The 57671-nt window shown below is 74.2% G+C and carries 45 protein-coding genes and 1 pseudogene (1 of these 46 running past the window's edge); 29 read left to right on the top strand and 17 right to left on the bottom strand.

What is annotated here, in order from left to right; translation table 11 throughout:
• The 5 genes from neuC to FB00_RS20990 form a co-directional block, all read left to right on the top strand.
• Nucleotides 1–973 carry the 3' portion of a UDP-N-acetylglucosamine 2-epimerase gene (gene neuC / locus FB00_RS06655; protein WP_047232107.1) on the top strand. 185 nt of this gene lie to the left of the window's left edge, so 973 of the gene's 1158 nt are visible here — the last part of the coding sequence; its start codon lies beyond the left edge, outside the window; its stop codon occupies nt 971–973.
• Nucleotides 970–2028 (top strand): sugar phosphate nucleotidyltransferase, encoded by a 1059-nt coding sequence (locus FB00_RS06650; protein ID WP_231581749.1) that lies wholly within the window; start codon nt 970–972, stop codon nt 2026–2028. Before neuC ends, FB00_RS06650 begins: the two co-directional genes overlap by 4 nt.
• Nucleotides 2025–3020 (top strand): SDR family NAD(P)-dependent oxidoreductase, encoded by a 996-nt coding sequence (locus FB00_RS06645; RefSeq protein WP_047232106.1) that lies wholly within the window; start codon nt 2025–2027, stop codon nt 3018–3020. Before FB00_RS06650 ends, FB00_RS06645 begins: the two co-directional genes overlap by 4 nt.
• Entirely contained in the window at nt 3017–4171 is a 1155-nt protein-coding gene (locus tag FB00_RS06640) for a DegT/DnrJ/EryC1/StrS family aminotransferase (protein WP_047232105.1), read from the top strand. The genes FB00_RS06645 and FB00_RS06640 overlap by 4 nt, the downstream gene beginning before the upstream one ends.
• A gap of 94 nt (nt 4172–4265) precedes the next feature.
• Nucleotides 4266–6266 (top strand): SpoIID/LytB domain-containing protein, encoded by a 2001-nt coding sequence (locus FB00_RS20990; RefSeq protein ID WP_156186321.1) that lies wholly within the window; start codon nt 4266–4268, stop codon nt 6264–6266.
• A gap of 6 nt (nt 6267–6272) precedes the next feature.
• On the opposite strand, the gene FB00_RS06625 is transcribed toward FB00_RS20990, so the two are convergent.
• Nucleotides 6273–9173 carry an FG-GAP-like repeat-containing protein gene (locus tag FB00_RS06625; protein ID WP_197088764.1) on the bottom strand — a complete coding sequence of 967 codons (2901 nt, stop codon included), beginning with the start codon at nt 9171–9173 and terminating at the stop codon, nt 6273–6275.
• 138 nt (nt 9174–9311) lie between these two features.
• On the opposite strand from FB00_RS06625, the gene FB00_RS06620 reads away from it, so the two are divergent.
• Together FB00_RS06620 and FB00_RS06615 are read left to right on the top strand one after the other, a co-directional pair.
• Nucleotides 9312–10049 carry a glycosyltransferase family 2 protein gene (locus FB00_RS06620; RefSeq protein WP_047232191.1) on the top strand — a complete coding sequence of 246 codons (738 nt, stop codon included), beginning with the start codon at nt 9312–9314 and terminating at the stop codon, nt 10047–10049.
• 16 nt (nt 10050–10065) lie between these two features.
• Nucleotides 10066–10461 carry a DUF2304 domain-containing protein gene (locus FB00_RS06615; RefSeq protein ID WP_082141069.1) on the top strand — a complete coding sequence of 132 codons (396 nt, stop codon included), beginning with the start codon at nt 10066–10068 and terminating at the stop codon, nt 10459–10461.
• Between the two features lie 15 nt (nt 10462–10476).
• On the opposite strand, the gene FB00_RS06610 is transcribed toward FB00_RS06615, so the two are convergent.
• Both FB00_RS06610 and FB00_RS06605 read right to left on the bottom strand, forming a co-directional pair.
• A complete protein-coding gene (locus FB00_RS06610; protein WP_047232103.1) occupies nt 10477–11307 on the bottom strand; it encodes a glycosyltransferase in 831 nt (276 codons plus the stop codon).
• Nucleotides 11304–12233: a glycosyltransferase gene (locus tag FB00_RS06605; protein WP_231581748.1), complete on the bottom strand. Its 930-nt coding sequence runs from the start codon at nt 12231–12233 to the stop codon at nt 11304–11306. Before FB00_RS06605 ends, FB00_RS06610 begins: the two co-directional genes overlap by 4 nt.
• Before the next feature lie 189 nt (nt 12234–12422).
• Here FB00_RS06605 and FB00_RS06600 point away from each other — a divergent pair, with 189 nt between their 5' ends.
• Both FB00_RS06600 and FB00_RS21580 read left to right on the top strand, forming a co-directional pair.
• Complete coding sequence (locus tag FB00_RS06600; RefSeq protein WP_082141068.1) at nt 12423–13709, top strand: LCP family protein; 1287 nt, start codon at nt 12423–12425, stop codon at nt 13707–13709.
• A gap of 4 nt (nt 13710–13713) precedes the next feature.
• Nucleotides 13714–15162: an LCP family protein gene (locus FB00_RS21580; RefSeq protein WP_082141067.1), complete on the top strand. Its 1449-nt coding sequence runs from the start codon at nt 13714–13716 to the stop codon at nt 15160–15162.
• A gap of 91 nt (nt 15163–15253) precedes the next feature.
• On the opposite strand, the gene purE is transcribed toward FB00_RS21580, so the two are convergent.
• A complete protein-coding gene (gene purE / locus FB00_RS06590) occupies nt 15254–15772 on the bottom strand; it encodes a 5-(carboxyamino)imidazole ribonucleotide mutase (protein WP_047232101.1) in 519 nt (172 codons plus the stop codon).
• The gene (locus FB00_RS06585) at nt 15769–17022 is read right to left on the bottom strand and encodes a 5-(carboxyamino)imidazole ribonucleotide synthase (RefSeq protein WP_047232100.1); all 1254 of its coding nucleotides are present in this window, start codon (nt 17020–17022) and stop codon (nt 15769–15771) included. The genes purE and FB00_RS06585 overlap by 4 nt, the downstream gene beginning before the upstream one ends.
• A 138-nt stretch (nt 17023–17160) precedes the next feature.
• On the opposite strand from FB00_RS06585, the gene FB00_RS06580 reads away from it, so the two are divergent.
• Complete coding sequence (locus FB00_RS06580) at nt 17161–17685, top strand: GtrA family protein (RefSeq protein WP_231581746.1); 525 nt, start codon at nt 17161–17163, stop codon at nt 17683–17685.
• A 30-nt stretch (nt 17686–17715) separates the two neighbouring features.
• On the opposite strand, the gene FB00_RS06575 is transcribed toward FB00_RS06580, so the two are convergent.
• Nucleotides 17716–19047, bottom strand: a complete 1332-nt coding sequence (locus FB00_RS06575; RefSeq protein ID WP_047232099.1) for an ATP-binding protein — start codon at nt 19045–19047, stop codon at nt 17716–17718.
• A 43-nt stretch (nt 19048–19090) separates the two neighbouring features.
• Nucleotides 19091–19774 (bottom strand): response regulator transcription factor, encoded by a 684-nt coding sequence (locus tag FB00_RS06570; protein ID WP_031316534.1) that lies wholly within the window; start codon nt 19772–19774, stop codon nt 19091–19093.
• Nucleotides 19775–19879: 105 nt separating this feature from the next.
• Between FB00_RS06570 and FB00_RS06565 the strand changes: the two genes are divergently transcribed.
• The 5 genes and pseudogenes from FB00_RS06565 to FB00_RS23200 all read left to right on the top strand — a co-directional run.
• On the top strand, nt 19880–21442 hold the full coding sequence (locus FB00_RS06565; protein WP_082141066.1) for a sensor histidine kinase: 1563 nt from the start codon (nt 19880–19882) through the stop codon (nt 21440–21442).
• Nucleotides 21439–22182, top strand: coding sequence for a response regulator (locus tag FB00_RS06560; RefSeq protein WP_082141065.1), 744 nt, complete (start codon nt 21439–21441; stop codon nt 22180–22182). Before FB00_RS06565 ends, FB00_RS06560 begins: the two co-directional genes overlap by 4 nt.
• Before the next feature lie 248 nt (nt 22183–22430).
• On the top strand, nt 22431–23255 hold the full coding sequence (locus FB00_RS06550; RefSeq protein WP_047232097.1) for an ABC transporter ATP-binding protein: 825 nt from the start codon (nt 22431–22433) through the stop codon (nt 23253–23255).
• A gap of 23 nt (nt 23256–23278) precedes the next feature.
• Nucleotides 23279–25813 carry an ABC transporter permease gene (locus FB00_RS06545; protein WP_231581745.1) on the top strand — a complete coding sequence of 845 codons (2535 nt, stop codon included), beginning with the start codon at nt 23279–23281 and terminating at the stop codon, nt 25811–25813.
• A gap of 1547 nt (nt 25814–27360) precedes the next feature.
• A pseudogene (locus tag FB00_RS23200) lies at nt 27361–28218 on the top strand (FtsK/SpoIIIE domain-containing protein); the annotation flags it as partial.
• 42 nt (nt 28219–28260) lie between these two features.
• On the opposite strand, the gene FB00_RS22655 reads toward FB00_RS23200, so the two are convergent.
• On the bottom strand, nt 28261–28806 hold the full coding sequence (locus tag FB00_RS22655) for a hypothetical protein (protein ID WP_231581744.1): 546 nt from the start codon (nt 28804–28806) through the stop codon (nt 28261–28263).
• A 298-nt stretch (nt 28807–29104) separates the two neighbouring features.
• Between FB00_RS22655 and FB00_RS22650 the strand changes: the two genes are divergently transcribed.
• The gene (locus FB00_RS22650; RefSeq protein WP_047232093.1) at nt 29105–30328 is read left to right on the top strand and encodes a hypothetical protein; all 1224 of its coding nucleotides are present in this window, start codon (nt 29105–29107) and stop codon (nt 30326–30328) included.
• Nucleotides 30329–30361: 33 nt separating this feature from the next.
• Here the strand turns inward: FB00_RS22650 and FB00_RS06525 are convergent, their stop codons facing one another.
• Nucleotides 30362–30835 carry a hypothetical protein gene (locus tag FB00_RS06525; RefSeq protein ID WP_156186320.1) on the bottom strand — a complete coding sequence of 158 codons (474 nt, stop codon included), beginning with the start codon at nt 30833–30835 and terminating at the stop codon, nt 30362–30364.
• Nucleotides 30836–31071: 236 nt separating this feature from the next.
• Here FB00_RS06525 and FB00_RS06520 point away from each other — a divergent pair, with 236 nt between their 5' ends.
• Nucleotides 31072–31320, top strand: a complete 249-nt coding sequence (locus FB00_RS06520; RefSeq protein WP_021481972.1) for a WhiB family transcriptional regulator — start codon at nt 31072–31074, stop codon at nt 31318–31320.
• A gap of 156 nt (nt 31321–31476) precedes the next feature.
• Here the strand turns inward: FB00_RS06520 and FB00_RS06515 are convergent, their stop codons facing one another.
• On the bottom strand, nt 31477–32958 hold the full coding sequence (locus FB00_RS06515) for a sensor histidine kinase (protein WP_047232092.1): 1482 nt from the start codon (nt 32956–32958) through the stop codon (nt 31477–31479).
• Nucleotides 32959–33103: 145 nt separating this feature from the next.
• Here FB00_RS06515 and FB00_RS06510 point away from each other — a divergent pair, with 145 nt between their 5' ends.
• The 7 genes from FB00_RS06510 (at nt 33104) to FB00_RS06480 (ending at nt 41390) form a co-directional block, all read left to right on the top strand.
• A complete protein-coding gene (locus tag FB00_RS06510; RefSeq protein WP_047232091.1) occupies nt 33104–33604 on the top strand; it encodes a DUF2505 domain-containing protein in 501 nt (166 codons plus the stop codon).
• A gap of 263 nt (nt 33605–33867) precedes the next feature.
• Nucleotides 33868–35202: an ABC transporter substrate-binding protein gene (locus FB00_RS06505; protein ID WP_047232090.1), complete on the top strand. Its 1335-nt coding sequence runs from the start codon at nt 33868–33870 to the stop codon at nt 35200–35202.
• 123 nt (nt 35203–35325) lie between these two features.
• Entirely contained in the window at nt 35326–36450 is a 1125-nt protein-coding gene (locus FB00_RS06500; RefSeq protein ID WP_082141062.1) for a carbohydrate ABC transporter permease, read from the top strand.
• Complete coding sequence (locus FB00_RS06495; protein WP_047232089.1) at nt 36447–37367, top strand: carbohydrate ABC transporter permease; 921 nt, start codon at nt 36447–36449, stop codon at nt 37365–37367. The genes FB00_RS06500 and FB00_RS06495 overlap by 4 nt, the downstream gene beginning before the upstream one ends.
• A gap of 124 nt (nt 37368–37491) precedes the next feature.
• Nucleotides 37492–39027: a glycoside hydrolase family 1 protein gene (locus tag FB00_RS06490; protein ID WP_047232088.1), complete on the top strand. Its 1536-nt coding sequence runs from the start codon at nt 37492–37494 to the stop codon at nt 39025–39027.
• Between the two features lie 55 nt (nt 39028–39082).
• Nucleotides 39083–40099, top strand: coding sequence for a LacI family DNA-binding transcriptional regulator (locus FB00_RS06485; protein WP_047232087.1), 1017 nt, complete (start codon nt 39083–39085; stop codon nt 40097–40099).
• 70 nt (nt 40100–40169) lie between these two features.
• On the top strand, nt 40170–41390 hold the full coding sequence (locus FB00_RS06480; protein ID WP_047232086.1) for a DNA glycosylase AlkZ-like family protein: 1221 nt from the start codon (nt 40170–40172) through the stop codon (nt 41388–41390).
• Nucleotides 41391–41395: 5 nt separating this feature from the next.
• On the opposite strand, the gene FB00_RS06475 is transcribed toward FB00_RS06480, so the two are convergent.
• Complete coding sequence (locus FB00_RS06475; RefSeq protein WP_047232085.1) at nt 41396–45025, bottom strand: proline dehydrogenase family protein; 3630 nt, start codon at nt 45023–45025, stop codon at nt 41396–41398.
• 53 nt (nt 45026–45078) lie between these two features.
• On the opposite strand from FB00_RS06475, the gene FB00_RS06470 reads away from it, so the two are divergent.
• From FB00_RS06470 to FB00_RS06460, 3 genes are all read left to right on the top strand, one after another.
• Nucleotides 45079–45837 carry a helix-turn-helix transcriptional regulator gene (locus tag FB00_RS06470; protein WP_047232084.1) on the top strand — a complete coding sequence of 253 codons (759 nt, stop codon included), beginning with the start codon at nt 45079–45081 and terminating at the stop codon, nt 45835–45837.
• A gap of 136 nt (nt 45838–45973) precedes the next feature.
• Complete coding sequence (locus FB00_RS06465; RefSeq protein WP_047232083.1) at nt 45974–46792, top strand: aldo/keto reductase; 819 nt, start codon at nt 45974–45976, stop codon at nt 46790–46792.
• A gap of 87 nt (nt 46793–46879) precedes the next feature.
• A complete protein-coding gene (locus FB00_RS06460) occupies nt 46880–48220 on the top strand; it encodes a Glu/Leu/Phe/Val family dehydrogenase (protein WP_231581743.1) in 1341 nt (446 codons plus the stop codon).
• An 81-nt stretch (nt 48221–48301) separates the two neighbouring features.
• Here FB00_RS06460 and FB00_RS06455 read toward each other — a convergent pair whose 3' ends face one another.
• The 3 genes from FB00_RS06455 to FB00_RS06445 form a co-directional block, all read right to left on the bottom strand.
• Nucleotides 48302–49132, bottom strand: a complete 831-nt coding sequence (locus FB00_RS06455) for a tryptophan-rich sensory protein (RefSeq protein WP_047232082.1) — start codon at nt 49130–49132, stop codon at nt 48302–48304.
• Nucleotides 49133–49283: 151 nt separating this feature from the next.
• Entirely contained in the window at nt 49284–50018 is a 735-nt protein-coding gene (hemQ, locus tag FB00_RS06450; RefSeq protein ID WP_047232081.1) for a hydrogen peroxide-dependent heme synthase, read from the bottom strand.
• 28 nt (nt 50019–50046) lie between these two features.
• The gene (locus FB00_RS06445) at nt 50047–51267 is read right to left on the bottom strand and encodes a ferrochelatase (RefSeq protein WP_082141081.1); all 1221 of its coding nucleotides are present in this window, start codon (nt 51265–51267) and stop codon (nt 50047–50049) included.
• 204 nt (nt 51268–51471) lie between these two features.
• On the opposite strand from FB00_RS06445, the gene FB00_RS06440 reads away from it, so the two are divergent.
• The gene (locus tag FB00_RS06440; protein WP_047232080.1) at nt 51472–52515 is read left to right on the top strand and encodes a DUF2804 domain-containing protein; all 1044 of its coding nucleotides are present in this window, start codon (nt 51472–51474) and stop codon (nt 52513–52515) included.
• A gap of 164 nt (nt 52516–52679) precedes the next feature.
• Nucleotides 52680–53972 carry an alkaline phosphatase gene (locus FB00_RS06435; RefSeq protein ID WP_052877498.1) on the top strand — a complete coding sequence of 431 codons (1293 nt, stop codon included), beginning with the start codon at nt 52680–52682 and terminating at the stop codon, nt 53970–53972.
• Nucleotides 53973–54061: 89 nt separating this feature from the next.
• Here FB00_RS06435 and FB00_RS06430 read toward each other — a convergent pair whose 3' ends face one another.
• The 3 genes from FB00_RS06430 to FB00_RS06420 all read right to left on the bottom strand — a co-directional run bounded on the left by FB00_RS06430 (nt 54062) and on the right by FB00_RS06420 (nt 57647).
• Nucleotides 54062–55123: a carbohydrate ABC transporter permease gene (locus FB00_RS06430; RefSeq protein ID WP_082141061.1), complete on the bottom strand. Its 1062-nt coding sequence runs from the start codon at nt 55121–55123 to the stop codon at nt 54062–54064.
• Complete coding sequence (locus tag FB00_RS06425; RefSeq protein ID WP_172820007.1) at nt 55120–56085, bottom strand: carbohydrate ABC transporter permease; 966 nt, start codon at nt 56083–56085, stop codon at nt 55120–55122. Before FB00_RS06425 ends, FB00_RS06430 begins: the two co-directional genes overlap by 4 nt.
• A 161-nt stretch (nt 56086–56246) precedes the next feature.
• A complete protein-coding gene (locus tag FB00_RS06420; protein WP_047232078.1) occupies nt 56247–57647 on the bottom strand; it encodes an ABC transporter substrate-binding protein in 1401 nt (466 codons plus the stop codon).
• Between the last annotated feature and the right edge of the window lie 24 nt (nt 57648–57671).

The raw sequence follows: 57671 nt of genomic DNA, 5'->3' as shown, positions 1-57671 counted from the left end.
GCGGCTCGGGGGCGACAGTCCCGCGGACGCCACGGCGTGCGGCAGCGAGATCTCGCGGGGGATGCCTAGCGCGCTCGACGGCGCGTCGTGCCTGGTCGTGCTCGGCGACCGGTGGGAGCTTCCCTGGGTCGTCATGCCCGCCGTGCTCGCCCGGGTCCCCGTCGTCCACCTGCACGGTGGCGAGGTCACCGAGGGCGCCATCGACGAGCGGGTGCGGCACGCCGTCTCCAAGCTCGCGGACGTCCACTGCGTCGCCTCCGGGGAGAGCCGGGCGCGTCTCGAGCAGATGGGTGAGGACCCAGGGTCGATTCACGTCACCGGCGCACCAGGGTTGGACCGGCTCGTCCGTGCCGCCCCGGCGTCGGACGACGAGCTCGCGCGGCTCGCAGGCCGGCCGGTCACCCGGCCCCTCGCGCTGTTCACCTACCACCCGGTCACCACCCAGCCGGTCGCCGAGGTCGTCGGGAACGGCGTCGCCGCGCTGCGCGGGACGGCCGACGTCGTCGGGACCGTCGTCGTCACGCACCCCGGGCCCGACCCGGGCGGCCGCCAGCTGCGCGACGCGCTCGTGGAGAGTGCCCGGGACCTGCCCGGCTGCGTGGTCGTCCCGTCCCTCGGGCCCGCGTACCCGAGCGTGCTCGCCGCCTGCGACGTCGTGGTAGGGAACTCGTCGTCCGGGGTCATCGAGGCTGCGAGCGCCGGAGTCCCGGCGGTGGACGTCGGCGAACGCCAGGCCGGCCGGCTCCGGGCGCCCTCCGTGCAGCACGTCGTGGACGGCCGGGAGGCCGTGCGCGACGCCGTTCGTCAGGTCCTGGTCGACGCTCGGCCGAGCCGCACGGACAACCCGTACGGTGACGGGGACGCGGCCCGCCGGATCCTGGACACGATCCACGGGGTCCCCGCGACGGCCGGAAGCAAGCGTTTTCGGGACGTGTACTCTGCCGTGTGCTCGGACGGAAGGAGAGATCAGTGACGCGACCGGCGCAGGTCGGTGAGTTCGTCACCGACGCCTCGGCGACGCTGGGCGACGCGATGTCGCTCATGGACAAGTCAGGCCACGAGATTGCCGTCCTGGTGAACACCGACGGCTCCCTCGCGGGCGTGCTCACGGACGGCGACGTCCGGCGCGGGATCCTCGCCGGAGCGACGCTCGCTACTCCGGCGCTCGGGCTCGCCTCCCGGACGCCGACCACGGTCCCGGAGGGGACCAGCCGTGCGCACGCTCTGGACATCATGCGCGCCACCCGGCTCGAGCAGCTCCCGGTCCTGGACGCGGCGGGGCACGTTGTCGGCCTGCACACGCTGGCGGACATCGCCGGCCGGGAGGCCCGGCCGAACGTCGCCGTCGTGATGGCGGGAGGCCGTGGCGTGCGGCTCGGCGAGCTCACGCAGCACACGCCCAAGCCGCTCGTCCCGATCGCGGGTCGACCCATCATCGAGTGGATCATCCTCAACCTCGTGAGCGGCGGAGTCTCGCAGGTCTACGTGACCGTGAACTATCTCGCCGACAAGATCGTCGACCGGCTCGGCGACGGCTCCGGGGTCGGCGCACGGATCGAGTACGTGCACGAGGACCCGGAGATGCCGCTGGGGACCGCCGGGTCGCTCGGCCTGCTGCCGCACGGCGAGCTGCCGGACGCCCCGCTCGTCGTGACCAACGCCGACCTCATGGCGCAGTTCGAGGTCGGGGACCTGCTCGACACGCACCGCGCCCGGGGGCACGCGGTGACGGTCGCGACGCGACGCTACGAGCACCAGGTGCCCTTCGGCGTCGTCGAGCGCGGCGACGACCACCTCGTCACGGGCCTCGTGGAGAAGCCGGTCCTCGACGTGGAGGTCAACGCGGGGATCTACGCACTCTCCCCGGAGGTGCTGAACCTCGTGCCACGAGGCCGCCCGAGCACGATGCCCGACCTGGTCGAGGCGTGCCTCCGCGGCGGACACGGCGTGGGTGCGTGGGCCATGGAATCAGACTGGATCGATGTCGGAACACCTCGCGACCTCGCGAGAGCTAGGGGTATGCAGTGAGCTGGGAAACTCTGTCCGGGAAGACCGTCCTGGTGACGGGCGCCGACGGCTTCATCGGGAGCCACCTCGTCGAGCGCCTCGCCGCGGACGGCGCCGACGTTCGCGCGATGTGCCTGTACAACTCGAACGGTTCCGCGGGATGGCTGGACGATTCTCCCGTCCGCTCCGACGTCGATGTGCAGCTCGGCGACATCCGCGACGCCGAGCACGTGCGCGCCCTCGTCCGCGGCGCCGACGTCGTGCTGCACCTCGCCGCGCTCATCGCCATCCCGTACTCGTACGTCGCCCCCCGCTCGTACGTCGACACGAACGTCACCGGCACGCTCAACGTGCTGGAAGCCGTGCGCGCCGAGGGCACGCCGCGGCTCGTGCACACCTCGACGTCGGAGGTCTACGGCACGCCCGACACCGTCCCGATCACGGTGTCGCACCCGCTGCGCGGCCAGTCTCCTTACAGCGCCACGAAGATCGCCGCCGACAAGCTCTGCGAGTCGTACGCGCTCTCGTTCGAGACGCCGGTAACCGTGCTGCGGCCGTTCAACACTTTCGGCCCTCGGCAGTCGACCCGCGCCGTGATCCCCACGATCCTCAACCAGCTCCTCGCGGGCGTGGAGGAGGTTCACCTCGGGGCCCTGTCGCCCCGGCGCGACTTCACGTACGTCGCCGACACCGTGGACGGCTTCGTCCGCGCAGCAGGCACGGCGCTCGACCCGGGCACCGTCGTCCAGCTCGGCACCGGGCGTACCGTCTCCATCGAGGAGACGTTCGACCTCTGCACCACCGTGACAGGCTCCCAGGCGAAGGTGGTGTCCGAGGAGCAGCGCATGCGCCCCGACGGCTCCGAGGTCGAGGTGCTCCTGTCGGACCCCTCGCAGGCCGCCGAGCTCCTGGACTGGACCCCGCAGACGTCGCTCGAGGAGGGCCTGCGCCGCACGGCGGAGTGGCTCAGCGGTCGCGTCGACGTCGAGAAGGCGGCGATCTACCACCGATGAGCGCCGCGACCATCCCGCTCGCCGTCCCGAGCATCACCGAGCACGAGATCGAGCGCGTCACCGAGGCCGTCCGTTCCGGCTTCGTGTCCTCGGTCGGTCCGTTCGTCACCGAGTTCGAGCACCGCTTCGCGGACGCCGTCGGGGCCGAGCACGCCGTGGCGTGCGCGTCCGGCACCGCCGCGCTGCACCTCGCGTTCGCAGCACTCGACGTCCCGCGGGACGCCGAGGTCGCAGTGGCTGACTTCACCTTCGTAGGGTCAGCCAACCCGGTCGCCTATGTCGGCGGACGCCCCCTCCTCGTGGACAGCGAGCGCGTGACGTGGAACATCGACGAGGACCTCCTCCTGGAGGACCTCGAGGGGCGGCTCCGGAGCGGTCGCCCGCTGCCCGCAGCGATCGAGGTCGTCCACATCCTCGGTCAGCCCGCCCGTATCGACCGCCTGGTCGAGTTCTGCGCCGAGCACGGCGTCGCACTCGTCGAGGACGCTGCCGAGTCGCTCGGCGCACGCTGGTCGGACGGGCCGCTCGCCGGTCGGCACACCGGCACCGTCGGTACCGTGGGCGCGTTCTCGTTCAACGGGAACAAGATCGTGACCACCGGCGGTGGCGGCATGCTCGTCACCGACGACGCGCGCCTGGCCGCCCGCGCCCGTCACCTGTCGACCCAGGCGAAGGTCCCCGCCGTGGGGTATCTCCACGACGAGGTCGGGTTCAACTACCGCCTGACCAACATCGCGTCCGCCCTCGGCGTCGCGCAGCTCGAACGCCTGGACCAGCTCGTCGGACGACGCCAGGAGGTCGCCGCCCGGTACGACGGTGCGCTCGCCGGTAGCGGGCTGACGACGCCTCCGCGCATCCCGGGTCTCGACGCCACCTACTGGCTCTACTCGGTGCTCGTGCCCGCCGACGGCGGCGAGACGCTCCGGGACGAGCTCCTCGCGCACCTCGAGAAGGCAGGCATCGGGGCGCGGCCGCTGTGGCGGCCACTGCACGTCCAGCCGCCGTGGTCCGGGGCCGAGCGCCTCGGCGGTGAGGTCGCCGTCGACCTGTTCGAACGTGGGCTCTCTCTGCCGTGCTCCTTCGAGCTCACCGAGAGCGAGCAGGACCGCGTGATCGAGACGACGATCGAGTTCCTCGCCGCCCGCTCCTGAACCACGCAAGCGGACGGGGTCGCTGCGGCGACCCCTCCGCTCGCGCGCGCCGCCCCTCTCAGGCTTAGCCTCGAAGAGGAAGGAAGGTGCGCACGTGCGGTGGTCTGGACGTCTTGCCGGGGTCGCGACGGTCGTCGCGCTCCTCGTTCCTGTCGGGTTCGTGGCGCCCGTGACGGCTGCCACGACGGTGGTCGAGCGCGTCACGATCCCTGGAACCGGCAGCATCACGCTCGCGGGCCGTGGTTACGGTCACGGGATCGGCATGTCCCAGTACGGAGCGCGCGGGGCCGCGTCCCAGGGCGTCGGCTATCAGACGATCCTCGACTTCTACTACCCGGGAACCAGTCGGGCGACCATCGCCAACACCGCGCTCCGAGTGCTCATCATGGCCGACACCGACGACGACGTCCGGTTCGTCGCCAGCAGCGGGATGACGACCACGGACGGGAACGGTGCGACGCGCGCGCTCGCCATCTCCGGGGTGTCAGTGAGCCAGTGGCGGATCGTCCGTACGTCCGCCGGGATGGTCGCCTACGGTCTCGTTTCGGGGACGTGGCGCGCTGCAGGCTCGGCGATGCGCGCTCCCGTCACCGTGTCGGCGACGGCCGGCTCGATTCGCCTCGTCCGTCCCGACGGGACGCAGCGGGAGTACCGCGGCAGCCTCCGCGCCATCGATGACGGTGCGTCGCCGAACCTCCGGACGGTGAACGTCGTCCCCATGGAGAGCTACCTCCGCTCGGTCGTGCCCGCGGAGTCCCCCGCGAGCTGGCCGGCGGACGCGCTGCGTGCGCAGTCCGTCGCCGCACGTACCTACGCCGCGCAGGACCGCGCGAGGAGCACCGCGCGTGCGTGGGACACGTGCGACACCACGTCCTGCCAGGTGTACGCGGGTTACCGGTCGTACTCCTCGTCCGGGACCCTCCAGTCGACGAACGAGCAGGCGAGCACGAACACGGCGATCACGGACACGGCCAACCAGATCCGCACGTACGGCGGTGCACCAGCCTTCACCCAGTTCAGCTCGTCGAACGGCGGGTGGACGGCGCCGGGCAGCCAGCCGTACCTCGTCGCGAAGCGTGACCCGTGGGACGCCGTCGGGAACCCGGTGCACGCGTGGCGGGTGTCCGTCACGCCTGCCTCGATCCGTGCTGCCTACCCTGCCGTCGGAACGCCCCGCACGCTCACCGTGACGCGCCGCTCGGGTGCGGGCGAGTGGAGCGGGCGCGTCGAGTCCGTGACCGTGTCCGGGACCACCGGGAGCACGACCGTCACGGGAGCACAGTTCCGGACGGCCTTCGGGCTCCGAAGCACCTGGTGGAAGGTGACCGGGAGCTCCCGGCTCGACTCCGACTTCACCGCCGACGGCCGGTCCGATCTGCTCGCCCGCCGCCCGGACGGTCGGCTCATGGTCTACGAGTCCGACGGCGCAGGGGGCTTCGCCAGCGGTCCACGGGACATCGGTGGCGGTTGGCAGGCCATGCGGTTCGTCGAGCGTGGCGCGGACCTGACCGGAGACGGCAACCCCGACATCGTGGCGGTGGACGGCAGCGGCTACCTCTACGTCTACCGGACGAACGGCTCCGGCGGTGTCGGGACGCGGACCCGGGTCGGGGGAGGTTGGGGTGCGATGCGACACATCGCCGTCCCCGGCGACCTGACCAGGGACGGTATGGCGGACCTCGTGGCGATCGACCCCGCGGGCCGCCTCCTCCTCTACGCAGGTCGGGGCGACGGGACGTTCGCCCTCCGGGGCGGGGTCAGCAACAACTGGCAGGCTATGAGTGCCCTGCTCGGCGCGGGCGACCTGAACGGCGACGGCATCGCGGACCTGCTCGCCCGGCACGCGGACGGGAGCCTTCTCCTCTACGCCGGCAACGGGAGCGGCGGTGTGCGTGAGGCACGGCTTCTCGGAAGGAACTGGCAGGACATGACCTACCTGACCGTCAGCGGTGACTGGAGCGGCGACGGCTCGCAGGACATCCTTGCCGCACGCGCTGACGGTGTGCTGCACCTCTACACCTGGACGGGTGGCGGCAACGTCAACCCAGGTGTCCCCATCAGCAGCAACTGGCAGACGTACGACCTCCTGCGCTGAGCGGGGTCACGTCACCACACCCCTGACCGATCCGTACGCCCGCCACCCGAAGAAGCCGGAACGACCGTTCCCGGAATAGAGCATCACCGAACCGTCAGGTCGAACACCGACGAGGTCCGGGCGCGCGTCACCGTCGACGTCACCGACGCCCACGATGCGGGAGTACGCCTGCCAGCCGCCGCCCAGTCGTACCGGGGACCCCAGCAGGGCTGCCCCGTTCCCGGCGCGCAGCTGAAGCGAGCCCGATGTGTCGCGGGTCAGCAGATCCGGGGCACGCCCGCCACGCCACAGTCCTGCGGCGACGAGGTGGTCGACCGAGCCAGCACCTGTGGCGACGATCGTCCGCGGGGCGAACCCGCCGCGCCCGTCCCCGGGATAGAGGTAGATCCGACCCGTGTGACGGTCGAGCGCCATCAGGCTGGGGACACCGGTTCCGGTCCAGTTGCCGACGCCGATGACCTGTTCCATCACCTGCCATCCACCGCTGATGCGACGACCAGCGGCGAAGGAACCGGATCCTGTGCCCGCATGAAGGTACATCTCGCCGTCAGCCCGCCGCGTGATGAGGTCCGGACGACCATCGCCGTCCCAGTCTCCCGGAGCGATCGCTTCGACGGCAGGTGCCGCCGGGACTCCGGACGCAGCCAAGCGCGAGAAGTCTCCACGGCCGTCGTACCGGTATCGGAAAAGGAGCCCGTCCCGACGCACCGCGTAGAGGTCCTGCCCCCTCCCGGAGCGCGACGTGGACACGACCGTGGAGAACCCGGTCCACCCCGTTCCGAGCTGGGACCGCCCTCGATACCCGCCGCCCCCGTCGCCCACATAGAGCCAGAGCCGACCCGCGCCGTCGCGTGCCGCAAGGTCTACCAGCCCGTCGTCGTTCATGTCACCGACGCCGACGATCGAGGTCATTCCCTGCCACCCCCCGCCGACGACACGCGCCGACCCGGTGAACGAACCACGGCCGTCTCCCCGGTACACGAGGAGCGTCCCGTCGGCCCGGCGCGCGACGAGAGCGGGACGCCCGTCGCCGAGCTTCCCGATGGTGGAGAGAGCAGTCATGCCGCCCCACCCACCGCCGATCTTCCGCACCGGGCCGAACCCACCGCTGCCGTTCGACGGGTAGAGCATCAGCGCACCGTCGGCCTTGCGCCGGGCCAGCAGGTCCGCACGACCGTCCCCGTCCCAGTCGTGACCGCCCGTCACACCATCAAGACCGGACCATCCGCGGGAGATGACGCGCGGAGCCTGGAAGGCGCCGTCCGGACGACCCGGGTAGAGCCACATCGAGCCGCCGGAGTCGATGCGGAGCAGATCGGGTGTGCCGTCACCGTTCCAGTCCCCCGGGCCGATGGTGCGGGACCCGGCCCACCCGCCGCCGATCTGTGTCGACGGCTGCCACCCGGCGCTCGTGGCCGTGGCGAGGGCGAGGGATGTCGACGTCCGCGAGACCAGGTCGGGGAACCCGTCCCGGTTGAGGTCGCGCTGGTAGACCCGCGAGGCGGCGTCGCCCTGGAGTCCTCGGACAAGGTTCCGGAGCTCGGGAAGTCTCGAGTAGAGGTACTGTCCGGGGCACGTCGTCTGCCCGACGTCGCGATGCCCGAAGACCGTCGGGAGCCGCCCGCCGTTGATCGTCGTCGTGGTCCCGGCGGTCACGCCGTGCAACGAGAACTTCCACGCGATGACGCGCGCGGCGGCGCTGAGGGCCCCGCGCGGGACGGTCGCGGTGTCGTAGTTGCCCAGGAACGACACGCCGAAGGCCACGGAGTTCACCCCGGACGCGTGCGCAGCGATGATCGCGCGATCGACACCGCCCTTGCGCCCCTCCCACACGCGACCGTACTTGTCGACGAGGAAGTTGTAGCCGATGTCTCCCCAGCCGCGAGACTGCGCGTGGTAGACGTAGATGCCCCGGATCAGCGCTGGCACCTGTGCCGCGGTGTAGCTGTTGGTCCCCGCCGTGTGGTGCACCGTCGCGCCGACGACCCGCCCGAGCTGTGGCGTCCACGTCGAGATGGCCTCGTTCGCACCCCACTGTGCGCGCGAGTAGATGGTCGGCCGGGGTGTCACGGCTGCGGCGAGCGGGGCCTGCGGCACGACGGCGGCTGCCGCCGACGCGCCCGGGTGTGTGAAGGCGACGGTGCTCACCTCACCCAGGTCCAGGTCCAGGTCGCTCGTCGTCTGTTCGGACGGCTCGGTACCCGGCGCAGTGCCCGTGTCGCCCGGGGCGCTCTGGCCCTGGTCCGGGACGTCGGCGGAAGTCGCGGCGGTGCCGACCACGGCGAGGCGGGGGTCGGCTGGCCCGTCCCCGGGCTCGTGGCGGAGCGCGACCTCGACCGCGTCGACCTCGCCGGCGAGGTACGGCTCGGTCCCGTCCCGGGCGTCGGGGACCGGTTCGCCGTCGCTCTCGGCTGCGCCGGCCAGGTCCTGCTCGAGCGCGGACCACGGCGACCAGTCCGACCCTGTGCGGGTGCGGATCTCGACGGCGAGGTCGGCAGACGCCGTGCCAGGCTCCCACGTCACACCGACGACGACCACGCCGGCGGCGCCGGTCTCGGCGCTGAGGACGACGTCCCCCGCGCCGCCGGTGCCCAGCCGGCCCTGCTCGTCCGTCGTCCCCCCGAACGGGGTCGCGCCGTCGGGACCGTCCGCTCCCTCGTCCTGTCCAGAGAGCGACGGATCCGGATCGAGCGGGACCTCCTCCAGGACCGGCTGTCCTTCGCTGTCCTCGGTGGCGCCGACGGCGAGCGCACCGGAGCTCGCCTGCACCAGCGCGCTGCTCACGACCGGGGCTGCCGCGGCGTCCGCCGCGGTCCCGAGCACGGGCACGACCACCGACCCCACGACCGCCACGACACCGGCCGACACCCCTGCGACGAGCGACGTCGCCCTGCGTACCCGGAACACCCCGTGCCACCTCCGACCGGGCGAGGCCCCGATGCTCGCCCACGGCTGCCAGTATGTGCACGGCTTCGTCCGATCCGCGCGAGTTGCGCACCCCGCGCGTGTCACCCACGCGACCACGGAACTGTCACAATGGGGGTCATGCATCCGCCACAGACGCGTGGGCACGCGCCTGCCCGCACCCCGGAGAACGCGGCTCCGGCTCCGGCTCCGATCGACGACGCCTGGCTCGTCATCCCCTTGTACAACGAGGGTTCGGTGATCGGTGACGTCGTCCGCGACGCGCTGCCGACGTTCCCGCACATCGTGTGCGTCGACGACGGCAGCTCGGACGACTCGATAGAGCAGGCGCGCGCCGCGGGGGCCGTCGTCCTGCGCCACGCGGTGAACCTCGGTCAGGGTGCCGCGCTGCAGACCGGCATCGAGTACGTGCGCGAGCAGCCCGGCGCCACCTACCTCGTGACGTTCGACGCCGACGGCCAGCATCAGGTCTCGGACGCCGTCGCCATGGTCGAGCTGGCACGCTCGGAGGACGTCGCGATCATCTTCGGGTCGCGCTTCCTCGACGAGCGGACCAAGCCGGGGCTGATCAAGCGGGTGGTCCTGCGCGCGGCCGTGTGGTTCACGAACGCCACGACCGGCCTCAAGCTCTCCGACGCGCACAACGGGCTCCGGGTCCTGCGTCGCGACGCGGCGCTCGCCGTGAACATGACGCAGGACCGCATGGCGCACGCGAGCGAGATCGTCGACCAGCTCGCCAAGAGCGGCCTGCCGTGGCGCGAGGCCCCGGTGCACGTCCTGTACACGGACTACTCGCGAGGAAAGGGCCAGTCCGTGTGGAACTCGGTCAACATCCTCGTCGACCTCATCTTCAAGTGAGCGGGGAGCCAGAACAGTGCTGATCCAGGTCATCCTCATCCTGGCGGTCGTCGTCGTGACCGTCATGCTCACCCGCTCGACGGCGAACGCCCGGCACCAGGCGATCCGGCGGCTCCTGCTCGCCGGGTTCGTCGTGGCCGCCGTGCTCGCGATCATCTTCCCGAACGTGCTGTCGATGCTCGCCAAGGCCGTCGGCGTGGGCCGTGGCACCGACCTCGTCCTCTACGCGCTCGTCATCGCGTTCGTCAGCTACATCGCGACGAGCCACCGGCGGTCCAACCAGCTCAGCCGCAAGATCACGCTCCTGACGCGCGAGCTCAGCCTCGCCGAGGCACGCCTCTCGGCGGTCGACGAGTCGGTCGACCGGCTGGAGGAGACGACCGGCACGGAAGCGCGGGCCGAGCAGGCCTGACCCGCTCGACGCCCGTCAACGACGGCGGGCGTCGGCGCGGTACGCGCCGCGGCGCAGCACCTCCGGCACGAGACGGTAGCCGCCGCGCAGCACGGAGTTGCGGATCTCCTGGAGCGTCGTGGTGAACCCGATGCCGTGCAGACGACGCTGGAGCTCCAGCTCGGACCGCAGGAGCTGCGACCCGCCTCGCCGCGCGTACGCGCCGGCGCCCACGCGATACAGGACCAAGGGCTCGGGGACGTTACGAGCCCGGGCCCCGTTCGCCAGCATCCGCGCGAACAACCAGTAGTCCTCCATCAGCGGCAGGTCCTCGTACCCGCCGACGGCCGCGACGGCCGAGCGGCGGTACACCACCGACGGATGGTTGAACGGTGAGCGGAACCGCGCAGCACGGTCGATCTCCTCGGCGCTCAGCGGCGGAACGCGGACGAGGCCGGCGCCGGCGCCCGATGCCGGCTCGTCGGCCTCGAACTCCTCGATGGCCGACCCGACGATGTCGAGGCCGCCCTCGACCAGGGGTACCTGGACCGCGAACCGCTCGGGGCGGCTGACGTCGTCCGCGTCCTGGCGCGCGACGATCTCGTGGGCGCACTGCGCCAGGCCCTCCTCGAGCGCGACGGCGAGCCCACGGTTCCGCGGCAGCCGGACACGGCGCACGGGGACCGGGGACTCGCTCTCCAGCGTGTCGAGCGCGCGGTCCAGCGCCTCGCCGAGCGGGCCGTCCTCGACGACGACGACCTCCGTCGGGGCGAGCTCCTGCTCTGTCGTGACCGACGCGAAGGACCGGCGCAGGAACGCCACGTCGTCGCGGTGGTAGACCGGCAGCAGGACGGAGAAGGACGTCACCGTGCTCCCGCCGCTCCCGCGTCGACCGCCGCGACGGAACGAGCCTCGGGTCCGGCTCCGTCGAGGACCTGCGCGGACGGGCGGGGGCCGCGCAGCACGCCGTCCCGCAGCCCTCGCGCCCCGGCGCGCAGCAGCACGTCGCGGCGCTCGCTCCGCAGGAACGTGCGGGCCCAGCGACGCGCGCTCGCTCCGCTGTACAGGAGCCGCTCGACGGGGTCGAGCGACGACGACCGGGTGATCATCCAGATCTTGTTGCGCACCTCGTAGTAGAAGCGTTCGCCGGGGTCGGCGTCGGTCGAGCCGAACGCCTTGGTGCGGTGCTCGACGACGGAGGCGGGGACGGAGAGTCCCGTCCCGCGCCGCAGCAGCCTCGCCGAGTACTCGAAGTCGTCGTTCCAGATGAAGTAGTCCGCGACCGGGAGCCCGTGGTGCCGCACGGCGCGTGCGTCCACGAGCATCGACACGAACGACGACGACCGCACCGGCACGGCGCGCGCCGCCCGCGCGGCGGCGATCTCGGCCCCGGACGCCCCGGGACGGACCCGGGGCGTGTTCATCGGGTGGTCGCGCCCGTCGTGCCAGACGACGCGGCTGCCCAGGAGCGCCACCGGGCCGGGGTACTCGTCCCGCGCCTCGAGGAGCGCTCGCAGCGCGTCCGGGGTGGGGATCGTGTCGTCGTCCATGAGCCAGACGAGGTCCGCGTCGAGGACGTCGACGGCGTGCGCGAGACCCACGGCGAAGCCGCCGGCGCCCCCCGTGTTCCGGCTCAGCTCGACGACCTCGGCACCGACCGGGTGCTCCGCGGCGACGACGGCTGAGTCGTCGTCGGACCGGTTGTCGACGACGACCACCCGGTCGACGGGCCGCGTCTGCGCGGCGAGGGCGTCGAGCGCCTCGACCAGCAGGTCCCGGCGGTTGTAGGCCACGACCACAGCGACGACACGAGCGTCATCTGGTTCTCCACCCTTGTCTCGCACGGGGAGCAGGCTACCCGACCAGACGCTCGCGCCCGGGGTCACCGCAGGTCCGAAGCCGCCGGTTGGCGCCCTGCACAACTCCTCCACGGCACGAGCCCCCGGCCCGCGCCGTGGCCTCGCACGCGCCGCTTATGCTCGATGCCCGTGACGTCTCGTTCCCGTGCCCAGGCCAGCGCCGCGGCTGCCGACCGGCAGTCGCGCGGGCCGTCGCACGCGCGGGCGCTCCGTACGCACGGCGCCGCTCGGACGGTCGGCCTCGTGGCGACCGCGGTGCTCGCGTTCGGCGCGGTGGGCGGGGCGTCGGCGCTGTCGAACATCCAGGGCAACATCACCAGCTCGAACATCGACGGCCTGCTCACCGACCGCCCCGAGCAGCCCGACCCGACCGACCCGAACGCCGGCAAGCCGCTCAACATCCTCGTGATGGGCTCGGACGAGCGGGGCGGCGAGAACGGCCACGAGGTCGAGGGCGTCGAGGGCATGCGCTCGGACACGACGATCCTGGTGCACGTCTCCGCGGACCGCTCACGCGTCGAGATGGTCTCGATCCCGCGCGACTCGCGCGTCGACGTGCCGGCGTGCAACACGACGAGCGGCAGGACGACCGCACCCGCGAACACCCGGTTCAACGCCGCGTTCGCGAACGGCGCGACGGTCGGCGGCGACGTCGACTCAGCGGCTGCGTGCACGATCACGACCGTCGAGAGCCTCACCGACGTGTTCGTCGACGGCTTCGTCGTCGTCGACTTCGCCGGCTTCCAGAACATGGTCACGGCGATCGGGGGCGTCCCCATCTGCATCCCCGAGGCGATCGACTCGCCCAAGGCGGACCTCAGGCTCGACGCGGGGATGCAGACGCTCGACGGCGCCCAGGCGCTCGGGTTCGCGCGGGCCCGCTACGGCGTCGGCGACGGGTCGGACCTCAGTCGCATCGGCCGTCAGCAGCAGCTCCTCGCCGCGACGGTGAACCAGGTGCTCTCGAAGAACGTGCTCTCGGACCTCGGGCAGATCTACGGGTTCGTCGACGCGGGCACCAAGTCGCTCACCATGAGCGACAACCTCTCGTCGATCCCGAGCCTCGCCGGGCTCGCCTTCAGCCTCAAGGGCGCGACCAGTGGCAACATCACCTTCATGACCGTTCCGAACGCGCCGGACCCGCAGGACCCCGACGCGAAGGTCGTCTGGACGTCAGAGGCCGACGAGCTGTGGGCGAAGGTGCGCGCCGACGAGCCGATCGTCGCGCCCGCACCCGCCGCCGACGGGACCGCAGGCGGGTCCGGCGCCGCCGTCGAGGCCGCCGAGCCGCCGTCCCCGTCCGGCGCGGACGCGCCGACCGACGCGTCCTCCGAGCCTGCCCCGGTGCAGACCAAGGAAGCCGGCAAGGAGGCGTTCTCCGCCGCCGACGAGACCGCGCAGTGCGGGTGACGCCATGACCGACCCGTCGCGCGACCCCCGGTCGCTCCCGCCCAGCTTCACCCCCCAGGGCGGCCGCGCACCGCGGCCGTCGTCCGTCGACGACGCGATCGCGGTGGGCAACAGCGGGCGCGCCCAGGCGCGCCCCCGCCCCGCCGTGCCCGACGACGCCGTGCGCCTCGAGCCGCGCATCAAGCGCCAGTCGTCCCGCGAGATCCCCGTGACCCCCGCACGCAGGGGCACTCCCCCGCCGGCACCTCCGGCGCGCGCCACCCGCCCGCGGGCGGACGCCGCGGCGTCGGCGCTCCCTCCGTCGGTCGCCCCGTCCCGCCAGCCTCGCCAGGCGGCGGCGACGCCTCCGCGCGTCTCGTCGTCGCCCCACGGGGGTGCCCAGGCCGTGCCGGCGACGCCGCGGAGCCGTCCGGGCGCCGCGCCCCGGCCGAGCGGCAGCCGGGCCGGGGGTGGGAGCGGGCGACCGCCGTCGGGCACGGCGGCGCCACGGACCGGCAGCGGCGGCTTCCGCGTCCGCAAGGGCCGCGTCGTCGGGCTCGTCGCGTGCGTCGTGATCGTCGCGCTCCTCGCCTGGCCGGTGGGCCTGCTCATCTGGGCCAACGGCAAGATCCAGCACGTCGAAGCGCTCTCCGGCGCACCCGGCACCCCCGGGAACACCTACCTCCTCGCCGGCTCGGACGCGCGGGGCGAGGGCATCAGCGAGGACGGCACCGAGGGCGCGCGCACGGACACGATCATGGTCCTGCACGCCCCGCCCAGCGGCCCCGTCGCCCTCATCAGCCTGCCGCGCGACACGTACGCGGAGATCCCCGGCAACGGCGCGAGCAAGCTCAACTCGGCATACTCGTGGGGCGGCCCGCCGCTGCTCGTGCAGACCGTCGAGCAGCTCACCGGCCTCACGGTCGACCACTACGTCGAGGTCGGGTTCGGCGGGGTCGAGGGCATCGTCGACGCCGTCGGCGGCGTCGAGCTGTGCCTCGACTACGACGTCGACGACCCGAAGAGCGAGCTCGTCTGGACGGCCGGGTGCCACGTTGCCGACGGCCACACCGCGCTCGCGTTCTCGCGGATGCGCTACTCCGACCCGAAGGGCGACATCGGCCGCGCCGAGCGCCAGCGCCAGGTGATCGGCGCGATCAGCTCGAAGGCGGCGAACCCGAGCATCCTGTTCCGCCCCGGCGACCAGGTCTCGCTCCTGGACTCCGGCCTCGGGTCGCTCACGGTCGACCAGAGCACCGGCATCATCGACCTGGGCAGGCTCGCCCTCGCGTTCCGCAAGGCCAACGGCCCGGAGGGCATCACGGGCACGCCGCCGATCTCGAACCCCGACTACCGCCCGGGAGGCAACGTCGGGTCGACCGTGCAGCTGGACCCCGAGACCGTGGGCCAGTTCTGGGTCGACATCCGGGACGGCAACCTGCCCGCGGGGCAGGTCGGCGGGCTCCCGCAGTAACCAGCGACGAGATCGACCCGCAGGTCGTCACGTCGGCCTTCAGGAGGTCGATCCGGGACGTGCGGGCCGATCTCGCGGGACGGGCGGAGTACTAGGCGTCTGCCCGCGAGGCACGCAGACGGGCACCCTTGGCGCGCGCCTGGTCGCCCAGGTCCGCCTGGAAGGCGACCATCTGGTCCCGCAGGCGCGCGGCGTCGTCGTCCGTCCCGGCCGCGAGGATGCGCGCGGCGAGCAGTCCTGCGTTGCGCGCCCCGCCGACGGAGACCGTCGCGACAGGGACCCCTGCGGGCATCTGGACGATCGACAGGAGCGAGTCCATGCCGTCGAGGTGTCGCAGGGGCACGGGGACGCCGATCACCGGCAGCGGCGTCACGGCGGCGAGCATGCCCGGCAGGTGGGCGGCTCCCCCGGCGCCCGCGACGATCACGCGCAGACCGCGCGCGGCGGCCGTGCGGCCGTAGTCGATCATCTCGACGGGCATGCGGTGCGCGGAGACGACGTCCACCTCGACGGGCACACCGAACTCGGCGAGCGCGTCGGCCGCGGCCTCCATGACCGGCCAGTCGGAGTCCGACCCCATGACGATGCCGACGACTGGGTTCTCGCTCATGCTCGCTCCTCGTTCTCGGTGGCCTCGTCTGTGCTCGCGGGACGCTCGCCCCGCAGGATCGCGGCCGCGGCCAGGGCCCGACGCCGGACCTCGGCCAGGTCGTCGCCGCTCACGTTCACGTGCCCGAGCTTGCGCCCGGGGCGCACGCCCTTGCCGTACAGGTTCACCTTCGCGTCGGGGAAGGTGGCGAGGACGGCGGGCAGGGCGTCGGTGAGCTCGACGAGCGTCGACCCCAGCACGTTCGCCATCACGGTCCAGGGCGCCTTGGCCGTCGTGTCGCCGAGCGGCAGGTCCAGCACCGCGCGCAGGTGCTGCTCGAACTGGCTCGTCACCGCCCCGTCGATGGTCCAGTGCCCGGAGTTGTGGGGGCGCATCGCGAGCTCGTTGACCAGCACGCGCGGCCCGTCCTCGCCCGCGACCTCGAACATCTCGACGGCGAGCACACCCGTGACGCCGAGACCCTCGGCGATCCGGACCGCCGCGTCGCGCGCGCGCTCCGCCTCGGCGTCGGTGAGCCCGGGCGCGGGCGCGATCACCTCGGCGCACACGCCGTCGCGCTGGATCGACTCGACCACGGGCCAGGTCCGGACCTCGCCCCGACCGTCGATCCCCCCGGAGGGACGGCGCGCCACGAGGACGGCCAGCTCGCGCGTGAAGGGCACCTTCTCCTCGACGAGCAGCTCGGGGCCGCCCTCGGCGACCGCCTCGATCCACTCCGCGACCTGCTCGGGGCCGCCCTCGGCGACCGACACGACGCGCACTCCCTTGCCGTCGTACCCGCCGCGCGCCGTCTTCACCACGGCCTCGCCCCCGACCTCGGCGAGGAAGTCCGCGAGAGCCGTGCGGGCGGCGTCGGGCGCGGTGGGGAGCGCGGCCCAGCGCGGGCACGGCACGCCGAGCTCGGTGAGCCGCCGGCGCATGACGATCTTGTCCTGCGCGTGCACGAGCGCGTCGGGTCCGGGACGCACGGGCGTACCGTGCTCGAGGAGGTCCGTGAGCAGCGCGTTCGGGACGTGCTCGTGCTCGAAGGTCAGCACGTCCGCCGGGGTCGCACCCGCGGGGGCGATGAGGGAGCGGATCGCGGTCTCGTCGGACGCGACGCCCACGGGGGCGTCGACCACGACCTGGGCCGCGGACGAGTCCGGGGCCTCCACGAGCACGCGCAGGTGCACGCCGAGCTCTCCGGCCGCGGGGGCCATCATGCGCGCGAGCTGTCCTCCGCCGACCACGGCGATCACTGGGGCTGCCACGTGCACCCACCCTAGTGCCTGGGCGCCACGGGACCACGCCGGGACCGCGTACCGGGACGCCCGGGAGGTCGGCCGGCCCACCCCGTGGCGAACGACGGCACCCGGGCGACGCTCAGGAGCGCCCGGTAGCCTCGTGGGGTGACGAGCGACCTGGACCGCCGAGCGGAGGCGGACGCGGCGGCCCTGCCGCGCCGCGAGCGCGTCCTCGCCCGGGTGCGGGAGCTCGCGAAGTTCGGGTCCGTCGGCGCGGTCGCCTACGTGGTCGACCTGGGCCTGTTCAACCTGCTCAGCTTCGGGCCGGGCGAGCTCCTCGGGCACAAGCCGCTCACCGCCAAGATCGTGTCCGTCACGGTCGCGACGCTCGTCGCGTGGGTCGGCAACCGGTACTGGACCTTCTCCGCACGCCGCACCCAGGCGCGCGGTCGCGAGCTCGCGGCCTTCGTCGTGGTCAACGTCGGTGGCATGCTCATCGCGGTCGGCTGCCTCGCGATCTCCACGTACGCGCTCGGCCTCACGTCGCCGCTCGCGAAGAACATCTCGGCGAACGTCGTCGGGCTCGCGCTCGGCACCGCGTTCCGCTATGTGGCCTACCGGCGCCTCGTGTTCACGGGCGACCGTGCGCAGGACGCCCCCACCGCGCCTCAGGACGCCGCGGCACGCTGACGGGCCCGGCGCAGTACGCGCGGCGGGACGTCAGCCGCGGCGGCGCCGACGCCGACCGTGCGCGGAGACCGCGACCCCCGTGGGCAGGACGACGCGCGGGTCCAGACGTCGCGGCACACCCGCGAGGAAGAGCGCGAACACGGCCGGACGGCGCTGCGCGAGCTCGAGCCGGCCGCCGTCGGACGCCGCGAGGTCACGCGCGAGCGCGAGCCCCAGCCCGGTCCCGGCGCCGGAGGTCACCTCGCGCTCGAAGATGCGCGGCGCCAGGTCGTCGGGGACGCCGGCGCCCTCGTCCGACACCTCCGTGACGATCGCGCCGCTCGTGCCGGACGGGCGCGCGCGGACCGTCGTCGTCCCGCCGCCATGCTTGAGCGAGTTCTCGATGAGCGTCGCCAGGACCTGTGCGAGCGCCCCGGGCGTCGCGAGCACCTGGTACTCCGCGGGGACGTCGACGACGAGCTCGCGTCCCGCCTTGGCGAACGTCGGGACCCACTCCTCCTCCTGCTGGTGCACGACGTCGAGCAGGTTCACGGCCTCCGTCGTGCCGCCCTGGGCGCGACGCGAGGACGCGAGGAGGTCGTCGACGACGCCGACCAGGCGCTCGACCTGCTCGAGCGAGATCCGGGCCTCCTCCTGCACGGCGGGGTCGTCCGAGGCCATCGAGATCTCCTCGAGCCGCATGCTGAGCGCCGTGAGCGGCGTGCGGAGCTGGTGGGAGGCGTCCGCGGCGAACTGACGCTCCGCGGCGAGGCGCCCCGCGAGGCGGTCGGAGCTGCGGGCGAGCTCGGCGGCGACGAGGTCGATCTCCTCGACCCCCGACGGCTCGAGCCGCGGGCGCACCTGTCCCGAGCCGAGCTGCTCGGCGGAGGCCGCGAGGTAGACGAGGGGCGCGGCGATGCGGTTGGCCTGCCACACCGCCATGCCGATGCCCGCGGCGAACGCGACGATGGCCGCGGCCACGACGAGGAGCACGACCTGCGCGGCCTGGAGGTAGGCGTCCCAGTACGAGACGGTGAGCGTGACGAGCGCACCCGACTCGGAGTGCAGGGGCTGCTCGATCCCGCGCCCGGTGACCTCCGGGCCGGCCGTGAGGACGGTGCCGTCGGGCAGCGTGACGTAGACCTGGGCCGGCGGGTCGCTCGCGCGGGGCTGGACCGCGTCCTCGATGACGTAGTCCGGGATGTCGTCGCCGGCGGCGAGCCGGGCGTCGATCGAGCGGGCGAGGCGCTCGACGCGCGACGTGACGTCGTCGACCTCGCCCTGGAGCACGAACCGCGCGCCGTAGAACGCGAGCGGGAAGCCCAGGAGGATGACGGCGACGGCCACGGCCGCCACCGTGGCCTGCAGCATCCGACGCCGCACGCTGCTCCTCGCTCCCGTGTCCTGGTCCCCTGGCCGGGGTCGGTCAGCTCTCGCCGGTCTCGAAACGGAAACCGAGACCGCGGACCGTCGAGATGTAGCGCGGCGCGTTCGCGTCGTCGCCGAGCTTGCGGCGCAGCCACGACACGTGCATGTCGAGCGTCTTGGTCGAACCCACCGGCTCGGAGCCCCACACGTCGCGCATGAGGGCGTCGCGCACGACGACCGAGCCCGCGCTCGCGACGAGCACGCGCAGCAGCTCGAACTCCTTGGTGGTCAGGTGCAGCTCGCGCTCGCCCTGGAACGCGCGGTGCGCGGAGACGTCGATGCGCACGTCCTGCGCGGCGAGCTCCTCCTCGTCCACCTGCTCGCCGTGCGAGCGGCGCAGGAGCGCCCGCACCCGGGCGAGCAGCTCGGCGAGCCGGAACGGCTTCGTGACGTAGTCGTCGGCACCGGCGTCCAGGCCCACGACGAGGTCCACCTCGTCGGCCCGGGCGGTGAGCACGAGCACCGGGGTGGTGAGGCCCTTGTGACGGATCTCGCGCGCGACGTCGAGGCCGTCCATGTCCGGAAGGCCCAGATCGAGCACCACGATGTCCGCACCGCTCGCGGAGTCGATCGCCCCTTGACCAGTTCCTTGGACGACGACGTTGTAACCCTCACGTGTCAGTGCGCGCGCCAAAGGTTCGGCAATCGCCGGGTCGTCCTCCGCTAGCAGTACGTGGGTCATTCGCTCATGCTAGGGCATCACTACGACTTCGGTCCCATCGTGTCTCGTGAACTCTGCGACCCTGGTCGGACGCCCCGTCGCCGCCCTCTGCCTAGGCTGGAACGCATGGGATGGTACGAGCGCCTCGGGCAGTGGTCCGACGAGCACCGGTTCGGTGTGGACCTCACCGTCACGCTCGTCCTCGCCGTCGTGTTCGTGCCCGCGTCCGCGGCGTTCACGTCGATGGGCGCGGGCGGTACGGGCACGAGCGGCGGGTGGGCCGCGTTCTGGGCGCTGCTGCTCCTCGCCCCGCTGCCCTGGCGCCGCTCCCGCCCGCTCGCGTCGGCGATCACGGTGTACTCCGTCGCGCTCGTGCACCTGCTCGCCGGCTATCTCGTGATCTTCCCTGCCGACTTCGCGGTGCTCGTCGCGCTCTACTCCGTGACGGTCTACGGTCCCCGCTGGGCGCACCGGACGGCCATCGTGGCCTCCCTCGTCGGGGCGGTCGTCCTCGGGATCGCGCTCGGGCTGCTGTCGGGCCGCCTCACCGACCTCGCGACGATGGTCTTCTTCACGTCCGCGTTCGGCGGCATGACCTTCCTCGCGGTGTGGGCGTTCGGCCTCGTCCGCCGCTCCCGGCGCGAGACGATCGCCGCGCTCGTCGACCGCGCGGAACGGCTCGAGGTCGAGCGCGACCAGCAGGCGCAGATCGCGACCGCCGCCGAGCGGGCCCGCATCGCGCGGGAGATGCACGACATCGTCGCCCACTCCCTCTCCGTCGTCATCGCCCAGGCCGACGGCGGCCGGTACGCCGCCGCCCACGACCCCGAGGCCGCGACGCGCGCGCTCGCGACCGTGTCCGAGACCGGTCGCACGGCGCTGGCGGACATGCGCCGGCTCCTGGGGGTCCTCCGGTCGGAGCCGCCGCGCGTCGTCGTGCCCCCGGGCGCCGTCGGGCCGGCCGGGACGCTCGCGCTGCCGTCAGGACGCGGCGCGCCCGGGACACCGCCCGACGGCTCGCCCTACGGGCCGGCCGCACCCGCGCACCCGGCGCCCGCGAGCGCCGCGACGGCGGCGCTCGAGCGCGCGCCCCAGCCGGACACCGCGGACCTCGAGACGCTCGTCGCGCAGGTGCGTGACAGCGGCATGCGCGTGTCGTTCGTCCGCGTCGGCCAGGCGCGCCCGCTGCCGCCCGGGGCCGGGCTCACGGTCTACCGCGTGTGCCAGGAGGCGCTGACCAACGTGCTCAAGCACGCCGGTCCCGACCCGGAGGTCACCGTCGTCGTGCGGTGGGGCGCCACCACCCTGGACCTGGAGGTCGAGGACGACGGGCGGGGCGCGTCGACGTCCGCCGTGGCGCGCCAGGACTCCCGGCCCGGCGGCTACGGCGTGCTGGGCATGCGCGAGCGCGCCGCGCTCTTCGGCGGGTCCGTGCAGGTGGGTCCGCGTCCTGGGGGCGGCTTCCGCGTGCACCTGCGCATCCCCGTGCCGGCCCTGCCGGGCGCCGCGCCCGCTCCGGGCGCCGTCCCCCGGCCTCCGGGACAGCCCGTCCCCGCACCGCCGCCCGCGCCGTCGGGCAGGATGGCTCCGGGCCGCCCGTCCGCCGTGACGCCCCCGCTTCCACCACCGCCGGTCGGGGCCGACTCCTCGAACCCGGCCCTCGACCGACCGACCGACAGGACATCATGACCGACGCCTTCCCCGTCCCCGACGGGGCGTACGCCGCAGACCCGCTCGAGCCCCTCGAGCCCGTGCGCATCGCGCTCGTCGACGACCAGCAGCTCGTGCGCGCGGGCTTCCGCATGGTCATCGACTCGCAGCCGGACCTCACGGTCGCGGTCGAGGCGGGGGACGGGCTCCAGGCCCTGCGTCTGCTCGCCGACCACCCGGTCGACGTCGTGCTCATGGACGTCCGCATGCCGCACCTCGACGGGCTCCAGACCACGGCCCGGCTCACGGCGGCGGCGGCCGACGGCGGGCACGCGCCCAAGGTCATCGTCCTCACCACGTTCGACCTCGACGAGTACGTGCTCGAGGCCATCCGGTCCGGCGCGAGCGGGTTCCTGCTGAAGGACGCGCCGCCCGAGGAGATGCTCGCGGCGATCCGCACGGTGCACCGCGGCGACGCCGTCATCGCGCCGTCGTCCACGCGGCGCCTGCTCGAGCACCTGGTGACCGCGCTGCCCGCCGAGCAGGTCGAGGACTCCCCCGCGCACGCCGCCGTCGAGGGCCTCACCGAGCGCGAGCGCGAGGTCCTCGTCCTCATGGCGCGCGGCCGCTCCAACACCGAGATCGCGAGCGACCTGTTCGTCGCCGAGGCGACGGTCAAGACGCACGTCGGCCGCATCCTCGCCAAGCTCGGCGCGCGCGACCGCGTCCAGGCCGTCGTCACGGCCTACGAGACGGGTCTGGTCCGCCCGGGCGCCTGACTCCCGCCCGTCCCGTCGGCGCCCCACCGGTCCCCGGGACCCGTGGGGCGCCGTCGTGTCAGCCCTCGGCGCGGGCCGGGTACGACCACGGGATGACCCGCCTCCCGTGCAGGACCCGACCCTCGCCGGACGCGGCGGGGCAGGCCCGCTCCGTAGCGTCGTCCACGATCCCGGCGCACGCCTCCGACCTGGTCGGCGTGAGCGCGCGACGGACCCGACGACGACCCTCGACGTACCCAGGAGATGCCGTGGACACGACCGTGTACCGCCCCACCGACCCCGCCCCCGCCGGCCCGCCCGCGGTCCGGGCCCGCTCGCTGCGCAAGACCTATGGCACGGGCGAGGCGGCGGTGCACGCGCTCGACGGCGTGGACGTGGACTTCGAGCGCGGCCACTTCACGGCCATCATGGGCCCGTCGGGCTCGGGCAAGTCGACGCTCATGCACCTGCTCGCGGGCCTGGACACCGCGACGAGCGGCCACGCGTTCATCGGCGACACCGAGGTCACGGGCCTGAACGACAACGCGCTCACGCAGCTGCGCCGCGACCGCGTGGGGTTCGTGTTCCAGTCGTTCAACCTCCTGCCGATGTTCACGGCGGAGCAGAACATCACGCTGCCCGTCGAGCTCGCGAACGGCAAGGTCGACCGCGCGTGGTTCGACACGCTGGTGCGCACGCTCGGCCTCGAGGCGCGGCTCAGCCACCGCCCGAGCGAGCTGTCCGGCGGGCAGCAGCAGCGTGTCGCCATCGCGCGCGCCCTCATCGCTGGGCCGGAGGTCGTCTTCGCCGACGAGCCGACGGGCAACCTCGACTCGCGCTCGGGCGCGGAGGTGCTGAGCTTCCTGCGCCGCTCGGTCCGCGAGCTCGGCCGCACGATCATCATGGTCACGCACGACCCGACGGCCGCCGCCTACGCGGACCGCGTCGTGCTCATCGCCGACGGGCGGATCGCGGGCGACATCAGCGACCCGACGCCCGAGTCGGTGCTCGCCGGGCTCGACGCCCTGCGCACGCTCGAGGCGCCGGGCGCCGACGGCTCCGCCCCGACCGCGTCGCAGGCGGTGCGCGCCTGATGCTCCGCCTCACCCTGGCGCAGATGCGCCGCAGCATCGGCCGCCTCGTCGCAGCCGGCGTCGCGATCGTCATCGGGACGGCGTTCGTCACGGCGACCCTGATCGCGGGCAACGTCATCACCCAGACCACGAACGACTCGATCGCCGCGCAGTTCGCGGACGCGGACCTCGTCGTCTCCGCGCCGAGCGACCTCACGGCGTCCGACGTGGACGCGCTGCGCTCGGTCGCGGGCGTCGACGCGGTGGACGCGGTCCAGTTCACCTACCTCGACCTCGCGCACGGCGCGAAGCGCGTGTTCCAGCTCGGCGTCCCCGCGCCCTCCGACCCCCGCTTTGAGGCGCTGGAGGTCGTCGAGGGCTCGATGCCGACGGCGCCCGGCCAGCTCTCCCTCCCGACCGCCGTCGCCGAGCGCCTGGGCGTCGGCATCGGCGACACCGTCACGAGCTCGCGCAACGTGTGGGACGCTTCCGCGCCCGACGGCGGCGACTACGAGGAGATCCGTGACGAGCTGACCGTCGTCGGGACGACCGACGACCCGTACGGCGCGTACGCCCAGATGGGCGGGGCCGTCGTCGTGACGGCCGAGGACGTGGCGGCGTGGCAGGCCGCGCAGGCGATGCCCGACGACCCCGAGCGCACCTACTCCGCCGCGATGGTGGGACTCGCCCCGGACACGGACCTCGAGACGGCGCGCGCGGCCCTCGTCGCCGCGTCGCCGGACGAGGCCGAGGCCGTCACGCCCGACGAGCACGCCCAGGCGCAGGCCCAGAAGATGACGGGCGGCCAGGACGTCTTCACGTACGTCATCCTCGGCTTCGCCGCCGTCGCGCTGCTCGTCGCGGCGCTCGTCATCGCGAACACGTTCCAGGTGCTCGTCGCGCAGCGCACGCGCACCCTGGCCCTCCTGCGGGCCGTCGGCGCGAACCGCTCGCAGCTCGCCCGGTCGGTCCTGTCCGAGGCGACGATCCTCGGCGTCCTGTCCTCCGTGGGCGGCATCCTGCTCGGCTGCCTGCTCACGCAGGTCGCGCTCCTCGTGGCCCGCGGCGCGGACCTCGGCGTGGCGATCCCGGCCACGATCACGGTGACGCCCGCGGTCGTGCTCGTGCCCCTTCTCGTGGGGACCCTCGTGACGGTCGTCGCGTCGTTCGCCCCGGCCCGGGCCGCCACGCGCGTCGCCCCGCTCGAGGCGCTGCGCCCGGCCGACGCGCCGAGCCTCTCGCGCGGCGGCGGTCGCGTGCGCCTCGTGATCTCGAGCCTGCTCACGCTCGGCGGCCTCGCGGTCCTGGGCGGCGGCATCTGGCTCGGCGGCACCGGCAGCCCCGAGATCGGGCTCCTCGCCGGCGTCGCGGGCGGCGCCGTGTCGTTTGTCGGCGTCCTCGTCGGGGCGGTGTACTGGCTGCCCGGCGTCGTGTCCTTCGTGGGCCGGCTCCTCGCCGGCACCGGGTCGACGGCGCGCCTCGCCACCGCGAACACGCTGCGCAACCCGCGCCGCACCACGGCGACGAGCACCGCGCTGCTCATCGGCGTCACGCTCGTCGCGATGATGTCGACCGGCGCCGCGAGCGCCCGCACCTCGCTCGACGCGGCGCTCGACGACCAGTACCCCGTCGACGTCCTCGTCGCGACGGACGCGTACGGGTCGACGGGCGACGCCGTGCCGGACGACGTCGTGCGCGCCGTCTCGGGGACCGAGGGCGTCTCGCGCGTCGTCGAGCTCTCCGCGGCGACGGTCACGCTGCCCGACGGCACCGAGATGACGATGCACGGCGTCGACCCGGGCCAGGCGCGCGACGTCGTGCGCACGCCGGACGTGCTCGCGGGGTTCGCCCCCGGCACGCTCATGGTCCCCGAGGCCGACGCCGAGTCCTGGGACGTCGCCGAGGGCGACACGCTCGAGCTCACCGGGCCGGACGGGGCGACCCTCGCGGTGACCGCCCACGTCGGCGCCATCGGGGACGGCTGGCTCCTCGACGCGGACGACGCGCGGACCCTGGACCCGGACGCGGTCGTGTCCCGGCTGTGGGTCGGGATCGACGACACGGGCGACGCGACGCAGGTCGTGCCGGCGATCCAGGACGCGATCGTCGAGTCGGACACGCCCGTCGAGGTCGCCGGCATCGCCGTCGAGCGCGCGGCGATGCAGAGCGTCATCGACACGATCCTCGGGGTCATCGTGGGCCTGCTCGCGGTCGCCGTCGTCATCGCGCTCATCGGCGTGGCGAACACGCTGTCGCTCTCGGTCATCGAGCGGCGCCGCGAGTCCGCGACCCTGCGCGCGATCGGGCTCAGCCGCGGCCAGCTCCGATGGATGCTCGCGATCGAGGGCATGCTCATCGCGGGCGTCGGCGCGGTCCTCGGCATCGTGCTGGGCGTCCTGTACGGCTGGGCCGGCGCGGCGACGGCGCTGAGCGTCATGGGCGACGTGTCGCTCGCGGTGCCGTGGCGGGACATCGCGCTCGTGCTGGTCGTCGCGCTCGTGGCGGGGCTCGTCGCGTCCGTCGTGCCCGGCCGGACGGCCGCCCGCACGTCGCCCGTCGCGGCGCTCGCCGTGGACTGAGCCGCGGCTCGTCGGGCCCGACGGTCGACGCACGCCCCTGTGGACGGACCTCCGTCCACAGGGGCGCGCTCGTTCCCGGGCGGAGAGGTCGCCGAGTCGGGCACCATCGCCGCGTGCCACCCGCCCCCGCCCCGACGCCCCCCGTCACCGACCCCGCGCCCGAGCGCGCCGGGCCAGGGGACGAGGCGTGGCTGCGCGTCACGGTGCATCCCGCCACGGACGTCCTGCTCCCGGCCGGGGCGCGCCTGGGCGACGTGCGCGGGGGTCTCGCAGAGCTCGTGTGCCGTCCGGAGCTGCGCACCGCCGCCCTGCTCGTGGACGGCGTCCCGGTCGATGACGACCAGCGCTGCGGGACCCGCCCCCTGCTCCCCGGGGCGACGGTCGCCGTCGTGCCCGCCGGCGGGAGGCCGGTCGCCGGGGCGGCCCGCCCGGACGCCGTGCTCGCCGCCCCGCTCCACGTCGCCGTCCTCGCGGGCGGGGACGCGGGGCGGCTCGTCGCCGTCCCGGACGGCGCGGGCCGCGCCCGGGTCGACGCGCTCGACGTCCGCCGCCGCGGCACGCCACGTGGCACGCGGGTCAGAGTCCGCGTGCCGCGCGGGACCCGGCGCGTGCCCGACGACGCGGCGGTCCTCGTCGCACGACCGGCCGGTGCCGGTCGCCGGCTCCCGTCCTGGCGCACGGTCCGGTGGCGCACGGGCGACGCCCTCGCGACCCCTCACGGCGTCTACGCCCTGCGACCGCGCCCCGCCCTCGTGCACGGACCCCGCACCGGCCCCGTGGACCCGGCCACCGTCGACGCGTCCCCGGGTCGGCCGAGCGCCGGCCACCTCGCGACCGCGGTCGTGCCCGCGGTCGCGTCGCTCGCCCTCGCCGTGACGTTCCGCCAGCCGCTGTACGCGCTGCTCGCCCTCGCCGGGCCGCTCGCGCTCCTCGGCCCCGCGCTCGTCGAGGGCCGCCGACGCCGCGCGGCCCGTCGGGGCGGCCGAGGTCCGGCTCCGGGGTCCGACGTGAGGCGAACGCCCGGTGACGACGGCGCACGCGCGACGACGCCCGTCGACCCGCTGCGCCCTCGGCCGGCAGACGCGCTCACCTGGGCGACGCTCGCGCGGCTCGCACCGGTCGCCACACCCCCCGGTGGGGCTCCGCCGGGCCCGGGCGCCGACCTGCACGCCGTCGCGGTCGCACCCGTCGCGCCCGTGCGGCTCCCCGACGGGTGCGTCGCCGTCGTCGGCCCCCGCGCCCTCGCGCTCGCCGCCGCGCGCGCCGTGCTCGGAGAGCTCCTGTCGACCGGTGCCGTGCCGACGTTCCGGCACCCGCCGCACGCCGCGGCCGACTGGGCCTGGTGCCGCTGGCTCCCTCGGGCGAGCGCCGTCGGCTCGCTGGACACCGCACGACCGCCGACCGGTCCGGCCGCCGTCCTCGTGGTCGACGGGGCCCCGCCCGCGGGCGAGCTCGCCCGGGCCTGGGAGCGGCTCGGGGCGACGGGGACCGACCTGCTCCTCGTGCTCGACGACGCGGCCCGCGTCCCGGCGTGGTGCCGGACGGTCATGGACGTGTCCGGCCCGACCGTCGTGGTCACCGGCCCGGACGACGCACGCACCGTGCGCGAGCACGTCGGGGCGAGCGAGGAGTGGGCCGTCGCGCTCGCCCGTCGGCTCGCCGCGGCGGACCATCTCGGCCGGCTGGACGGCACCGACCCCGCCGGGCACGACCCCGGTGACCCGACCTCACCCTCGCTGCCGGCGGACGTCGCGCTCGGCGACCTGCTCGGCCTGCCGGACGAGCCAGGCGACCTCACGGCGTGGGTCGACGCCCGCTGGCAGGACGCGGCACGGCGCGACGGGACCGGTCTGCGGGCTGTGCTGGGCGTCGGGGCCGGGGGCGCACCGGTGACCGTGGACCTCGTCCGCGACGGACCGCACGTGCTCGTCGCCGGGACCACGGGGGCGGGCAAGTCGGAGCTCCTCCAGACCCTCGTCACGGGGCTCGCGCTCGGGCGCTCGCCGGCGGAGCTGTCGATCGCGCTCGTCGACTTCAAGGGCGGCGCGAGCTTCGGGGCGTGCGGGCTCCTGCCGCACGTCGTGGGCACGGTGACCGACCTCGACCCGGGTCTCGCCGGCCGCGCGCTCGCCGGGCTGCGGTCCGAGCTGCGCCGGCGCGAGCGCGTGCTCGCCGCGGCGGGCGCGACCAGCGTCGACGAGCTCGCCCGAGGACGGCTGCCGCGGCTCGTCGTCGTCGTGGACGAGTTCCGGGCGCTCGCCGACGACCTGCCCGACCTGCTGCCCGGCCTGCTGCGCGTCGCCGCCCAGGGCCGCGCCCTCGGCGTGCACCTCGTGCTGGCGACGCAGCGGCCCGCCGGTGCCGTGAGCGCCGACGTGCGGGCCAACATCACCCTGCGCCTCGCCCTGCGCGTCGTCGACGTCGCCGACTCGCGGGACGTCGTCGAGTCACCGCTCGCGGCGCTCGTCCCGGCGTCGGCCCCGGGGCGGCTCGTCCTGCGCCGTGGTGCCGAACCTCCGCTCGCGGTGCAGTGCGCCCGGGTCGGGGCGCCGGCGCGCGCCGCGGCGTCGGGTGCGCGCGGCGCTCCCCCGTGGGGAGTCGCACGAGGCCTCCCCCGCGGAGCCTCCGCGCCCGACGACGGCCGCGCGCCCGGCCCGGGAGCACCCCGGCCCGCTGACGACCGCCTTCGCCGGATCGTGGCCACGGCCCGCGACGTCGCGGAGCGGGCCGGCCTGCGCCCGGCGCCGCCGCCGTGGCTGCCCGCCCTGCCCGACCGGGTCGGGCAGGACGACCTCGCGGGCCTCGCACGTGCGGCCGGCCCCGCCCCGCACGACGGCGAGCACGACGGCGGGCGCGACGGTGGGCCCGCTACCGACGGCGCGCCGGACGACCCTGCGCACCCCGGCGACGGTCGGGCCGGCCCGGGGGGTCGCGCGGTGATCGCCGAGGTCGCGGCGCTGCCCGTCGCGCTCGGCGACGTCCCCGACCTGCAACGCCGGACGGTCGTCCGGTGGGACCCCCGCGACGGGCACCTCGCGGTGCTGGGCCGCGCACGCTCGGGCCGGACGACGGCGCTGCAGACCGTGGGACGGGCCGCGCTCGCGCGCGGGTGGGCGGTCCACGCCGTCGGGTCGGGGCTCGCCGACCTCGCGTCGCATCCCGGGGGCGGGGACGGTCGTCGACCGCGACGACCCGCGTCGCCTCGTCCGCCTCCTGCGGCTGCTCGCCGGTCACGACGACGGCCAGGGGCGCCCCGCGGGGACCGACGCCACCGGCCGGGTCCTCCTGCTCGTGGACGACGTCGACGCCGTCCGGTCGGCCCTCGCGGGCGTGGCGGGCGGTGCCGGCGCCGACGCGCTCGCGGACGTGCTCGCGGGCCCCGCCGCGGTCGCCGTGGGGTGCGCCAGCCCGACGGTCGCGGGGCTGTCGTCGCTGGTCGGGGTGCGCGCGGTGATGGTGTCGCGCGACCGCCACGACGACGTGGCGCTCGGCGTGCCCTCCGCGCTCGCCGGACGGGGAGGCCCGGCGGGGCGGGCCGTGTGGCTCGGTCGCGGCGAGCCGGTCCTGTGCCAGGTCGCCCTCCCAGCGCAGCCGCCGCCGGAGCACGCTCCCGAGAGACCGGCGCTCCCGGCCGCCGCACGGCCGGGAGCACCGGACCGAGACGCTCGGCCCGGCGCGTTCCGGCTCGTGCCGCTGCCCGCGCGGGTCGCCCCCGCCGACCTCACCACCCCGGACCCGCTCCACGCGTCGGCCGGCCCGGGCCCAGCGTCGGCCGGACCAGGCCCCGAGCCGGACGGTCCGCGCCTCGCGTCGGCTGCGTTCCACGTCCCGGTGGGTCGGGGCGGCGACACGGCCGGCACGGTCACGTTGGACGTGTCGGGCGGCGCGCTCGTGGTCGGCCCGCCGGGCTCGGGGCGCACGAGCGCGCTGACCCTCCTCGCGCGGCACGTCGCGCGCGCGGGCGCGCTGCGCGGGGTCGTCGCCCGCGACGCCGTGCTCGCCGCGGCCGGACCCGGGACCGACGTGGTCCGCCGGTACGCGCCGGCCGACGTCGGCGCGCTCCTCGACGCCGTCGCCGCCGGCACGCGCGAGACCGGGCAGGAGGACGCGCTCGGGAACGGTCCACGGGGACGGCCCGGCGTGGTCGTGGTCGACGACCTCGACGTCCTCCTCCAGCTCTGCGTGGTCGAGGGCGAACGGCTCGCGGCAGCGTGCCGGGACGGCCTCGTGCTCCTCGCGTCCGCGACCACCGGCGGCGCCGCGTCGGCACTGCGCGGCCCGCTCGCGGACCTGCGCGGCGTGCGCGCCGGCATCGTCCTCGCGGCGGGTGAGCGCGGCAGCGCCGAGGTGTTCGGTCGTGGCCTCGAGTGGCTCGCGGAGCCGGGGCGGCCGCGACCCGGCCGCGGGGTGCTCGTCCAGGGCGCTCGGCTCACCCCGGTGCAGCTCGCGCTGGCCTCGGCGGACGGTCGACGCTCAGGGGCGTCCGGGCACGCGCAGCCCGGGCATCAGGCGTGACGCACCAGGGCCCGGGTGCCCGGCGCGCAGGTGTCAGGCCGTGGCCCGGGAGTCACGGGTCGTGGCCTCGACGACCGGCCGGAGCATGAGCAGGACGAAGACCACGACGGCGAGCACGAGCGCGGCGACGACCCACGGCGTGACGCCCACCTGGAGCGAGCTGATCGCCACGACGGCCTGAAGGATCTGCCACGTCGCGACCGGCGACCGCGCCCAGCGCTGCCCGCGCAGCAGGCCGCGCAGGCTCGCGGCGAGCACCGCGGCGACGCCCAGCGCGAAGACGACGAGGAACACGCTGACCCCGAACGACTGCGACCCGCCGCGCACGAGCTCGACGAGGAGGAGGACCGCGCCGACGACCAGGACCGCGACCTCGATCCCGACCCCGACGAGGAGCGCGGTCAGCACCGGGGGTCGCGACGCGCCGTCGGGCGCCGGACCAGGCGTCGGGACGGGCGTCGTCGGGGGCTGCTCGGGCGGCTGTCCGGAGGGCTTGCGGGGAGGCACGATCACCCAGCGTACGCGCCGACCTGCGCCTTCACACCCGTGTGACGAAGACCTCACGATTCATGCGACGGAAACTTTCTCGTAACCCCTTGTGCTGCGCTTCACGAGGTGTGAACCTGGTTCAAGCATCAATCACCCCCGCCTCGAGCCCTGGTCCAGGCAGCCCCCTGCCGGGCATCACCGCGACGAGTCATCACCTCGCGACCAGGCTCCCCTCTGCCAAGGAGACGACGATCATGGACTGGCGCCACCGCGCAGCCTGCCTCGACGAAGACCCCGAGCTCTTCTTCCCCATCGGCAACACCGGACCCGCGCTCCTCCAGATCGAGGAGGCGAAGGCCGTGTGCCGTCGCTGCGACGTCGTCGACACGTGCCTCAAGTGGGCCATCGAGTCCGGGCAGGACGCGGGCGTCTGGGGCGGCCTCTCCGAGGACGAGCGCCGCGCCCTCAAGCGCCGCACCGCCCGCGCGCGCCGCGCCGGCTGACACGCTTCACCACGCTCCGCCCGCCCACGGGCGTCGAGCAGCACGTCGACGACGGGCCGTCACCCTCCGGGGTGACGGCCCGTCGTCGTACCAGGCAGTGGGTCCGGGCGGTCGCGCCAGGCGGCGCGCGGGGCGGGCGCGCCGGGACCCGAGTTCTCAGCCCTGGCGGTTGCCGTCGCGCAGGACGAGCGCGAGCACGACCTGCGTGCCCCCGCCGGGCCGCGGCGACCACTCGATGGTGCCGCCGAGCTCGTTCGTGACGAGCGTGCGCACGATCTGCGTCCCCAGGCCGCTCTTGGCGGCCTTGCCCGCCCGGGCGACGTCGCCGTCGGGCATGCCGACGCCGTCGTCCGCGACCACGATGCGCAGCGCGGAGCCCTCGCGCTCGACCGCGACCTCGACGGTCCCGGTCTCCTGCTTCGCGAGGCCGTGCTCCACCGCGTTGGTGACGAGCTCGGTGAGGATGAGCGCGAGCGGGGTCGCGTCCTCCGCCGGCACGAGGCCGAAGCTCCCGGTGCGGACGGTGCGCACGCTCGTGTCCGCGGACGCGACGTCGGCGGCGAGGCGCAGGGCCCGGCCCACCATGTCGTCGAACTCGACCTCCTCGTCGAGCGTCTGCGACAGGCTCTCGTGCACGAGCGCGATGGTCGCGACGCGGCGCATGGCCTCCTCGAGTGCGGCGCGCGCCTCGGGCACGTCCATGCGGCGGGCCTGGAGGCGCAGGAGCGCGGCGACGGTCTGGAGGTTGTTCTTCACGCGGTGGTGGATCTCGCGGATCGTCGCGTCCTTGGTGATGAGCTCGCGCTCGCGCCGCCGCAGCTCCGACACGTCGCGGCACAGCAGGACGGCGCCGATGCGCTGGCCCGACTCGGTGAGCGGCAGCGCGCGCAGCGACAGCGCGACGCGCTGCGCCTCGATCTCCGTGCGCCACGGCGCGCGGCCCATGACCACGAGCGGGAGCGACTCGTCGACGGGCGTCTGGTGCTCGATGAGGTCGGCCGTCACCTCCGCCAGCGAGCGCCCGACGAGCGGGCCGATGACGCCGAGGCGGTGGAAGCAGCTCAGCGCGTTGGGGCTCGCGTAGAGGACCTCGCCCTCGGAGTTGAGCCGGATGAGGCCGTCGCCGACGCGCGGGGCGCCGCGGCGCGGGCCGGTCGCCGCGTTGGGGAAGGGGAACTCGCCGCGGGAGATCATCGCGATGAGGTCGTCCGCGGCCTCGACGTAGTTGAGCTCGAGGCGGCTGGGCGTGCGCCCGCTGCCGAGGTTGGTCTGCCGCGCGACGACGGCGATCGCGCGCCCGGCGTGCAGGACGGGGATCGCCTCCTCCCGGACCGCGTACGCGCCGAACCAGCGCGGCTCGCGCGAGCGCTGGGAGCGGACCTCGGTGAGCGCGCGCTCGAGCTGCGGGCGCTGCCCCTCGGGGGCGAACGAGCCCACGATGTCGTCGTAGTGGACGGTCGCGCCGGTCGACGGGCGGCACTGCGAGACGGCGACGAAGTTGCCGTCGGTCGTGGGGAGCCACAGCACGAGGTCGGCGAACGCGAGGTCGGAGATCACCTGCCAGTCGCCCACGAGCAGGTGCAACCACTCGTTGTCCGCCGGGCTGAGGTCGGCGTGGCGGGAGATGAGGTCACTCATGGCAGACACGGACCCCAGCGTAAGGGGGTCGGACCGGTAGAGTCCCCTCAGCGCCCGCGCGCGCGGTCGCCCGAACCCGCCGACCGGCCCGGCGGCCGACCGGCACAGGTCGGCGGCAGGTCGGCCCGTGGCCCGAGGAGGTCCCGTGCACCTGAGCGTCGAGCTCCGCTACCCCGCCGCCGTCCCCGTGGTCGGCGCGATGCTCGCCGACGAGGAGTTCGTGCGCTGGCGCGCCGCACGCTCCGGCGGCGACGGGGCCCGCGTCGAGCAGGTCGACGTCACCGGCGGCGCCGTCGAGGGCTTCACGGTGACGGTCCGCCGCACCCTGCCCACCGACCAGATCCCGGCCCACGTCCGGTCCTTCGTCGGGGGCCAGCTCGAGATCCGGCAGGCGGAGGCCTGGGAGCCGGAGCGCGACGGCGAGCGGTCCGGGACCGTCTCGCTCGAGATCACCGGCGCCCCGGTGCGGCTCACGGGGACGGTCACGCTCTCGCCCGACGGCGACGGCACCGTGGAGCGCTACGCGGGAGAGGTGAAGGCGTCCGTGCCGCTGTTCGGCGGCGCGATCGAGCAGGCGGCCGCGGAAGCCGTCCGCGCGGCGCTCGCGGCGGAGGAGTCCGCGGGCCGGGAGTGGCTCGCGCGCTGACGCCGCCCGGCGCCCCGATCAGGTCCGGGGAGCCGGTCTCGAACCGGTAACGATTTCCCCAGAACCCTACCGACCGGTTGGTCGCGAAAACCTCCTGAACTGCGGGAACGCCCGAGTGGGAGCGCGACCACACCGTCGTCGTCGCGACCGTGGCTTGACACGGGTTCGGCCGGGAAAGCACGATCACCCCGTTGTGTGGAAGCGCTACCACATTGGAGGTGGGAGCGCTGCCACGACCCCGCCCCACCGACAAGGGAGTCACCGTGCTGAGCAGCACCCGTACGACCCGCCGGCCCCGCAAGGCGATCGCCGCCGTCGCAGGCCTCGCGGCCATCACCCTCACCCTGACCGCGTGCTCGAGCGGCTCCGGCTCGAACGACGACGAGACGGGCTCCGGCGACGGCGAGAAGATCACCCTCACCGTGGCCACGTTCAACGACTTCGGCTACACCGACGAGCTCCTCGCCGCGTACACCGAGGAGCACCCGAACGTCACCGTCAAGCAGACCAAGGCGGCGAAGTCCGAGGACGCGCGCACCAACCTCACCACCAAGCTCGCCGCCGGCGGCGATGGCCTCGCGGACATCGAGGCCATCGAGGTCGACTGGCTGCCTGAGCTCATGCAGTACCCCGACCTCTTCACCGACCTCACCGACTCGTCGCTCGACGGTCGCTGGGTGGACTGGAAGGTCCAGCAGGCCACGACGCCGGACGGCAAGCTCATCGGCTACGGCACCGACATCGGCCCGAGCGCGATCTGCTACCGCCAGGACCTCTTCGAGGCCGCCGGCCTGCCGACCGACCCCGCCGAGGTGGCGGAGCTCCTCGGCGGCGAGGACGCGACGTGGGACGACTACTTCGCCGCGGGCAAGACCTTCGTCGCCGCGAGCGACGCGGCCTGGTACGACTCGGCCATGTCGATCTCGCAGGCGATGGTCAACCAGATCGACAACGCCTACGAGGAGTCCGACGGCACGCCCAAGGACCTCGCGACGAACCAGCCGATCATCGACATCTACGACACGGTCCTCGAGCAGTCCACGACGAACGGGCTCTCGGCGGGCCTCGAGCAGTGGTCCGGCGACTGGGACGCCGCGTTCCAGAACGACGGCTTCGCGACGATGATCTGCCCGGCGTGGATGACGGGCCCGGTCGAGGAGCGCTCGGGTGGCGTGACCGGCTGGAACGTCGCGGACGTCTTCCCCGGCGGCGGCCTCAACTGGGGCGGTTCGTTCCTCACGGTCCCGGCCTCCGGCCCGAACGCCGAGGCGGCCAAGGAGCTCGCCGCCTGGCTGACCGACCCGGCGCAGCAGACGACGGCCTTCGAGAACGCGGGCACGTTCCCGTCGCAGATCGAGGCCCAGGAGTCCGACGCCGTGCAGTCGTTCACGAACGACTTCTTCAACAACGCCCCGGTCGGCACGATCTTCGTGAACCGTGCGCTCGCGATCGACAGCGCGCCGTTCAAGGGCGCCAACTACTTCTCGATCCACACGACCGTCCAGGACGGCATCAAGCGCGTGGACGTCGAGAAGACCGACGACGCCGCGTCCTCGTGGCAGAAGACGCTCCAGTCCTTCCAGGACCTGGGTCTGTGACCTGACGGGGCCGGGGCGGCACCACGGTGCCGCCCCGGCCCCGCTCGCGTCCACCGCCGGGCGCCGCCGCCCCGGCGGCCGCCCGACCGCCACCCGCAGTCACCAGCAGCCCAGGAACCTCACATGGCCGTCCTCTCGCCCACCCAGCCCTCCCCGGGGCTCAGCGGGCCGACGCCGCGCACGCCGCGACGCGTCGGCTTCTCCCAGCGCCTGAGCCGCTGGGACGTCAAGGTCTCGCCCTACCTCTACATCTCGCCCTTCTTCATCCTGTTCGCGATCACGGGCCTCTTCCCGCTCGTGTACACGGCCGTGGTGTCGGTCTACGACTGGAACCTGCTCGGCGGTCAGGGCGACTTCGTCGGCCTCCAGAACTACACGGACGTGCTCGCGCAGCCGACGTTCTGGAAGTCGCTGCGCAACACCGTCTCGATCTTCGTCCTGTCGTCCGTGCCGCAGGTGATCGCCGCCATCGCGATCGCCGCGCTGCTCGACCAGAACCTCCGCGCCGCCACGTTCTGGCGCATGGGGGTCCTGCTCCCGTACGTCGTCGCCCCCGTCGCGGTGTCGATGATCTTCGGCCGCCTCTTCGCCGACCAGTACGGCCTCATCAACGAGCTCCTGGGCTTCGTCGGCATCGAGCCGATCCGGTGGCACGCGGACGCGCTCGCGAGCCATGTCGCCATCGCGTCGATGGTGAACTTCCGCTGGACCGGGTACAACGCGCTGATCTTCCTCGCGGCGATGCAGGCCGTGCCGCGCGAGCTGTACGAGGCCGCGATCATCGACGGTGCCGGCCGCGTGCGCCAGTTCTTCTCCGTGACCGTCCCGCAGATCCGCGCCACGATCATCTTCGTCGTCATCACGTCGACGATCGGCGGCCTCCAGATCTTCGACGAGCCGCGCATGTTCGACGCGCAGGGCCTCGGCGGCGCCGACCGCCAGTGGATGACGACCGTGCTCTACCTCTACGACGTCGCGTGGGGCAACCAGAAGAACTTCGGGCGCGCAGCCGCGGTCGCCTGGCTGCTGTTCCTCCTCATCATCCTCATCGGCATCGTCAACTTCCTCGTCACCCGACGGATCGCCACGTCCAACGCCCAGCCACGCCCGCCACGGTGGGTCCGCCGTCGCCGCGAGACCCAGAAGCGCCTGCGCGCCGAGAGCGCAATCTCGGCCCAGCGCTCGCGCACGGGCACCACGGACGCCGACACGACCGCCGCCAGCACGACCGACCGGAGGAAGCGATGAGCTCCGTCCCCGTCATCGCCCAGACCGCCGGGCCGGGTGCGGCCCGCGCCGCCGCCCGACGCCGCGGCGCCGGGAAGAACGTCGGCGGTACCCAGCGCCGGCCGCGGTGGGTCACCTACACGATCCTCGGGATCGTCCTGCTGGTCTCGATCTTCCCGCTGTACTTCACGCTGATCCTGGGCTCCTCCACGCCGGAGGAGATCTCGCGCAGCGCGCTGCCCCAGCTCCTGCCGGACGCGAGCCTGTTCGACCGGTTCGCCGAGGTCATGAACTCCGACGCGATCAACTTCTGGAAGGCCGCCTGGAACTCGGTGGTCGTCGCGGTGCTCACGTCGCTGTCCGTCGTGCTCTTCTCGACGCTCGCGGGCTTCTCGTTCGCCAAGCTCCGGTTCCGCGGGCGTGGGCCGCTGCTCGTGTTCGTCATCGCGACGATGGCGGTCCCCACGCAGCTCGGCGTCATCCCGATGTACATCCTCATGTCGGACCTCGGGTGGATCGGCAAGCTCCAGGCGGTCATCGTGCCGGCGCTCGTCACCGCGTTCGGCGTCTTCTGGATGACGCAGTACCTGGGTGAGGCGCTGCCCTACGAGCTCATCGAGGCGGCCCGCGTCGACGGCGCGTCGATGTTCCGCACGTTCTGGTCGATCGCCCTCCCGGCGGCCCGCCCGGCCGCGGCGATGCTCGGTCTGTTCACGTTCGTCCAGCAGTGGACGAACTTCTTCTGGCCGTCGATCGTGCTCAACCAGAACAACCCGACGCTGCCCCTCGTGGTGCGGTCCCTCCAGTCGAACTTCTTCGTCGACTACTCGCTCGTCATGGCGGGGATCTTCCTCGTGACCCTGCCGCTGATCGTCATCTTCATCTTCACCGGCCGCCAGCTCGTGGCGGGCATCATGCAGGGCGCCGTCAAGGGCTGACGCCCGGCGCCACCGCGCGGCCCGCACCACCCCGGTGCGCGACGCCGCGCGGCAGACCGTCGCGCGGGCGGGCCCACCGGCCCGCCCGCGCGCCACTCCTCGACCCTCGAAGGACAATCGACCCATGACCAGCTTCGTCCCGTCCGCGCCCCTCCTCCCGAACCCGGCGACCGCGACCGGACGCGTCGAGATGCCCCCGGGCTTCCTCTGGGGCGCCGCGACCGCCGCGTTCCAGATCGAGGGCGCCGGGCACACCGACGGCCGCACGGACTCGGTGTGGGACGCGTTCGCCCGCGTCCCGGGCGCCGTCGTGAACGGCGACGACGGCATGGTCGCGTGCGACCACTACCACCGGTACCGCGAGGACGTCGCGCTCATGCGCGAGCTCAACCTCGGCACGTACCGGTTCTCGACGTCGTGGGCGCGCGTCCGGCCCGACGGCGGCGCGCCCAACCCGGCGGGCATCGCCTTCTACGACCGCCTCGTCGACGAGCTCCTCGGCGCGGACATCCTGCCGTGGCTGACGCTGTACCACTGGGACCTCCCCCAGGCGCTCGAGGAGAAGGGCGGCTGGACCTCGCGCGACACGGCCTACCTCTTCGCGGAGTACGCCGTGACGATGCACGAGGCGCTCGGCGACCGCGTGGGCGTGTGGACGACGCTCAACGAGCCGTGGTGCTCGGCCTTCCTCGGCTACACCGCGGGCGTGCACGCGCCCGGCCGCCAGTCGCGCGAGGACGGCCTCGCCGCGGCGCACCACCTCCTGCTCGGCCACGGCCTCGCTGTCCAGGCGCTGCGCGAGCGCGCGCCCGAGGCGAACCTCGGCCTGACGCTGAACTTCACCGTGTCCGACCCGGTCGACCCGCAGGACCCTGCCGACGTCGACGCCGCGCGCCGCATCGACGGGCAGTTCAACCGGATCTTCCTCGACCCGGTCTTCCACGGCGAGTACCCCGCCGACGTCCTGGAGGACGTCGCGCCCTACGGTCTGCTCGACCACGTGAAGGACGGCGACCTGGAGATCATCTCCACGCCGATCGACACGCTCGGGGTCAACTACTACAACGGCGGTGCCGTCTCGGGGCACCCCCTGCCCGCGACCGAGTCCGGCGGCGGGACGCGCCCCGAGGGCGTGCGCGACGAGCCCGCGGACGACGCGCCGGTGCGCGCGACGTCGTCCCCCTTCCCGGCCGCGGACGACGCGCACGACCGCTCGCGCGGCCTGCCCCGGACGGACATGGGCTGGGAGGTGCAGCCCGAGGGCCTGACGCGCCTGCTCACGCGCCTCCAGCAGGACTTCACCGGCCCGCGCGGCGTGGCGATGTACATCACGGAGAACGGTGCGGCCTACCCCGACCAGGTGGGCGCGGACGGCTCGGTGGACGACCAGGACCGGCTCGAGTTCATCGACGCGCACCTGCGCGCGACGCGCGACGCGATCGACGCCGGCGCGGACGTGCGCGGGTACTTCGCGTGGTCGCTCCTCGACAACTTCGAGTGGGCGCTCGGCTACACCAAGCGGTTCGGCATCGTCCGCGTCGACTACGAGACGCAGGAGCGCACGGTCAAGGCGAGCGGCGCCTGGTACGCGCAGGTCGCGCGCGACAACGCCGTGCCGGCGCGCGACACGGCCGGCGCGGACGCCGCCGCCGGGGAGTGACGACACGGTGAGCGGGGCGGTGCGGTCGGCCGGGCGCGCGCGGGATACTGTCCTGATGAACAGCCTGCGCTCCGCGCCGACCCTGGACGAGGTGGCCCAGACGGCGGGTGTCTCGCGCTCGACCGCGTCGCGCGCGATCAACGGCGGCCTGCGCGTGTCGCCCGAGGCCCAGGCGGCGGTCGACGCCGCCGTCGCCCAGCTCGGCTACACGCCCAACCGCGCCGCCCGCTCCCTCGTGACGCGCCGCACCGACTCGATCGCGCTCGTGGTCCCCGAGCCGGACGAACGCATCCTCACCGACCCGTTCCTCGCGGGCACGATGCGCGGCGTGAGCGCCGCGCTCGGCGGCACGGACCTCCAGCTCGTCCTGCTGTTCGCGCGGCCCGACGAGCAGCCGGGCCGCATCGTGCGGTACCTGAGCAGCGGGCACGTGGACGGCGCGATCGTCGCCTCGCACCACCGCGACGACGAGCTCGAGGAGGCGCTGCTCGCGGCCCGGCTGCCCGCGGTGTTCGTCGGGCGGCCGTTCCGCCCGACGCCCGACCTGCTCTACGTCGACGTCGACAACGTCGAGGGTGGCCGCCTCGCGGCGCGCCGGCTCGTCGAGGCGGGCCGCCGCCGCATCGCGACGATCGCCGGTCCGCAGGACATGACGGCGGGCGTCGACCGGCTCACGGGCTGGCGCGAGGTGCTCCAGGGTGCGGGCCTGCCCGACGACGCGGTCGAGATCGGCGACTTCGCCGTCGCGGGCGGCGCCGCCGCGATGGAGCGCATCCTCGCGGCACACCCCGACGTCGACGGCCTGTTCGTCGCGTCGGACCTCATGGCCGAGGGCGCGCTGCGCGTCCTCGCGGCGCACGGGCGCGACGTGCCGCGCGACGTGTCCGTCGTCGGGTTCGACAACCTCGCGACCGCCGCCTCGACGGTGCCGCCGCTCACGACGGTCCAGAACCCGATGGTCGAGATGGTCCGCGGCGCGACCGACCTCCTGCTCGACCTCGTCGGCGGACGCGGGGACGAGATCGCGTCGCAGGTCCTCTCCCCCGCGCTCGTCGAGCGCGACTCGGTCTGACCCTCCCGTCGCCGTGGCGCCCTGCCCTGGGCGCCGCGGCGGCGTGGGCGGGCGCTCGTAGCCTGAGGTCGTGACCTCGTCCTCGGCAGCCCCGACCCCGCTCTCGCGCGCCGACGTGCTCACGGCGCGCTGGCACGCCCAGCAGCTCGACCGCGCACCCGGCGCGGCCGACTCCCCGGCCGACGTCTCCGCGCTCGACCTGGGCGTCCAGGACACCGGGCCCGACGGCGCGGCCTGGGGGCTCGCGGTGCGCGGCGCCCCGGGCGTGGGGCCGGGCAGCCTCCCGCCGGGCCTCGCCCTCGCGTGGACGCTGCGCGGCGCCCCGCACGTCTACCGTCGCGCGGACCTGGGCGACGTCGCCGTCGCGACCGCCCCGCTCTCCGAGGCCGACGCCGCCAAGCGGGTCTTCGACGCGAGCAAGCCACTGCGCGCGGCGGGCCTCGCCGTGCTCGACGCGCTGCGCACGGAGGCGCGGCTCGAGCGCGAGCTCGTCGCCGACCCCACCGTCAAGGGTGATCTCTCGACGCGGCTCACGCAGCGCCTCCCCGAGCCCCACCTGCGCTGGTGCCGCTCCTGCGGCGCGACGCACAGCTACGAGCAGACCTTCCGCCTCGCCGCGCTCCAGGCGGGGCTCGAGCTGGAGCCCGGCACGTCGCCGCCGGTGCTGCGACGGGTGCCGGGCCTCGAGCCGTCGTTCTACGGCCGGCTCGGCGGCGAGGCCCCGCCGCGCCTCGACGTGGTGCGGGGCTACCTGCGCTTCTTCCCCGCCGCGAGCGTGCAGGACGTCGCGGGGTTCCTCGACGCGCCGGTCAAGGACGTGCGGGCCCACTGGCCCGACGACGCGGTGCGCGTGGAGATCACCGACGCCGAGCCCGGCGCGCGCCCGGCCGAGCGCTGGGTCCTGGCCGACGACGCCGAACGCCTCCGCGGCGCCGCGGCACGCCATCGCGACGCGCACCCCGGCACCGACGCGCCCGTCGTCCGGCTCGTGGGCCCGTACGACCTGTACCTCCAGCTCCGCGACCGCGCCACGCTCGTGGCCGACGAGGCCCGCGCCAAGGACCTGTGGCGCGTCCTCGGCCGGCCCGGGGCGGTGCTCGCGGACGGCGAGGTCGTCGGGACGTGGCGGCCCCGCGCGTCCGGCCGCCGGCTCATGGTCCTCACGGACCCGTGGGTCCCGTGGGAGGCCGGGCTCACCGACGCCGTCGCCGAGCAGGCCGAGCGCCTGCGCGCGTTCCGCGACGCGGCGTCCGTGACCGTCTCGTCGGCGGAGACCGCACCCACGAGGTAGCGGGATCAGCGCTTCACGTGGCCGTACCGGTGCGTCGTGCGGCTGACGGCCTGCTCGTGCAGGACCGTGAGCAGCTCGCGGCGGCCGCTCGCGACGACGGGGTGGTCCAGGACCGTGACCTCACCGACGCGCTCGGCCGCGGCCTCGTGCAGCCCGGGGGCGGAGCCGACGACGCGGACGCGACCCCGGACGGCACCGGACGCGACGCGGCGCGCGAGCTCCTCGTCGCTCACCGCGGCGTCGCCCGTGCTCGGCACGACGACCGCCGGTACCCCCGCGGTGCGCGCGGCGTGCAGCACGCGCTCGACCTCGACCGGCGACGCGTCCGCGCCGACGCGCACGGTGAGCACGTCGACCGGGCGGTAGCGGAAGACGTTCGACTCGACGTGCAGACCCGAGGGGTCGTGGCCCGCGGAGAACTCCCGCTCCCACCAGCGCGCGTCGTCGGCCTTCGCCCACGCGAGCCACGCCTCGGGCGCGGCCTCGCGCGCGGGCGGCGCGGCGTCGGCGGGCGCGGCCCGCCCGGGCGCCGTGGTGCCCGACGGCGTCCCCGCGCCCTCGTCGGCGCCCTCGCCCGTCGCGTCGGCCCAGCGGCCGAGCTGTGCGACGTAATTCGGCCCGCCCGCCTTCGCGCCCGGTCCCACGGCCGACTGCTTCCAGCCGCCGAACGACTGCCGCTGCACGATCGCGCCGGTGATGTGCCGGTTGACGTAGGCGTTGCCCACCTGGACGGCGTCGAGCCAGCGCTCCACCTCGGCGTCGTCGAGGCTGTGGATGCCGCCCGTGAGCCCGAACGGCACGGCGTTCTGGAGCGCGATCGCCTCGTCGAGCGTCGCGGCGGTCATGATCCCGAGGACGGGGCCGAAGTACTCGGTGAGGTGGAACGGCGACCCGGGGGCGACGCCCTCCTTGAGGCCGGGCGTCCAGAGGCGGCCCTCGAGGTCCGGCCCACCGTCCAGCTGCCGGGGCCGCACGAGCCACGACTCCCCGGGCTCGAGCGTCGTCAGGGCGTGCAGGAGCTTGCCGGACGCGCGCTCGGTGAGCGGACCCATGGTCGTCGAGACGTCGGTCGCGGTCCCGACCGCGAGCGAGCGCACCGCGTCCACGAGCTGGCGGCGCACGCGGCGCCCCGTCTCGGTCCGCGGGTCGCCCGCCGAGCCGACGAGGATCGCGAGCGACGCCGCCGAGCACTTCTGCCCCGCGTGCCCGAACGCCGAGCGCACGAGGTCCGCGACCGCGAGGTCGAGGTCCGCCGACGGCGTGACGACCAGCGCGTTCTTGCCCGACGTCTCGGCGAGCACCGGTCGCGACGGCTTCCACCGCGCGAAGAGCTGCGCGGTCTCGATCGAGCCCGTGAGCACCACGCGCGCGACGTCGTCGTGCGTGACGAGGCGCGTGCCGAGCTCGTCGTCGGGCACGCGGACGTACTGCACGACCTCGGTCACCGAGCCCGCGTCCAGCCCCGCGAAGTCCCCGGGTTCCGCAGCCACCGCGTCGCGCAGGCCCGCGTGGATCGCCTCGACGGCGACCTCGAGGCAGCGCGGCGTGGGCGGAGCAGGCTTGGCGAGCACGGCCGACCCGGCCGCGAGCGCCGCGAGGACCCCGCCCACGGGGATCGCGACGGGGAAGTTCCACGGCGGCGTGACGAGCGTGACGCCGTCGGGGGCGAACCGGGCGCCGGGCACGTGGTCCAGCTCCTCGGCGGAGCGCGCGTAGTAGCGCGCGAAGTCGACGGCCTCGCTCACCTCGGGGTCGGCCTCGGCGACGGTCTTGCCGGGCTCGTGCACCATCGCGGCGACGAGGTCGGTGCGCGCCTCCTCCAGGCGCCGGGCGACGGCGCGCAGCGCGGCGGCGCGGGCGGTCGGGGCGACCCGCGCCCACGCGCCGGTCGCGCGCACGGCGGTCGCGACGGCGTCGTCCACCTGAGCGGTGGAGGTGAGCTGGGGCGTGCGGACGGCCACGAACCCGGACTCGGGCCCGGCCACGTGCCGCGCCCAGTCGCGCGACGCGGCGACGGCGGGGTCGGTGTCGGCAGCGTTCGCGAACCCGCCGAACCCGGCGTCACGGGCGGGGTCGGCGTCGTCGTGGCCGACAACCCCGGGCTCGGCGGGCTGGTGCGGCCCGACGGCGGTCGGGGCGCCCGTGCGGGGGCGGCGGCGCGGCGTCACGTCGGCCTCCGCGTAGTGCACCCCGTGGCGCACGGACGCGCGGAACGCGGCCTCCTGGCGCTCCATGGGGCTGGCCGCGGGCGACCCGTCGGGCGCGAACATGGCATGCAGGAAGTTCTGCTCGGCGGCGTTCTCCTCGAGGCGGCGCACGAGGTAGGAGATCGCGACGTCGAAGTCCTCGTCGCGCACGACGGGCGTGTACAGCACGACGCACCCGCCGCGCCCCGCGTGCGGGCCGCTCTCGACCCGGTCGGCCGCGACCTCGTCGCGCACGGCGCGGGCCTCGCCGGGGGCCATGCCCTGGAGCATCTCGACGTCGAGCGCGTGGCTCACGCCGCGGGCCCGGCCGAGGAGGACGGCGAGCGCGACGTGGAACAGGTTGTGGCTCGCGACGCCGATGCGCACGGCGTCGGTGCGGGGCTCGCGCAGCGCGTGTTCGAGCAGGCGGACGTAGTTCGCGTCGACGTCGGGCTTGGTCGGGTAGGGCGCCTGCGGCCACCCGTGCAGCTCGGCCTCGACGGCCTCCATCGCGAGGTTCGCGCCCTTGACGAGGCGGACCTTGATCGGCGCTCCCCCGGCGGCGACGCGCTCGGTCGCGAACCGGGTGAGCCCGTCGAGCGCGCCGAGCGCGTCGGGCAGGTACGCCTGGAGCACGATCCCGGCCTCGAGGTCGTGCAGGTCGTCGTGCGCGAGGATCTCGCGGAAGACCGCGGTCGTGAGCGCGAGGTCCTTGTACTCCTCCATGTCGAGGTTGAGGAAGACGCCGTGGTCGCGCGCCGCCCGGTACAGCGGCAGCAGCCGCTCGACGACGCGGGCGCACGACCCGTCGAGGTCCCACGTGACGAGCTGCGACGCGACGGACGACACCTTGACCGACACGTAGTCGACGTCGGGGCGCCGCACGAGCGCGAGCGTGCGCTCGAGGCGCGCGTCCGCCTCGGCCTCGCCGAGCACGGCCTCGCCGAGGAGGTTGACGTTGAGCGCGTAGCCCTCCGCGCGGGTGCGGGCCAGGTGCGGGCCGAGGCCGCGGCCGGCGTCGGCGACGAGGTGGCCCACGAGCTGGCGCAGGCGCACGCGCGCGGCCGGCACGACGACGCGCGGCAGCACCGGCGCGACACCCGCCCCGACGCGCAGGAGGGACCGGTCGACCGGCCCGAGGAACGACCCCGCGCTGCCCGCGAGCTCGCCGAGGCGGCCGAGCGCCCGCGCGGCGACGTGCACGTCCTGGGGGCGCGCGACGTCGTCGACGAACCGGACCGCGAGCTCGAGGCCCGTGGGGTCGGAGACGAGCGCACCGAGCCGCTCGGCGGTCCTGCGCGCGCGGGCGTCGCCCGCCCCCTCGCTCGCGGCGAGCCAGCGCCGGGCCAGGGTGACGGCCTCCTCGACGAGGTCTTCCGGGGAGGTGAGGGTCGTTCCGCCGACGGCTCCGGGGGTGGGGAGCGGCCGGGCGGGCGCGTCGTTGCTCATCCCTCCAGGGTGCCTCGGGTCGCGGTGACTCGTCTTGTACGATCCGGGGCGACATGGCATCCGTACTCGACAACGCCGAGACCTCGCCGCCCGCGGCGGACCAGCTCCTCGCCGCCCTCAGCCCCGCCATGGTCGCGCTCATGGACGAGTTGCCGGACACGATGTTCTGCGCCAAGGACGTCACGGGCCGGTACGTCGCGGTCAACCCGGTGTTCGTCGCGCGGACGAACGAGCGCTCGCGCCGCGCGGTGCTGGGCCGGCGGGCGGGCGACCTGTTCGTCCCCCAGCTCGCGGAGCGCTACGAGCAGCAGGACGCCGAGGTGCTGCGCGGGCGCGCGCTGCGCGGCGAGCTCGAGCGCATCCGGCGGCTCGGTGGCACGTCGGGCTGGTTCCTCACGTCCAAGCTCCCCGTGCACGACGACGCGGGTCGCCTCGTGGGGATCGTCTCGGTCTCGCACGACCTGCGCGCGGGCGCGGCGGACGACGCGACGATGGACTCCCTCGCCGCGCTCGTCACCGCGGTCGAGGCGGACCTCGGGGCGCGCTGGACGACGGCGCGGCTCGCCGAGGCGGCGGGTTCCACGCCCGCGGTGCTCGACCGGCGCGTGCGGCGCGTGTACGGCGTGACGCCGCGCCAGCTCGTGCTGCGCACCCGGGTCGACCACGCGACGCGCCTGCTCGCCGGGAGCACCGTCTCGATCGGCGAGGTCGCGGCGGAGAGCGGCTTCTACGACCAGCCGTCGTTCACCCGCACGTTCGCGCGCCTCGCCGGCGAGACCCCGGCCCAGTACCGCCGCCGCACCCGTCGCTGACCGCCCACGCCCTGCCGCCGAACCCTGGTTCTCTCCTCGCCGTCTGCCAGTCCTGGGGAGAGATCCAGGGCTCGGCGAGGAACCGGTGAGGGCCGCGCGGTGGCGAGCGGCGGCGTCGGGCACGGAGACTGGCGGCATGACCTCCACCACCTCCTCCCCCGGCGCCTCCGCCGGCCCAGTCCCGACCGTCGACCTGCCCGGCGGGGCGATGCCGCTGCTCGGGCTCGGCACGTGGCAGTCCGAGGGCGACGACGCGTACCGCGCCGTGCGCCACGCGCTCGACGTGGGCTACCGGCACGTCGACACCGCGACGGGCTACGGCAACGAGGCCCAGGTGGGGCGCGCGCTCGCCGACTCGTCCGTGGACCGCGCCGACGTGTTCGTCACGACCAAGCTCCCGCCGGACGCCGCGGGCCGCGAGCGCGAGACGCTCGAGGCGTCGCTGCGCGACCTCGGCACGGACCACGTGGACCTGTGGCTCATCCACTGGCCGCCGTCCGGTGAGGCGTCGCCGTGGGTGTGGGAGCGGTTCGTCGAGCTGCGCGACGAGGGCAAGGTGCGCTCGATCGGGGTGAGCAACTACTCGGTCGAGCAGGTCGACGTCCTGTCCGAGCAGGTCGGCGAGACGCCCGCCGTCGACCAGATCCCGTGGAGCCCGGCCGACTACGACCACCGCGTCGTGCACGAGCTCGCGCAGCGCGGCGTCGTGCTCGAGGGGTACAGCCCGTTCAAGCGCACCGATCTCGACGCGCCGGTGCTCGCCGAGGTCGCGGCCACGCACGGAGTCACCCCCACGCAGGTCGTGCTGCGCTGGCACCTCGACCACGGGTTCGTCGTCATCCCGAAGTCCGTGACGCCGGAGCGCATCGAGGCGAACTTCGCGGTGACCGGCTTCTCCCTCTCCGCGGACGAGCTCGAGGCGATCGACGCCCTGGGGCACCGCCGGGGCGCGTGAGGGGCGAGCGCCCGCGCCGGGGGTAGCGTGACCCTCGGTGCCGCACACCCCCGCGGCACCGAGGAAAACCCTCGAACCGGAGGAACCGTGACGACGACGTCCGTGCCGCCCACCCTCACCAGCGGCGAAACCACCCCGAACGACCCCGCTCCCCGTACGACCTCCCGACCCGACGCCGCGACCGCACCGGCGTCCGCCCTCGACACCGCGCACGCGCAGCTCGCCGGCGCGGTCCGCTTCCTCGGCTACGACGACGGCCTGCACGAGATGCTCGCGACACCACGGCGCGAGGTGAACGTGGCCGTCCCGCTGCGGCGGGACGACGGCCGTACCGTCCTCTTCCACGGCTACCGCGTGCAGCACAACGTCTCGCGCGGACCCGGCAAGGGCGGGCTCCGCTACTCCCCGAGCGTCGACATCGACGAGGTGCGCGCGCTCGCGATGTGGATGACCTGGAAGTGCGCCCTCGTCGACCTGCCGTACGGCGGGGCGAAGGGCGGGGTCTCGATCGACCCGCGCTGCTACTCCGAGGCCGAGCTCGAGCGCGTCACGCGCCGCTACACGTCGGAGATCATGCCGGTGATCGGCCCGGAGCGGGACATCATGGCGCCCGACATGGGCACGAGCGAGCAGACCATGGCCTGGGTCATGGACACCTACTCGGTCAACCAGGGCTACACGATCCCGGCAGTCGTGACGGGCAAGCCCATCACCGTGGGCGGTTCGCTCGGGCGCACGACGGCGACCAGCGCGGGCGTCGTGCACGTCACCGCCGCGGCGCTCGACGAGGCCGGCGTGCCGCTGTCCGACGTGCGCGTCGCGATCCAGGGGTTCGGCAAGGTCGGCTCGCACGCGGCGGCGCTGTTCGCGGCGCGCGGGGCGCGTGTCGTCGCGGTCTCCGACCAGTACGGCGGCGTGCACGACCCGGACGGGCTGGACGTGCGCGCGCTGTTCGAGCACGTCGCCGCGACCGGCAGCGTGGTGGGCTTCGACCGCGCCGACCCGGTCGACAACGACGCGCTGCTCGCGCTCGACGTCGACGTGCTGGTCCCGGCGGCGGTCGAGGGCGTGCTCGACGGCGACACCGCGGGCACCGTGCGCGCGCGCTGGGTCGTCGAGGGCGCCAACGGCCCGACGACCGCCGAGGGCGACCGGGTACTCGCCAAGAACGGCGTGACGGTCGTGCCGGACGTGCTCGCGAACGCGGGCGGCGTCGTCGTCTCCTACTTCGAGTGGGTCCAGGCGAACCAGGCGTACTGGTGGACCGCGGAGGAGATCGGCGACAAGCTCGAGCACCGCATGCTGCACGCGTACGAGGAGGTCGCGAGCCTCGCGCGCCGCGAGGAGCTGAGCCTGCGCGACGCCGCGCTCGTCATCGGCGTCCAGCGCGTCGCCGAGGCGCACCAGATCCGCGGCCTCTATCCCTGACCTGCGAGGGGCCCCGCCGAGCACGGGGTCCGCGGCCGTCCTGGGCTCGACCCGGTCGCGGACCGCGTGCTCGGCGGGTGATCAGGCGCGCGCCGGGCGGGTCGCGGCGACGACCGCCGCGACGAGCGCGACCGCGGACGCGCCGACGGCCGCCCAGGCCACGGTGGTGTCCACGAGCTCGCCCTGGAACCGCCCGACGGCGATCCACGCGAGACCCCACGACATCGCGAGGCCGATGCCGAGGGCGACCGCCCGGCGTCCGGCGGCGAACGCCGCCCACGCGACGGACAGCGCCGCGGCCGCCACGACGAGCACGACGGACCAGCCCGTCGCGCCGAGGCCGAGCTCGCCGACGCCCGCGTCCGCGAACGCCGCGGCGACGTTCGCGAGCGTCGCGACGCTCACCCAGCCGGTGTAGAGGCCCATGGTCCCGTCGAGCACGACGGCCTGCGCGGTCGACTCGGGCCGCCGGCGCACGAGCCGCACCACGACCACGGCGTTGACGGCGAGCAGCGCCGCGATGACGACGACGCTCAGCGGGATCCACCCGGCCTGGACGACGCCGATCCACGCGGCGTTGAGGACCATGGAGACGAGGACCCACCACGCGGTCACCCGCAGGCGCGGGCTCGCGGCGTGCCGGGGCAGCACCTGGTAGACGGCGAAGACGAAGAGGCCGAGGTAGATCACGGACCAGATGCGGAACGCCGGGTTGTCGGGCGCGACGGGAGTCGCGGTCGAGGACAGCGCGCCCCCGGCGGTCTGCTCGACGGCGGTGCCGCCGAACGCGCCCGCGCCGTAGGCCGCGGCACCGGCCGCGACGAGCGAGCCGACGAGGACGACGACCTGGCGGACCCGATCGGAGGGAACGGGGTCGCGGACGGCGCCCGCCGGGACGGCTGCTGTGGTCATGCCTCCAGCGTGACATCACTCAGCATGCTGAGCATCTCGGGCGCCGACGCTCCCCCGCCGCCGAGAACGACGCTGCTCGCTGCCGAGAACGACTCTGGTGTCGTGATCCGACGGATAACGACACCAGGATCGTGTTCGGCGCGGGGCCGGGTCAGGACAAGGGCTGGCGGTCCGCCCAGGCGGTGAGCGTCGTGCGCGGGCCCGTGAAGAACGGGACCTCCTCGCGCACGTGGCGGCGCGCCTCGGTCGCGCGCAGCTCGCGCATGAGGTCGACGATGCGGTGCAGCTCGTCGGCCTCGAACGCGAGGATCCACTCGTAGTCGCCGAGCGCGAACGACGCGACCGTGTTGGCGCGCACGTCCGGGTAGTCCTTCGCCGCGAGCCCGTGGTCGCGCAGCATGGTGCGGCGCTCGGCGTCGGGCAGCAGGTACCAGTCGTACGACCGCACGAACGGGTAGACGGACAGGTAGTCGCGCGGCGCCTCGCCCGCGAGGAACGCCGGCACGTGGCCCCGGTTGAACTCGGCAGGGCGGTGCAGCGCCGCGTTCGACCACACGGGCTCCAGGTGCGCCCCGAGGCCGCTCGCGCGCAGGCGCTGGTAGGCGCCCTGCACGGACTCGACCGTCGGGCCGTGCCACCACACCATGAGGTCGGCGTCCGAGCGCAGGCCCGCGACGTCGTACCAGCCACGGACGACGAGGTCGCCGTCCGTCGCGGCCGGGTCGTCGCCCCCGCCGACGGCGGTCAGCGCGTCGGCCACGAGGCCCGCGCGCTCGTCCGCGTCGGCGGGCAGGGGCGCCGCCGTCGCGAAGACGGACCACATCGCGTAGCGGATGGTGGTGTTGATCTGCTCGTGGTCCGCGGGGACGCGCGCGGCGTCGTTCATCGGGGTTCCTCCCTGATCGGTACGGGGCTCAGCTGTGGACGTCCGTGCTGCACAGCGCGGGGACGCCGCTCGGCTCCCCGTCGCGACGCAGGCAGCAGCCGGGCGCGCACACCGAGCGGAAGGCGGGCAGGCTGCCGACGGTGGCCTCGGTGACGTCCTCGCCGCGCGCGAGGGCCGCGCGCTCGACGAGCAGGTCCACGAGGCCGCGCACGAACGGCTCGCGCGTGCTCACGGTGCCCGCGCGGACCGCGGTCATCCCGAGCCCCGTCGCGGTCTCCATCGCCTCGGTGTCCAGGTCGTACGCGACCTCCATGTGGTCCGACACGAAGCCGATCGGCGAGAGCACGACGTCGCGGACGCCGTCCTGCGCGAGGGCCTCCAGGTGGTCGTTGACGTCGGGCTCGAGCCACGGCTGGCTCGGCGGGCCGGAGCGCGAGCAGTACGCGAGGTCCCACGCGACGTCGTGACCCAGGCGCGCCGACACCTCGGCGACGATCACGCGCGCGAGGTCGAGGTGCTGCTCCGAGTACGTCGCGTGCGAGACGCGCGACGCCGCCTCCATCGTGTCCGGGATGGAGTGCGTGACGAACACGAGCCGCGCAGCCGCGCCGTCGCCGCCCTTGTCCGCGAGCGCCGCGTAGCCGTCGAGCACCGCGTCGACGTTCGCCTGCGCGAAGCCCGGGTGGTTGAAGTAGGAGCGCACCTTGTCGAACTGCACGCCCGTCGAGCCGTCGGGACCGAGCTGGCCGCGCCCGTCGAGGACGACCGCGAGGTCCTCGCGGTACTGGCGGCAGCCCGAGTACGACGAGTACGCGGACGTCACGAGCGCGACGGCGTTCTTCGCGCCCAGCGCCTCGAGCTCGTCGATCGCGTCGGTCGTGTACGGCTCCCAGTTGCGGTTGCCCCACACGACGGGCAGCTCGACGCCGCGGCGCGCGAGCTCGGCCTCGAGCGCGGCCTTGAGCGCGAGGTTCTGCTCGTTGATGGGGCTCTTGCCGCCGAAGCCGTAGTAGTGCTCGCCGACCTCCTCGAGGCGCGCGTCGGGGATGCCCTTGCCCGCGGTGACGTTGCGCAGGAACGGCACGACGTCCTCGGGCTTGTTGGGCCCGCCGAACGAGTACAGCAGGAGCGCGTCGTAGGGGCGCAGGTCAGGGGTGGGACCGGGGTCGACGGCGCTCGCGGGGGCGGCGACGGGCTCAGCGGCCCGGCCCGTGTCGGCAGCGACGTCCTGGGGGGAGAACGGGGGCATGCTCCCGATCATGGCACCTGCTCCGGGCCCCGCCCGCCGGGAAGCCGACCGGGAGGACGTGACATTGACGGGACAGAGTGTCACCTCGTCCGGGCGGCTTCCCGCGGCCCCTAGACTCGGGCTCGCTCGCTCCTCGGGCCGGGCACCGGGCGCCGTCGCCCGCCCCGCAGAGCCGCCCGAGCCGGACCACGTGGAGGTGGAGCAGTGCCGCTCCCGGAGATCACCGAGCGCGTCGCGCTCACCCTGCCCGACGGGAGCCTCGACCGCCGGTCGGTCGGCTGGGCGCGGCAACCGCTCGTCGACACGTCCGGCGTGGCACGGGACGGCCGCGGCCGCTGGAGCCGTCACCGTGGCCGGAACAAGCGCTGGGAGTACTGGGGCGTCGTCACCCCGACGCACGTCCTCGCCCTCACCGTGTCCTCGCTCGACTACGCCGCGGTGCACGAGGTGTGGGTCCTGGACCGGGAGACGGGCCGCACGTGGGGCGAGGCCGCGACCGTCGTGCCGGCGCGCGGCGTCGAGCTGCCCGGGTCGCTCGGGGACGGACCCGCGCGCGCCCGGGCGACGAACCTCGCGATCGACCTCGACGAGGTCGACGGCGGGACGCGCCTGCGCGCGCGGACCCGCGACGTCTCGTTCGACATGGTCGCCGAGCTGCCGCCCGGGCACGAGCGGCTCGCGGTCGTCGTGCCGTGGAGCGACACCCGCTTCCAGTACACGGTCAAGGACGTCGCGCGCCCGGCGCACGGCACGCTGTGGGTCGACGGCCGGACGGTCGAGGTGCCCGCCGGGTCGTCGTGGGCCGTGCTCGACCACGGGCGCGGCCGCTGGCCGTACGACGTGCGCTGGAACTGGGGCGCGGGCTCGGGCGCGAGCCACGGGCGAGTCGTCGGGATCCAGGTGGGCGGACGCTGGACCGTCGGCACGGGCTCGACCGAGAACGCCGTCCATGTGGACGGCCGGATCCACCACCTGCCCGACGAGATCGTGTGGGACTACGACCTCGCGGACCCGGACCGGCCGTGGCGCGTCACCGGCGGCGGTCTCGACGCGACGTTCGAGCCCTTCCACACCAAGGTGACGCGCACGCACCTCGGCATCGTGTCGTCGTCGACCGACCAGTGCTTCGGGACCTGGTCGGGCACGTTCGCCCCGCCCGACGACGGCCGGTCGGGCGCCGCTGCGATCGGGCCCGTGCGGTTCGACGGCCTCGTCGGCTGGGCCGAGGAGGTCCACAACCGCTGGTGAGCGCGCCGCGCCCCCGCTCCGCTTGCCAGTGCCCGGGCCCTGCCTAGCGTGGGGACGATCCGGCGGCACCGACGCCGCCGGGCGCGGCCCGCGCGCGACGGCGACACCGTCCCCTCCGCGGCCGTGCCGGCACCGGCAGCGACGCCGGTGGGAAGGGGAGGCTCATGCAGTCACGACGAGGACAGCTCCGGGCAGGGACCACGGGGGTCGCGGCGGCCGCGGCGCTCGTGATGCTCCTGCCGTTCGGCGGGAGCGAGCGCGGCGGCGGCCAGGGTCAGGGCCACGGGAACGGGAACGACCGCGCCCGCAACGTCATCTTCATCCAGGGCGACGGGCTCGGCCTGTCGCACCGCGAGCTCATCCGGCTCGCGACGGTCGGCAAGGACGGGCAGCTCGCGATGGACTCGCTCGAGCACGCCGGCTGGACCACCACGGACTCGGCAGACCCCGAGGAGGCGGTTACCGACTCCGCCGCGGGCGCGACCGCGTTCGCGTCCGGGGTGCGGACCTACAACGGGGCGGTCGGCGTGGACGTCGACGGCAACCCGGTCCCGACCCTCCTCGAGGCGGCCCGGGGCGCGGGCAAGGCCACCGGGCTCGTCACGACGGCGCAGGTCACGGACGCGACCCCCGCGGCGTTCGGGGCGCACGTGCCCGACCGCGGCGACCAGAGCGAGATCGCGCGCCAGTTCCTGGAGAGCTCGCGGCCCGACGTCGTCCTCGGCGGCGGCGAGGACTGGTGGTACCCGGCGGGAGACCCGGGCGCGTGGGAGGACAACCCTGCGAAGGACCCGACCGAGCAGAGCAAGGGGACCGAGGGGAACCTCGTCGAGCGCGCACAGGACCTCGGCTACACGTACGTGAGCGACGCCGAGGGGCTCGCGGACGCGCGCGGTCGCAAGCTGCTCGGCCTGTTCGCCAACGAGGAGATGTTCGAGCAGCGCAACGAGGGCGAGGGCGACCTGTACGAGCCGGAGGTGCCGCTCGTCGACATGACGGCCAAGGCGCTCGACGTGCTGTCGCGCGACCGCGACGGGTTCTTCCTGCTCGTCGAGGAGGAGGCGGTCGACGAGTTCGCGCACCGCAGCAACGCGACGCGCACGATCCAGGCCGGCCAGGCGCTCGACGAGACCGTCGCGCTCGCGCTCGACTTCGCGAAGAAGAACCGGGGCACGCTCGTGCTCGTCGTGGGCGACCACGCCACGGGCGGGCTGGCGATCGAGAACGTCGACCCCGAGGACGAGAGCGGCGAGGGCGCCACGACCGAGGACGGCCCGTTCGACCTCGCGGGGTCGGACCTCCAGTTCACGGTCGACTGGACCACGGGCGGCCACACCGGCGAGGCCACGCCGATCACCGCGCAGGGGCCGGGCGCCGAGCGGCTCGCCGGCGCGCAGCGCAACACCGACGTCCACGACGCCGTCCTGCGCGCGATGCAGCCCCGCGGCCGCGGCTGAGCACGACCGCGCGCGCGGTCGAGAACGACTTTGGTGTCGTTATCCGCGGGATAACGACACCAAAGTCGTGTTCGGCGACGTACCGGGGGTCAGCCCTTGACCGCTCCTCCGAGGCCGGCGCCCTGGAGGAACATGCGCTGGAACACCAGGAACAGCGCGACCGGGATGAGCGTGGAGATCGCGAGCGCCGCGAGGAACACGCCGAGGTCGGTCGACGCCTCGATCGACGGCAGGCGCACGGACAGCGGCTGGATCGCGGGGTCCTTGAGGACGAGCAGCGGCCAGAGGAAGTCCTTCCAGGCCGCGATGACCGCGAACACCGAGACGACGCCGATGATCGGCTTGGACATCGGCAGGACGACCGACCAGAACAGCCGGTACGGCCCGGCGCCGTCCATGCGCGCGGCCTCGAACACCTCGCGCGGGAGGCTGTCGAAGAACCGCTGGACGAGCAGCACGTTGAACGCGCTCGCGCCCGCCGGCAGCCACACGGCCCAGAAGCTGTTGATGAGCGACCGGCCCAGCAGCGGCGGGTCGAGGATCGTCAGGTACAGCGGGACGAGCAGGACGATCGCCGGGACGAACATGGTCGACAGGACGAGCGCCTGCACGACCTTCCCGTACCGGGGCCGCAGGACGGACAGCGCGTAGCCGCCCGTCGTCGCGACGAGGATCTGGGACGCCCACGACCCGACCGCGAGCCAGATCGTGTTGAGGAAGTACCGGCTGACCTGGACGTCGTTCCACGCCTTGTCGAGGTTGTCCCACGCGATGCCGTTCGGGAAGATCGCCATCGGCGTGCGCAGGATGTCCTGCGTCGGCGTGACCGCGTACTTCGCGAGCAGCAGCATCGGGCCGAGCCCCGCGACGACGAGGATCACGAGCAGCAGGACGTGCGTGGTGCCCATCCCCCACCGGATCGACGGGCGGCGCCAGTCGGCCTCGGAGAGCGCGCCGCGGTCCTCGACGCCGTCGAGCGCCTTGCGACGGCGAGCGCGCACCCTGCGGCGGTCGGACTCGCGCCGGGAGCGGCTCGCCGCGGCGGCGCGGCGGGACGTGCCGTCCGGGTCGTCGACGGCGTCCGTCGCGGCCGCGGAGTCCTGCGAGACGACGCCGATCTCGCTCGGGTTGTCGGTGGGCGAGAGAGTCATGACGTGCTCCAGGACCGGGTGAGCCGGAAGTAGAGGATCGAGAAGACGGCGAGGACGGCCGCGAGCATGATCGACAGCGCGGTCGCCGCCCCGTAGTCGCCGCCGAGGCTGTTCTGGAAGGCGTAGCGGTAGATGAGCAGCAGGATCGTCAGCGTCGCGTTGTTCGGCCCGCCGCCCGTGAACAGGTAGGGCTCGAGGAAGACCTGCGCCGTGCCGATCACCTGGAGGATCAGCGTGATGAACAGGACGCCGCGCAGCGCCGGGAGCGTCACGTGCCAGATCTTGCGCCACAGCCCCGCGCCGTCCACCTCGGAGGCGTCGTAGAGCTCGGGCGGCACGCTCGTCAGGGCGGCGAGGTAGATGATGATCGTCCCGCCCGCGCCGGCCCACGTGGCGGCGAGCACGAGCGAGGGCATCGCCGTCGAGGCGTCCTGGAGCCACGGGTACGGGCCGAGGCCGACCCAGCCGAGGATCGTGTTGAACACACCGGTCGGGCTGCCGTTGTAGAAGAACTTCCACAGCAGCACGGCGACGACCGGCGGCACGACGACCGGGAGGTAGGCGAGCGCGGAGTACAGCCCGCGTGCCCGGCGGACCTCGCGCATCAGCACGGCCGCGACCAGCGGGATCGGGTACCCGAACAGCAGGGCGAGGAACGCGAAGTACAGCGTGTTCTTCACGGCCTTCCACAGGAGCGGGTCGTTCAGCACCTGGCGGAAGTTGTCGAGCCCGACGAACGTCGGGTCGCTCACGAGGTTCGTCTCCTGGAAGCTCATGATCACCGCGCGCACGATGGGGAACCACGAGAAGACGCCGAAGATCAGGATGAGCGGCAGCAGGAAGACGAGGTTGCTCAGGCCGCCGCCACGGAACCACGTCACGGGGCTGCGGCGTCGGCCGTCGCGGTCGGCCCGCGCGTGGGAGGCGGGTCCCCGTCGCGGCGGGGCGGTGGTGGCGGTCACGGGCGAACGTCCTTCGGTGCGGTGGGGAGGTGCCCGACGACGCGAGGTGCGTCGCGCCGTCGGGCACCGGCGGGGTACGGGTCGGCCGGCGAGGGGGCGCTGCCGGCCGACCCGGGTCTGCGGGTCGCGCGGCCCGGTGCGGGCCGCGCGACCGCGGGGCGTCAGCCCTGGTCGAGCAGGGCCTGCGCCTCGGTGTTCGCCTGCTCCAGCAGCGCGTCCACGTCGGCGTTCTCGTCCGTCAGGACGGCCTGGACGACCGGGTCGAGCAGGGCGTAGATCTCCTGCGTCTTCTGCGACGGCTCACCGACGAGCGGCAGGTCGAACATCGTGTCCGTGTAGCTCGTCATCTGGTCGAGCGGGACGTTGATGTAGTCCTTGATCCACTCCTGGTTCTGCTCGTACTGCTCCTGGGAGAACATCGGCAGGACCGGGGTGCCCACGGGCTGGTCGTTCGCGACGAGCGTCTCGGCGTCGGCGACGGCGCGCTTCTCGTCGACGAGCTTCCCGAGGTAGAAGAAGTCGATCCACTTGATCGCGGCCTCCTTCTTCGACTCGTCCACGTTCGCCGGCATCGCGGCGAGCGTGCCGCCGGTGAGGACGCCCGCGTCGTCGCCCTCGAGCGGGAGCGCCGCGAGACCGTAGGTGGAGGGGTCGATCGCGTTCGTCTGGACGAGCGACGTGAAGACGTCGGAGCCCGACGTGTACATCGCGACCTGGCCGGCGGCGAACGCCTGGTTCATCGTGCCCCAGTCGAGGAGGAAGTTGCTCCCGAGGGAGTTGTCCTCCCAGCGCATGGCCTTGAGCCACTCGAGCGCTTCCTTGGTGCCGTCGTTGGTCAGCGTCGAGGTGGCCGTGCCGTCGTCCGCGACCTCCTGCGTGCGGCCGCCGCGCGCGAACGTGTTGACCGTGAGCTGCCAGCCGCCCGTGTTGTTCTGCGACATCTGCATGTAGCCCGCCACGCCGGGGTTCGCGTCCGCGATCTTCTTCGCGTCCTCGCGGACCTCGTCCCACGTGGTCGGCGGCTGGTCGGGGTCGAGCCCGGCGGACTCGAACAGCGCACGGTTGTAGTGCAGGCCCACGCCGTACACGTTCTTCGCGGGGATCGCGTAGACGTGGCCGTCGGCGCCCGTCCCGGCCTCGATGATGGCCGGGTTGAACTTGTCGGCGTAGGGCAGGGTGCGGAACTGCTCGTCGAGGTCCGCGAGCTGGCCGTTCTCGACGAGCGTCTTCGCGTCGGTGAACGGGATCTCGAAGACGTCGGGCAGCGTGCCGCCGGCGAGCTGGGGGGCGAACGTCGTCGCCTTCCACTCGTACTCCTCCGGCACGATGTCGATGTCGGGGTTCGCGGTCTCGAACTCCTCGACCTGGGCGTTGAAGGCGTCGATCGCCTCCTGCTCGGAGCCCGGGAGGAGGGAGACCACCTTGAGGGTGACCTTCCCGTCGCCGTCCGAGCCGCTGCTCTCGTCGTCGCTGCCCGAGCCGCCGCTCGAGCACGCGGCGAGCGTGCTGATCGCGAGCGCCCCCGCGAGGGTGAAGGCGATCGCCTGACGTGTGGACTTCATCGTCACTCCTGTGTTCCGGTGGTG

Source organism: Cellulosimicrobium funkei, assembly GCF_001019615.1.
GTDB classification, from domain to species: domain Bacteria; phylum Actinomycetota; class Actinomycetes; order Actinomycetales; family Cellulomonadaceae; genus Cellulosimicrobium; species Cellulosimicrobium cellulans_E.
The sequence above is the reverse complement of the archived record's forward strand: the minus strand, read 5'-3'. Positions and strand labels throughout refer to the sequence as shown.

Coding starts and splice junctions, on each gene's coding strand:
- FB00_RS06495 (WP_047232089.1), top strand. CDS start 36,447: ATGAGCTCCGTCCCCGTCATCGCCCAGACCGCCGGGCCGGGTGCGGCC.
- FB00_RS06570 (WP_031316534.1), bottom strand. CDS start 19,774: ATGACCCACGTACTGCTAGCGGAGGACGACCCGGCGATTGCCGAACCT.
- FB00_RS06435 (WP_052877498.1), top strand. CDS start 52,680: ATGCAGTCACGACGAGGACAGCTCCGGGCAGGGACCACGGGGGTCGCG.
- FB00_RS06520 (WP_021481972.1), top strand. CDS start 31,072: ATGGACTGGCGCCACCGCGCAGCCTGCCTCGACGAAGACCCCGAGCTC.
- hemQ (WP_047232081.1), bottom strand. CDS start 50,018: ATGAACGACGCCGCGCGCGTCCCCGCGGACCACGAGCAGATCAACACC.
- FB00_RS06515 (WP_047232092.1), bottom strand. CDS start 32,958: ATGAGTGACCTCATCTCCCGCCACGCCGACCTCAGCCCGGCGGACAAC.
- FB00_RS06560 (WP_082141065.1), top strand. CDS start 21,439: ATGACCGACGCCTTCCCCGTCCCCGACGGGGCGTACGCCGCAGACCCG.
- FB00_RS06600 (WP_082141068.1), top strand. CDS start 12,423: ATGCCCGTGACGTCTCGTTCCCGTGCCCAGGCCAGCGCCGCGGCTGCC.
- FB00_RS06470 (WP_047232084.1), top strand. CDS start 45,079: ATGGCATCCGTACTCGACAACGCCGAGACCTCGCCGCCCGCGGCGGAC.
- FB00_RS06430 (WP_082141061.1), bottom strand. CDS start 55,123: ATGACTCTCTCGCCCACCGACAACCCGAGCGAGATCGGCGTCGTCTCG.
- FB00_RS06500 (WP_082141062.1), top strand. CDS start 35,326: ATGGCCGTCCTCTCGCCCACCCAGCCCTCCCCGGGGCTCAGCGGGCCG.
- FB00_RS06565 (WP_082141066.1), top strand. CDS start 19,880: ATGGGATGGTACGAGCGCCTCGGGCAGTGGTCCGACGAGCACCGGTTC.
- purE (WP_047232101.1), bottom strand. CDS start 15,772: ATGAGCGAGAACCCAGTCGTCGGCATCGTCATGGGGTCGGACTCCGAC.
- FB00_RS06620 (WP_047232191.1), top strand. CDS start 9,312: ATGCATCCGCCACAGACGCGTGGGCACGCGCCTGCCCGCACCCCGGAG.
- FB00_RS06445 (WP_082141081.1), bottom strand. CDS start 51,267: ATGCCCCCGTTCTCCCCCCAGGACGTCGCTGCCGACACGGGCCGGGCC.
- FB00_RS06465 (WP_047232083.1), top strand. CDS start 45,974: ATGACCTCCACCACCTCCTCCCCCGGCGCCTCCGCCGGCCCAGTCCCG.
- FB00_RS06490 (WP_047232088.1), top strand. CDS start 37,492: ATGACCAGCTTCGTCCCGTCCGCGCCCCTCCTCCCGAACCCGGCGACC.
- FB00_RS06455 (WP_047232082.1), bottom strand. CDS start 49,132: ATGACCACAGCAGCCGTCCCGGCGGGCGCCGTCCGCGACCCCGTTCCC.
- FB00_RS06420 (WP_047232078.1), bottom strand. CDS start 57,647: ATGAAGTCCACACGTCAGGCGATCGCCTTCACCCTCGCGGGGGCGCTC.
- FB00_RS06545 (WP_231581745.1), top strand. CDS start 23,279: ATGCGCCGCAGCATCGGCCGCCTCGTCGCAGCCGGCGTCGCGATCGTC.
- FB00_RS06475 (WP_047232085.1), bottom strand. CDS start 45,025: ATGAGCAACGACGCGCCCGCCCGGCCGCTCCCCACCCCCGGAGCCGTC.
- FB00_RS21580 (WP_082141067.1), top strand. CDS start 13,714: ATGACCGACCCGTCGCGCGACCCCCGGTCGCTCCCGCCCAGCTTCACC.
- FB00_RS06485 (WP_047232087.1), top strand. CDS start 39,083: ATGAACAGCCTGCGCTCCGCGCCGACCCTGGACGAGGTGGCCCAGACG.
- FB00_RS06640 (WP_047232105.1), top strand. CDS start 3,017: ATGAGCGCCGCGACCATCCCGCTCGCCGTCCCGAGCATCACCGAGCAC.